At 54.7% G+C, this 57,381-nt stretch carries 56 protein-coding genes and 1 tRNA gene (2 of these 57 running past the window's edge); 11 read left to right on the plus strand and 46 right to left on the minus strand.

The annotated features are described in order from the left end of the window. On the minus strand, nt 1-236 hold the start of the coding sequence (locus C5F52_RS18035; protein ID WP_161499727.1) for an AAA family ATPase. 1,351 nt of this gene lie to the left of the window's left edge; 236 of the gene's 1,587 nt are visible here — the first part of the coding sequence; it begins with the start codon at nt 234-236; its stop codon lies off the left edge, out of view. 380 nt (nt 237-616) lie between these two features. Between C5F52_RS18035 and C5F52_RS18040 the strand changes: the two genes are divergently transcribed. After that, the gene (locus C5F52_RS18040; protein WP_161499728.1) at nt 617-7,129 is read left to right on the plus strand and encodes an NACHT domain-containing protein; all 6,513 of its coding nucleotides are present in this window, start codon (nt 617-619) and stop codon (nt 7,127-7,129) included. 292 nt (nt 7,130-7,421) lie between these two features. Here the strand turns inward: C5F52_RS18040 and C5F52_RS18045 are convergent, their stop codons facing one another. Together C5F52_RS18045 and C5F52_RS18050 are read right to left on the minus strand one after the other, a co-directional pair. Beyond that, the gene (locus C5F52_RS18045) at nt 7,422-8,186 is read right to left on the minus strand and encodes an ImmA/IrrE family metallo-endopeptidase (protein WP_104799747.1); all 765 of its coding nucleotides are present in this window, start codon (nt 8,184-8,186) and stop codon (nt 7,422-7,424) included. After that, complete coding sequence (locus C5F52_RS18050) at nt 8,173-8,580, minus strand: hypothetical protein (RefSeq protein WP_104799748.1); 408 nt, start codon at nt 8,578-8,580, stop codon at nt 8,173-8,175. Before C5F52_RS18050 ends, C5F52_RS18045 begins: the two co-directional genes overlap by 14 nt. A 71-nt stretch (nt 8,581-8,651) precedes the next feature. On the opposite strand from C5F52_RS18050, the gene C5F52_RS18055 reads away from it, so the two are divergent. Genes C5F52_RS18055 through C5F52_RS18070 form a run of 4 tightly spaced genes read left to right on the plus strand, consistent with a single transcriptional unit; the run spans nt 8,652 to nt 12,392 of the window. Further along, the gene (locus C5F52_RS18055; RefSeq protein WP_236657911.1) at nt 8,652-9,842 is read left to right on the plus strand and encodes an ABC transporter substrate-binding protein; all 1,191 of its coding nucleotides are present in this window, start codon (nt 8,652-8,654) and stop codon (nt 9,840-9,842) included. A gap of 38 nt (nt 9,843-9,880) precedes the next feature. Then, nucleotides 9,881-10,738 (plus strand): branched-chain amino acid ABC transporter permease, encoded by an 858-nt coding sequence (locus C5F52_RS18060; protein ID WP_104799750.1) that lies wholly within the window; start codon nt 9,881-9,883, stop codon nt 10,736-10,738. Further along, complete coding sequence (locus C5F52_RS18065) at nt 10,735-11,727, plus strand: branched-chain amino acid ABC transporter permease (protein ID WP_161499729.1); 993 nt, start codon at nt 10,735-10,737, stop codon at nt 11,725-11,727. The genes C5F52_RS18060 and C5F52_RS18065 overlap by 4 nt, the downstream gene beginning before the upstream one ends. Next, the gene (locus C5F52_RS18070; RefSeq protein WP_104799752.1) at nt 11,724-12,392 is read left to right on the plus strand and encodes an ABC transporter ATP-binding protein; all 669 of its coding nucleotides are present in this window, start codon (nt 11,724-11,726) and stop codon (nt 12,390-12,392) included. Before C5F52_RS18065 ends, C5F52_RS18070 begins: the two co-directional genes overlap by 4 nt. A gap of 109 nt (nt 12,393-12,501) precedes the next feature. Here the strand turns inward: C5F52_RS18070 and C5F52_RS18080 are convergent, their stop codons facing one another. The 20 genes from C5F52_RS18080 to C5F52_RS18180 form a co-directional block, all read right to left on the minus strand. Then, on the minus strand, nt 12,502-13,068 hold the full coding sequence (locus C5F52_RS18080; RefSeq protein WP_104799753.1) for a MarR family winged helix-turn-helix transcriptional regulator: 567 nt from the start codon (nt 13,066-13,068) through the stop codon (nt 12,502-12,504). Nucleotides 13,069-13,085: 17 nt separating this feature from the next. After that, complete coding sequence (locus C5F52_RS18085) at nt 13,086-13,799, minus strand: ABC transporter ATP-binding protein (RefSeq protein WP_104799813.1); 714 nt, start codon at nt 13,797-13,799, stop codon at nt 13,086-13,088. 2 nt (nt 13,800-13,801) lie between these two features. Continuing rightward, nucleotides 13,802-13,888, minus strand: a complete 87-nt coding sequence (locus C5F52_RS30435) for a hypothetical protein (RefSeq protein WP_104799754.1) — start codon at nt 13,886-13,888, stop codon at nt 13,802-13,804. A 224-nt stretch (nt 13,889-14,112) separates the two neighbouring features. Next, nucleotides 14,113-14,631 carry an AAA family ATPase gene (locus tag C5F52_RS18100; protein WP_104799755.1) on the minus strand — a complete coding sequence of 173 codons (519 nt, stop codon included), beginning with the start codon at nt 14,629-14,631 and terminating at the stop codon, nt 14,113-14,115. A 16-nt stretch (nt 14,632-14,647) separates the two neighbouring features. Continuing rightward, complete coding sequence (locus C5F52_RS18105) at nt 14,648-15,931, minus strand: DNA repair exonuclease (protein WP_104799756.1); 1,284 nt, start codon at nt 15,929-15,931, stop codon at nt 14,648-14,650. Between the two features lie 35 nt (nt 15,932-15,966). Beyond that, entirely contained in the window at nt 15,967-16,620 is a 654-nt protein-coding gene (locus tag C5F52_RS18110) for a hypothetical protein (protein WP_104799757.1), read from the minus strand. Between the two features lie 21 nt (nt 16,621-16,641). Continuing rightward, nucleotides 16,642-18,693 (minus strand): protease Lon-related BREX system protein BrxL, encoded by a 2,052-nt coding sequence (brxL, locus tag C5F52_RS18115; RefSeq protein WP_104799758.1) that lies wholly within the window; start codon nt 18,691-18,693, stop codon nt 16,642-16,644. 8 nt (nt 18,694-18,701) lie between these two features. Continuing rightward, nucleotides 18,702-21,317, minus strand: a complete 2,616-nt coding sequence (pglZ, locus tag C5F52_RS18120) for a BREX-1 system phosphatase PglZ type A (protein WP_104799759.1) — start codon at nt 21,315-21,317, stop codon at nt 18,702-18,704. Then, a complete protein-coding gene (locus C5F52_RS18125; RefSeq protein ID WP_146100111.1) occupies nt 21,317-22,348 on the minus strand; it encodes a DUF1963 domain-containing protein in 1,032 nt (343 codons plus the stop codon). Before C5F52_RS18125 ends, pglZ begins: the two co-directional genes overlap by 1 nt. A gap of 154 nt (nt 22,349-22,502) precedes the next feature. Next, complete coding sequence (locus tag C5F52_RS18130) at nt 22,503-23,360, minus strand: hypothetical protein (RefSeq protein ID WP_104799761.1); 858 nt, start codon at nt 23,358-23,360, stop codon at nt 22,503-22,505. 97 nt (nt 23,361-23,457) lie between these two features. Further along, nucleotides 23,458-23,874 carry a DUF1016 N-terminal domain-containing protein gene (locus C5F52_RS18135; RefSeq protein ID WP_104799762.1) on the minus strand — a complete coding sequence of 139 codons (417 nt, stop codon included), beginning with the start codon at nt 23,872-23,874 and terminating at the stop codon, nt 23,458-23,460. Next, nucleotides 23,871-24,623, minus strand: coding sequence for a hypothetical protein (locus tag C5F52_RS18140; RefSeq protein ID WP_104799763.1), 753 nt, complete (start codon nt 24,621-24,623; stop codon nt 23,871-23,873). Before C5F52_RS18140 ends, C5F52_RS18135 begins: the two co-directional genes overlap by 4 nt. After that, on the minus strand, nt 24,620-25,828 hold the full coding sequence (locus C5F52_RS18145; protein ID WP_104799764.1) for an AAA family ATPase: 1,209 nt from the start codon (nt 25,826-25,828) through the stop codon (nt 24,620-24,622). The genes C5F52_RS18140 and C5F52_RS18145 overlap by 4 nt, the downstream gene beginning before the upstream one ends. Further along, nucleotides 25,821-29,354, minus strand: coding sequence for a BREX-1 system adenine-specific DNA-methyltransferase PglX (gene pglX, locus C5F52_RS18150; protein WP_104799765.1), 3,534 nt, complete (start codon nt 29,352-29,354; stop codon nt 25,821-25,823). The genes C5F52_RS18145 and pglX overlap by 8 nt, the downstream gene beginning before the upstream one ends. Before the next feature lie 42 nt (nt 29,355-29,396). Next, a complete protein-coding gene (locus C5F52_RS18155; RefSeq protein WP_104799766.1) occupies nt 29,397-30,281 on the minus strand; it encodes a hypothetical protein in 885 nt (294 codons plus the stop codon). Nucleotides 30,282-30,326: 45 nt separating this feature from the next. Then, nucleotides 30,327-33,935, minus strand: coding sequence for a BREX system P-loop protein BrxC (brxC, locus tag C5F52_RS18160; RefSeq protein ID WP_104799767.1), 3,609 nt, complete (start codon nt 33,933-33,935; stop codon nt 30,327-30,329). Nucleotides 33,936-33,961: 26 nt separating this feature from the next. Next, a complete protein-coding gene (locus C5F52_RS18165) occupies nt 33,962-34,540 on the minus strand; it encodes a DUF1788 domain-containing protein (RefSeq protein WP_104799768.1) in 579 nt (192 codons plus the stop codon). After that, on the minus strand, nt 34,537-35,127 hold the full coding sequence (locus tag C5F52_RS18170) for a DUF1819 family protein (RefSeq protein WP_104799769.1): 591 nt from the start codon (nt 35,125-35,127) through the stop codon (nt 34,537-34,539). Before C5F52_RS18170 ends, C5F52_RS18165 begins: the two co-directional genes overlap by 4 nt. Then, nucleotides 35,124-36,008, minus strand: coding sequence for a WYL domain-containing protein (locus C5F52_RS18175; protein WP_104799770.1), 885 nt, complete (start codon nt 36,006-36,008; stop codon nt 35,124-35,126). Before C5F52_RS18175 ends, C5F52_RS18170 begins: the two co-directional genes overlap by 4 nt. A 272-nt stretch (nt 36,009-36,280) precedes the next feature. Continuing rightward, a tRNA-Arg gene (locus C5F52_RS18180) sits at nt 36,281-36,356 on the minus strand. A gap of 175 nt (nt 36,357-36,531) precedes the next feature. Here C5F52_RS18180 and C5F52_RS18185 point away from each other — a divergent pair. Continuing rightward, on the plus strand, nt 36,532-37,038 hold the full coding sequence (locus tag C5F52_RS18185; protein ID WP_104799771.1) for a cytochrome c5 family protein: 507 nt from the start codon (nt 36,532-36,534) through the stop codon (nt 37,036-37,038). Between the two features lie 39 nt (nt 37,039-37,077). Here the strand turns inward: C5F52_RS18185 and C5F52_RS18190 are convergent, their stop codons facing one another. The 12 genes from C5F52_RS18190 to C5F52_RS18245 all read right to left on the minus strand — a co-directional run bounded on the left by C5F52_RS18190 (nt 37,078) and on the right by C5F52_RS18245 (nt 46,202). Then, nucleotides 37,078-37,617: a DUF2946 family protein gene (locus C5F52_RS18190; protein ID WP_104799772.1), complete on the minus strand. Its 540-nt coding sequence runs from the start codon at nt 37,615-37,617 to the stop codon at nt 37,078-37,080. Nucleotides 37,618-37,628: 11 nt separating this feature from the next. After that, nucleotides 37,629-38,609, minus strand: coding sequence for a YheT family hydrolase (locus C5F52_RS18195; protein ID WP_236657912.1), 981 nt, complete (start codon nt 38,607-38,609; stop codon nt 37,629-37,631). Further along, nucleotides 38,606-39,055, minus strand: a complete 450-nt coding sequence (locus tag C5F52_RS18200) for a nuclear transport factor 2 family protein (protein WP_104799774.1) — start codon at nt 39,053-39,055, stop codon at nt 38,606-38,608. The genes C5F52_RS18195 and C5F52_RS18200 overlap by 4 nt, the downstream gene beginning before the upstream one ends. Before the next feature lie 85 nt (nt 39,056-39,140). Further along, complete coding sequence (locus C5F52_RS18205; protein ID WP_104799775.1) at nt 39,141-39,557, minus strand: F0F1 ATP synthase subunit epsilon; 417 nt, start codon at nt 39,555-39,557, stop codon at nt 39,141-39,143. An 8-nt stretch (nt 39,558-39,565) separates the two neighbouring features. Beyond that, entirely contained in the window at nt 39,566-40,969 is a 1,404-nt protein-coding gene (gene atpD / locus C5F52_RS18210; protein ID WP_104799814.1) for a F0F1 ATP synthase subunit beta, read from the minus strand. A 21-nt stretch (nt 40,970-40,990) separates the two neighbouring features. Then, entirely contained in the window at nt 40,991-41,857 is an 867-nt protein-coding gene (atpG, locus tag C5F52_RS18215) for a F0F1 ATP synthase subunit gamma (RefSeq protein WP_104799776.1), read from the minus strand. Nucleotides 41,858-41,886: 29 nt separating this feature from the next. After that, the gene (gene atpA, locus C5F52_RS18220; RefSeq protein WP_104799777.1) at nt 41,887-43,425 is read right to left on the minus strand and encodes a F0F1 ATP synthase subunit alpha; all 1,539 of its coding nucleotides are present in this window, start codon (nt 43,423-43,425) and stop codon (nt 41,887-41,889) included. A gap of 49 nt (nt 43,426-43,474) precedes the next feature. Further along, nucleotides 43,475-44,005: a F0F1 ATP synthase subunit delta gene (locus tag C5F52_RS18225; protein ID WP_104799778.1), complete on the minus strand. Its 531-nt coding sequence runs from the start codon at nt 44,003-44,005 to the stop codon at nt 43,475-43,477. A 9-nt stretch (nt 44,006-44,014) separates the two neighbouring features. Continuing rightward, on the minus strand, nt 44,015-44,485 hold the full coding sequence (locus C5F52_RS18230) for a F0F1 ATP synthase subunit B (RefSeq protein WP_104799779.1): 471 nt from the start codon (nt 44,483-44,485) through the stop codon (nt 44,015-44,017). Nucleotides 44,486-44,521: 36 nt separating this feature from the next. Continuing rightward, a complete protein-coding gene (gene atpE / locus C5F52_RS18235) occupies nt 44,522-44,770 on the minus strand; it encodes a F0F1 ATP synthase subunit C (protein ID WP_019429175.1) in 249 nt (82 codons plus the stop codon). 53 nt (nt 44,771-44,823) lie between these two features. Next, nucleotides 44,824-45,702 carry a F0F1 ATP synthase subunit A gene (gene atpB, locus C5F52_RS18240; protein ID WP_104799780.1) on the minus strand — a complete coding sequence of 293 codons (879 nt, stop codon included), beginning with the start codon at nt 45,700-45,702 and terminating at the stop codon, nt 44,824-44,826. A 26-nt stretch (nt 45,703-45,728) separates the two neighbouring features. Then, on the minus strand, nt 45,729-46,202 hold the full coding sequence (locus C5F52_RS18245) for an ATP synthase subunit I (RefSeq protein WP_104799781.1): 474 nt from the start codon (nt 46,200-46,202) through the stop codon (nt 45,729-45,731). Between the two features lie 248 nt (nt 46,203-46,450). Between C5F52_RS18245 and C5F52_RS18250 the strand changes: the two genes are divergently transcribed. Genes C5F52_RS18250 through lipA form a run of 3 tightly spaced genes read left to right on the plus strand, consistent with a single transcriptional unit; the run spans nt 46,451 to nt 48,479 of the window. After that, nucleotides 46,451-46,762, plus strand: a complete 312-nt coding sequence (locus C5F52_RS18250) for a DUF493 family protein (RefSeq protein WP_104799782.1) — start codon at nt 46,451-46,453, stop codon at nt 46,760-46,762. Between the two features lie 6 nt (nt 46,763-46,768). Further along, entirely contained in the window at nt 46,769-47,449 is a 681-nt protein-coding gene (lipB, locus tag C5F52_RS18255; RefSeq protein ID WP_104799783.1) for a lipoyl(octanoyl) transferase LipB, read from the plus strand. 31 nt (nt 47,450-47,480) lie between these two features. Further along, nucleotides 47,481-48,479, plus strand: a complete 999-nt coding sequence (gene lipA / locus C5F52_RS18260) for a lipoyl synthase (protein ID WP_104799784.1) — start codon at nt 47,481-47,483, stop codon at nt 48,477-48,479. Here lipA and ptsP read toward each other — a convergent pair. From ptsP to C5F52_RS18285, 5 genes are read right to left on the minus strand one after another with little or no spacing between them, the layout of a single operon-like run. Further along, nucleotides 48,476-50,236 carry a phosphoenolpyruvate--protein phosphotransferase gene (ptsP, locus tag C5F52_RS18265; RefSeq protein ID WP_104799785.1) on the minus strand — a complete coding sequence of 587 codons (1,761 nt, stop codon included), beginning with the start codon at nt 50,234-50,236 and terminating at the stop codon, nt 48,476-48,478. The two genes, lipA and ptsP, sit on opposite strands and share 4 nt — an antisense overlap. A gap of 8 nt (nt 50,237-50,244) precedes the next feature. After that, nucleotides 50,245-50,514 (minus strand): HPr family phosphocarrier protein, encoded by a 270-nt coding sequence (locus tag C5F52_RS18270; protein ID WP_104799786.1) that lies wholly within the window; start codon nt 50,512-50,514, stop codon nt 50,245-50,247. Further along, nucleotides 50,483-50,932 carry a PTS sugar transporter subunit IIA gene (locus tag C5F52_RS18275; protein ID WP_104799787.1) on the minus strand — a complete coding sequence of 150 codons (450 nt, stop codon included), beginning with the start codon at nt 50,930-50,932 and terminating at the stop codon, nt 50,483-50,485. Before C5F52_RS18275 ends, C5F52_RS18270 begins: the two co-directional genes overlap by 32 nt. 43 nt (nt 50,933-50,975) lie before the next feature. Continuing rightward, nucleotides 50,976-52,223, minus strand: coding sequence for an MFS transporter (locus C5F52_RS18280; RefSeq protein ID WP_104799788.1), 1,248 nt, complete (start codon nt 52,221-52,223; stop codon nt 50,976-50,978). Further along, the gene (locus tag C5F52_RS18285; protein WP_146100112.1) at nt 52,220-52,756 is read right to left on the minus strand and encodes a hypothetical protein; all 537 of its coding nucleotides are present in this window, start codon (nt 52,754-52,756) and stop codon (nt 52,220-52,222) included. The genes C5F52_RS18280 and C5F52_RS18285 overlap by 4 nt, the downstream gene beginning before the upstream one ends. Nucleotides 52,757-52,856: 100 nt before the next feature. On the opposite strand from C5F52_RS18285, the gene C5F52_RS18290 reads away from it, so the two are divergent. Further along, entirely contained in the window at nt 52,857-54,104 is a 1,248-nt protein-coding gene (locus C5F52_RS18290) for a CaiB/BaiF CoA-transferase family protein (RefSeq protein ID WP_104799790.1), read from the plus strand. A gap of 98 nt (nt 54,105-54,202) precedes the next feature. Here the strand turns inward: C5F52_RS18290 and C5F52_RS18295 are convergent, their stop codons facing one another. Beyond that, nucleotides 54,203-54,655 (minus strand): cytochrome c, encoded by a 453-nt coding sequence (locus C5F52_RS18295; protein ID WP_104799791.1) that lies wholly within the window; start codon nt 54,653-54,655, stop codon nt 54,203-54,205. 96 nt (nt 54,656-54,751) lie between these two features. Between C5F52_RS18295 and C5F52_RS18300 the strand changes: the two genes are divergently transcribed. Then, a complete protein-coding gene (locus C5F52_RS18300) occupies nt 54,752-55,435 on the plus strand; it encodes a cytochrome b/b6 domain-containing protein (protein WP_161499730.1) in 684 nt (227 codons plus the stop codon). A gap of 96 nt (nt 55,436-55,531) precedes the next feature. Here the strand turns inward: C5F52_RS18300 and C5F52_RS18305 are convergent, their stop codons facing one another. The 5 genes from C5F52_RS18305 to rpsC form a co-directional block, all read right to left on the minus strand. Next, nucleotides 55,532-56,038, minus strand: coding sequence for a peroxiredoxin (locus C5F52_RS18305; RefSeq protein WP_104799793.1), 507 nt, complete (start codon nt 56,036-56,038; stop codon nt 55,532-55,534). 92 nt (nt 56,039-56,130) lie between these two features. Further along, the gene (rpsQ, locus tag C5F52_RS18310) at nt 56,131-56,400 is read right to left on the minus strand and encodes a 30S ribosomal protein S17 (protein WP_104799794.1); all 270 of its coding nucleotides are present in this window, start codon (nt 56,398-56,400) and stop codon (nt 56,131-56,133) included. Between the two features lie 9 nt (nt 56,401-56,409). Next, on the minus strand, nt 56,410-56,604 hold the full coding sequence (gene rpmC, locus C5F52_RS18315; protein ID WP_104799795.1) for a 50S ribosomal protein L29: 195 nt from the start codon (nt 56,602-56,604) through the stop codon (nt 56,410-56,412). A gap of 17 nt (nt 56,605-56,621) precedes the next feature. After that, nucleotides 56,622-57,038, minus strand: coding sequence for a 50S ribosomal protein L16 (gene rplP / locus C5F52_RS18320; RefSeq protein WP_100133884.1), 417 nt, complete (start codon nt 57,036-57,038; stop codon nt 56,622-56,624). Nucleotides 57,039-57,040: 2 nt separating this feature from the next. Further along, nucleotides 57,041-57,381: the end of a 30S ribosomal protein S3 gene (gene rpsC / locus C5F52_RS18325; RefSeq protein ID WP_104799796.1), read on the minus strand. Its footprint extends 544 nt past the window's final position; 341 of the gene's 885 nt are visible here — the last part of the coding sequence; its start codon lies beyond the right edge, outside the window; the stop codon is at nt 57,041-57,043.

Consider the following 57,381-nt stretch of genomic DNA (forward strand, 5'->3'; position numbering starts at 1 on the left):
TTGTGGTCGGTCGCTGCTTCTACTGTTGATTCACCTTGCGTCGAGAGCAACTGCTGAAGCAAATCTTTGCCGTTCTTATCTGCTTCCGGATTTATAAACCCAATGAAGCCGCTTACATGTACCGTTTCTTTCGCCGAACGCATACGGATTCGGTAGTCAACCCGAGTTTGATGGCCAAAGTCGTTCCATCCGTCTGATGATGGGACGACAAGTATGGTGTCGGCAGGCAAGTCCATTTCCAGCGCCATTCGTCGTGCAAACAGGACACGGAGGCCTGGGACGTTTCTCTCAACAGATTTCTTCTGCACCATAGTCTGACTTTAGCGCAATATAGGCCCAACACGCTGCAGTGCTGACATCCAAAAAATAGCCGAAATAGGCTGGTTGTGGTCGTTCGTTGCTGCGCGGCTGAAGGCTGATTTAGCCGAGACCGTGAGGTCAACCGCGTCCGAGGAATCTGCCCCCTAACCGTCGCAGCGGGCGGGATCTGCAGAACCCTCAACTTGACGCGGCGCTAACATGGACATCCTTGAATTAGGTCTGGGCAGGATAGGCAATGGCGATAGCAAAGAAGAAGTTCACGGCGACGCGCAGGAAAGTAACACCGGAGACAGCCATGCCGAAGCCCAAGGCGTTGCCAACGCTCAAGAGGAAAGCCAACCCGCGAACGCGCCCGGCGATAAACACCACTAGCGCCTCCCGCGATGGCCACGAGTTTCACGAAGCTTGGGTTGCGCGAAAGTGTCTGGGCTTGCTTTTGCCGGGGGCCGAGTTGGTCGGCATTGCGGTAGAAGGATTCGCAAACGAGGATCAGCACGGCGTCTCGAACGAAGGCAATGAGATCGCCGACGCGGTCCTGTACTTCGAAGGTCGGCCCAACCTGCAGGACGCCAAGCGTGTAGTGGTGGTTCAAGTGAAGTACTCCAAGGCGGCCGAGCACAAGCCGTTTCGGGCGGCAGATGCGAAGAAGACGATTGACAAGTTTGCGCGTACCTATCGCGCCTGCAAAACGTCGCTTGGGACTGAAAAGGCGCGGGAAAAGTTGCGATTCGAGTTGGTCACCAACCGGCCAATCGCGCCCGCGCTTCTCACGGCCATCGAAGGTCTGGCTGCGAAAAGTCCGCTCAAGGGAGACGCGAAAGCACAAGCAAAGCAGGTGGCAGACGCCTGCAAGCTGACGGGCAAGGACCTCGTCGAATTTGCTACACGGCTGGACATGACCGGCCTGACCGGCAACCTGCGCGAGAACAAGCAGCAGCTCGCACTTACCCTGGTGGACTGGTCAGACCCTCGGGACCACATGGCCCGTCACCGTCTCGCGAATATCCGGGAGATGGCACGCGACAAGGCCGGTTTGGTCAAGCAGCATGACAACGTCATCGTGCGCACGGACGTGCTTGCTGCATTGGGTCTGTACGACGACAAGGACCTGCTTCCGGTGCCGGCGAGCTTTCCGCCGAACGGAAAGGTGGTTGATCGTGTGCAGTTGGACGAAACCGTCCATCGCATCCCGCGGCTCACCCGCCCTTTGGTCGTGCATGCCGAAGGCGGTTTTGGAAAGACAGTTTTCATGAATTCGCTGGCCGCGCGCCTGGGCCACGAGCACGAAACGATCCTGTTCGACTGCTTCGGCATGGGGCAGTACCGTGCCTCCGACGACTGCAGGCACCTGCCTAGCCGCGGCCTATTGCAAATCGCCAATGAGCTCGCCTGTCGAGGTTTGTGCGACCCCATGCTGCCCTCGACCAGCAACAGTGAAGACATCCTTCGCACTTTTCGTTTGCGCCTGGAGCAAGCCGTTGCTACCTTGCGCCGCGGTTCGGCCGACCGGCAACTGGTCCTGCTGCTCGACGCGATCGATAACTCCAGCGAAATCGCTCACGATCGTCATCAGGACTCTTTTCCGCGCCTGTTGCTGCAAAGCTTGGAGCACCGCCCAGCGATCACTGGTCTGCAGGTGGTCGTCAGTGCCCGAACGCACCGGCGCCTCGCCGCGACCGGCGAGATCTCCGCCGAAGAGCTCGAATTGGCGCCGTTCGTCGAGCGCGAGACACGTGTTTTACTGAGCAGCCGCGTGAGCGAGCTGACCGAGACGATGGTTCAGGTGGGTCAGGCGCGGTCTAAGGGCAACGCTCGTGTGCTGGAACACTTGGCCGCGGACCCTGGCCTGCTAGCGCCGAGCGAGATCGACAAGCCGATCGCGCTGGACGATCTGATCCAGCACCGCATTGAGCAGGCCTTGGTGGAGGCGCGCAAATTGGGTAATACCGATCGCAGTATCCGTGCATTCCTGGCGGGTCTGGCCACCTTACCGCCGCCTGTGCCGCTCAAGGAATACGCGCAAGTAAATGGCATGGCCGAGGGTGCAGTTATCAGCTTCGCGGCAGACCTGTCGCCGCTTCTGGAGCAGACCAAGCATGGCCTGATGTTTCGCGACGAGCCCACCGAAGACCTTATCCGGCGGAACTACGCCGGCGACGCTACGCCGCTGCATGAGCTGGCGATGAATCTGTTCGCTATGCAGGGGGAGTCGGTCTATGCCGCCACGACGCTTCCTGACCTGCTGCTGCAGTTGAAGGATGGGGAGAAGCTCTTTCAGCTGGCCTTTGATGAGCGGTTGCCCGCGAGCATCACCAGCAGCATGGGCCAGCAGACAATTCGCCATGCGCGACTTCGCGCCGCCGTGGCGCACGCCGTTCGCGTCAACGACCTCTATCACCTCGTACCGTTGCTGGTTGAGTTGTCGACCCTTGCGGCGATGGACCAGCGGGGGACGACGTATCTGCTGGACTATCCCGATCTCGTGGTTGCCTCGGCCGATCCGGATTCGCTTCGGCGCATCTTCGAGGCACGAACACCGTGGCCCGGATCCCGCCACGCTCGCTTGGCGATTACTCATGGGCTGATGGGCGAGACCGCCGAGGCAATCTGGCACGCCAGTTGGGTCGCAGAATGGCTGCAGCAGTACTTCAACCAAAAGAGCGACGCGCATGACCGCGCGCACCCCACGGTGCTGGACTTGGCGGCGCTCCCGTTCTGCCACCTGCTCAAGGGCGATGGCAAGGCGGCGGCTCGAAATCTATCGGGTTGGGTCAGCGCAGAGCACGGTTACGACATCTCCAAAGCGATGTTTCAGCTGGCGCGCCGTTCCGAGGCGACGTCCTTGCTTTCGCCCGAGGTGACCCGAGCCTGTGTCGAAGCGCTGACATCGATCGGGCCGATTGCCGCGGCGATTCGTTACGCCGCAGGCAGCCCAGAGCAGCAACGCGCTCAACTCGAGTCGCTCTCGGCGGCATGCATGGCGGCCGGCCCGGTGAAGCTTCGAGATCACTACCGACCCGACGAACGCCCGTTGGTACAGGGCATGGTGGAGGCCGCGGCGAAGGCGGTGCGGTTGGGGATGCTCGCCCAGGCTAACGCGATCCTCGCGGCACTACCCTTGGTGCCGCCGAATCTGCACGTTTTCATGGATTCGTCGTACTGGGTCGGTGAGATCGCCACATACATAGCCCGGCAGGTCATCGCCTGCTGCGCGTCCGGCACCCCGATTGGTTCCCGCAACCTGCTGCCGCGCGAACTGGCCGAGCACGCTGCCAACTTGACTACGAATCTAACGGAAGCGGAGTTCCTCACCGCGCTCAAGGCGGCACTGGATGCAGACCACGAGGCGAAGGCCAAGACCGCCCGAGACGCGAAAAAAGAAGTGCTTTACGAGCACAGCCACCACTCATCGGCCATGCGACTCCTCAAGGAGCGAATGCCGCGCTGGCTAGATATCGCGCGTGACTTCTCACAGGCCGTTGTTGGTTCCGGCTCCGCGGCACCTAGCTTGGCGCCACTGACGGCCCGCTGGATCACGCTTCGCAACACCGACGATTACGAGTCTGGCGGCCGCTCAGCGCAACGGCAGTACGACACGGTCGTCGAGCGCTTACTGGCGTTAGCTCTTGCGTCGAACGATTCGTTTCCTGCGGACGAAGTCGCGGCACACATCGAAGCGGCCAGTGAACTGGACGCTGCGCCGTTGTCAAGCCTAATCGGACTCGTCGCATGGCTGGCGTCTCGTCCAGCGTTCAATGCCATGGCTGGCACGCTCGCGATTAAGGCAAGCGCGGCTATTGAGAAGGATCACGATGTCACCGATCGCGCCGCACACTTCGCGCGACTTGGGCAGGCGATCTCGTTGGCCAGCCCCGCCGAAGCGGTCGTGTATTTCCGAAAAGGCCTCGAGCAGATGGACGCGATCGGCTCAGGCGACTACCACTTCGTTGAGGGGTTAATGCACTTCGCCGGCGCGCTGACCGGCGAAGGTCTCAGCCAGCGCGAGAGCCACACCTTATCCAACATCTGCGAGCTCAACTTGGGGGAGGAAAAGAAGTTCGGCTGGGGTTCTTACGGCGCCGCGATAAGCCGAGTATCCGGCGTGGCCGGGCTTGCAAGGCTGGCGCGGTGGCAGGACCGAGGCCGAATCTCGCTGGACTTCACGCTGTTACCGTATGTGCGGGCCTTGCTGGAGGACGACAAGCTCGATGCCGAGCTCGCCCTGACGCTCTTGCGACTTTCGAATCCAGCCGAGCTCTACGTGTGCGGGACCACGCAGCTGATCGCCACTCTCGAATCCAAGCCGTCCGCGCGCGTAGCCGCCGTGGCCACCGAGCTCGTCGCGCAATACATGCAGAACAACCCTGGTTCACTGGGCTCGGAAACGCCCCGCGCACTCGCCCGCTTCGCCGGCGCGGTGCTGGGCAATGACGCATGGCAGCGGCAGTACCTGGAAGCAGCGGCGGCTCGGATCGACGTCAAGCGCGATGACCACAACCGGCGCAGCAACTGGCGCGCGTCCGGAGGCGACGCAGCGCCTCGAACCTGGGAAGACGAGCAGAACAAGGCGAAGGCGCACGTTCTGCAGCTCGCCGCGGGCACCGATCCGCTAGATGAGGTCGCAGTGGGTCTAGTCCTCGATGCGGTCCGCACGCAGCTTCGGAACATGAGCTTCTCGGGCGAGGTCCTCGATGCGTTGCGAGCGAAGGTTGCGTTCAAGCAATGGCCTGACTATCTGGCGCTGATCGCGCGGCTCGAGGTGTTGGATCTATACGAGAAGGAAAGGGAGCTGCGCGCCTGCAAGGAGCAATGGGGCGGCTCCTCGCTTGTCGTAGCCGACGCGCTGAAGGTCTGTGCACCGGTCATCGCACGGGTGAATGCTGGCGAATTCATTTGCTTCGATTACCTCTCGGGTTCTCACGTTCGCGCCCTCGAGGACATCTGTGGTCTGGCGCGCCGCGAGGTGCTGATGCTCCTCATCCGCGAGTTCACACGTCCCAAGATACCGGTACCGCCCTCGGTGTGGCTCAACTTTGCTGCGGAGTTCAACGAAGAGGCTTCAAGCGGCGTAGGCGAGGCAGCGCTGACACGCCTGCTGCAGAGCGGGCCGGCGAAGCTCGCATCGAATACGGAGGACGGGGCTTGGCAGGACGAGATGACCTTTACCGGGGATGCGGTCGAGGCTATCTCGGCAATCACCTGGTTCCAGCTCGGTTCGTCCGTGACCCGGCAGCGATGGTTCGCTGCCCATAGCCTGCGCACGGCGGTCCGATTTGGGCGTGCCGAGGTGCTGGATGGCGTCGTTGCAAAGTATCAGCGCCGCGACGCGGTCCCCTTCCAGGCGCCGGAGTTGCCGTTCTTCTACCAGCACGCTCAGCTCTGGTTGCTGATCGCAATGGCGCGCATAGCACTAGAGGCGCCCGTGGTCGTTGCTCGGCATGCCGATTTTCTCGAAGCGATTACGACTGACGCTGCCGAACGCCACGTGCTTCGACGGCATTTCGCGTCGCAGGCACTGCTGGCCTGTGTGGATGCAGGTGAGTTGCGCCTGCCAAAGGCAGGGGTTGAGAAGCTTCAGCGCGTAAATCGATCGAGCTTCGTGGCCCGGAAGGAGAAGGACTACTACGGCGGCGATTTCCACGCCCCGCGTCCGAAGGACATGACGAAGCCCCAGCCTGAACTGCATCTGGACTACGACTTCAGCAAAAACGAAGTTACCCGGCTGTCGAGCCTGTTCCGACAGCCGCACTGGGAAACGGTGGATGCTCTCGTCGCCAAGATGCGTGAACATGATGCCGATATCGAGTTCATGAGCGATAGCAAAGGGCGGACGCGACCTGGTGGTGACCACTACACGCGCGGCATAGACGCAGAGTACCAAAGTTACGGCGAGCAGTTGGCCTGGCACGCATTGTTCTCGGTGGCAGGCGATCTACTCGCCACGTACCCGGTGGTTTGGTGCGGCTACGATGGGCAAGATCCTTGGGAGGACTGGCTTTGGCGCAAGAGCGTGACGCATCCTGCGGGTTTGTGGCTCGCAGACGGAATAGACAGTCAACCTCTGGACACCTGGGTTTCCTTGATGGATGCGGGCGAAACCGCGATTGACCTCACCGCGGAGCCGGCCGCATTGAAGGCCTTACTTGGAATCGGCGACTCGGTGACAGACTGGCTCACGGTCGATGGCAGTTGGCACTCCAACGAGAACGTCGAGATTCGGGTGATGTCGGCGCTGGTACCGCGGGATCAGAGCGCCGTACTTGCCGTGGAGCTGGCCGCACAGGGGCCTTTCCAAGCCCACTTACCACAGATAGAGATGTACGAAGACAACGGGATGGCATCTAATCGCGATGCACCCTACCTGCCGTGGATCGTGCGCAATGAAGCCTATGCGCATCTGGATGAGACCGACGCCCTAGGCGCCGTTGGGGCTTTGCGGCGCTCGCGCTTGAGTCAGGACTTCAACGCGTTCGCCAAGTTGCGATCTGTCAATCCGTTCGACCGGACTTGGGAAAACGCCGCCCATGAGACCGTGGTGCGGGCAGACGTGTGGATCGAATCCGGCAGACATGAGGAGGGTGCGAGCGATGGCTCACGGCTTTGGTGCCGCACTGACGTAGTGACTGAGTACCTGGAGGCCCGCGACGCCGACCTGATATGGCTAGTGCGCCTGCGACGCAACGACGGAGGCCACGGCAGTGAGCGCAGCCGGTACTGGCACACCACCGCGGTCATCCGGATGAGTGCCTCGCTCGAGGTGAGTTACACGACGGGCCGGTCGAACGAAATGGAAGAGTCGAAGTTCTAGTCTGCTTACAGCGCGGTAGCGCGCGTCAGCGGATAGCACGACCGCGTTCGTGCCACAGCTGCCGGACGCTAGCCTACGCGTGGGAGCACGAGCAAGGTCAGCTCGTAGGGCTGGAAGTCCGCTTAGTGCTGGTCCGCGTGACTAGAACTGCGACGGCTAACAGACCGAAAGCGCTGCAGTGCAGACATCGAGCGAACAGCTGGAAAAGGCTGATCTCGGTCGCTCATTGGCGACGGCTTGAACGACCGTTGTTGCCGTTAGATGGAGTCAACAAGACAACGATATTAGCTGGCTACACAACTGAAAGCATGGTTAGCACGGAGCCTTCGGGAAGTTTGATCGACTGCGACCAAACTTCCATCCGATACGTGCTCGTGCCGCTGATCCAGCGTGCGGCACTTTCTCGCTTCGGACGGCTAAGTCCCTTGGCAGCACCGAAAGCCATTTCGAATGCCATCGTGTCCTGGTGCAACTCGTTCAGGATGTAGAAGTCGGTTGAGAAGTTCCGACTGCGCTTGGACCACTTCAATCGCCGCTGATCGTGGCAAGTGATGGCGACCGGCACCTCGGCTCGTTGTAGCAACTTAAGGGCGGACGCAGTCAAACTGGCCTGAAAATCGCCCCCCATTGCATTCGCAAGATCTAGGCTTGGCTTGCGATCCGCCACCCATGGCCAGACCAGATAGTCGGGAAGGATCAGCTGACTGGCGAAGCTGTTGGCGTCTGCCTCGATGGACTTGGCTTCAGCATTCTGCGGCCCGATGTCCGTGCTAGAGCACTTAAATGATGTCCGCTGGGCGTCCTGCATCCAGTGGGCCAACTCATGCCCCAAAGAGAAGCGTCTTCGTCCGAGGTTGTCGTCCATGGCGACGCTGATGACGGCACGATCACCGGCGGCCACCAGACGTGCAGCGCAACCGTCGAGCTTTCTGTAGACGACGTGAGCGCCCCTGGCGCCGGCAATGGCCTCCAAATCAATGTGCTCGGGCTTCCTGACGCCGTTACCCCAGAGCAAGCGCTCCGGGCGGCTCAGCCTGTCGACATCAACAAACATCATCGGTGTCGGAGATCTTGCCCATGAGCACAAGATCGTCATAGAGCGTTTCTAGGTCGGCATTGCTTTGGCGGCCTCCTTCTCTAAAGGCAGTTGCCAACTGAGGATCTGCCGCAAAGGCTCGCGCGATGCGCTCCTTAATTCGATCTAGGGTAGGCCGCAGCAACTTCTTTGGGGGCGTATGGATCTGCATTGCTACCTTTGCGGCCGCAGCTTGTTGACGAAGGCTGGATGCCAGAACGTCATCAAGACTTACTGCAATGCTGGCCGCCAGCTGATCGGGATCGATGCCTTCAGCTGCGAGCTCGGTCCGGATGTCCTCGTCAGACGCGGCTTCGAGGTCTTTGAGTGCCAACGCTCGAACTGCGGCGAGCGTCTTCTGAAATTCGTTGGTCATCGCTGTCTCCTTCCGGGCATCATCTTGTCCACCTGCCTCCTAAGCCTACGCCGTGCTGTGTCGTAGGTCTTTTGATCGAGATCGAACAAGGCAAGTACCTCTGCTACCGGCATTTCTGCCTTCTCCCCCTCAATTACCGCCAGCACTTCTTGGTCGTCCCTGAAGTACGCCTCAATGGCATGCGCGTCGGCTTGAGCTCGTTGCTGCCTGTCAAACGTGTTCTCCACCTCAATGGCCTGTTCTACGACGTCAGTGTTCCAGCGACCAGCTCGGTGGATCACGGTGTCAACGTCCCTATCTATCGCGATACCGGAGGTCCTAACCCTACCCAGACAAAAACCTTGGTGCAGGAATTGATCGTGAAGGACAAGGTTGACTACCTGGGCGGTTTTGTATTTACGCCGAATGCGATGGCAGTTGCTCCATTAATTCAGCAGTCACAGACGCCCACAGTGATTTTTAATGCAGCAACATCATCTATCACAGAGAAGTCCGAGTACTTCATTCGTACCAGTTACACCCTTTGGCAAGTGACTGTGCCATTGGCGCAATGGGCATCTAAACAAAATATTAAGAAGGTTGTGACCGCCGTATCTGACTATGGTCCAGGTATCGATGCGGAAACGGCATTCAAGAGCGAATTTACTAAACAAGGTGGCACCGTTGTAGAGTCAATTCGTATGCCTGTCTCAACGACTGACTTTGGCCCCTTTGTTCAACGAATTAAGGCAAGCGGAGCCGAGGCTGTCTACACATTCCTTCCTGGTGGTCCCCCCAACCTGGGTTTTGTGAAGGCGTACAGTGAAAACGGGTTGGCCAAATCTGGTGTCCAGTTTCTTGGTACAGCAGAAACAGATGAATTCGATTTGCAGAAGTTTGGTGATAGCGCATTGGGTTTGACAACGTCCTTCCATTATTCTGGAGCTCACGATTCTTCTGTGAATAAACGTTTTGTCCAAGCGCTGAAAAAGCGTGATGCGAACGTTGTCGCCAACTACGCAAGCGCAGGTGCTTGGGATGGCATGTACGTGATTCACAAGATGATTGAAGCCACTGGTGGTCAAAAAGATGGAGCTAAAGCTCTCGCTACTGCGCGTGGCTTGCAATGGGAAAGCCCGCGTGGTCCCGTTCGGATTGATCCTAAGACTCGCCATATCACCCAAAACGTCTATCTCCGCAAGGTCGAAAAGGCTGGCAATGTCCTGGTAAACAAGGAAGTTCAGAGCTTTGGCCCGCAAGTTGACTTCGGCTTAGACAAGTAATTGCTAAGGCCGTTAGCTCAAGAGTTGAAAGTCAATAAGTGAATACTTTGTTCAATATCGCAATCGACGGCTTGGCCTACGGCATGGTGCTGTTTGTTGTATCTGTTGGCTTGTCGGTAACTCTTGGGCTGATGCGTTTTGTCAATCTAAGTCATGGAGCCTTTGCGATGGTGGGCGGTTATTGCGCCGCCTATCTCACACGAGAAGCTCAATGGAGCTTTTGGTTAGCAGTTCCCGTTGCATTACTAGCCACGGGGTTGTTAGGGGCAGCACTTGAATCGTTGGTGTTGAAACACTTGTATCGACGTAAGGAGTTGGAGCAGGTTTTGTTCACTATTGGGTTGAGCTTCGTGTTGATTGCTGCAACGAATGCAATTGCTGGTCCTCAAGTTCAACTGATCAAGCTGCCTGATTTCTTAGCCGGTTCTGTTGATCTTGGTATCCGCACCCTCCCAGCCCAACGTCTTTTAGTCATTGGGGCTGGGCTTGTGGTTGCAGTAATTTGTACTTGGACAATTTCTTATACGCGATTTGGTGTTTGGCTTCGTGCGGCTGTAGATCACAGCTCAACAGCATCGACTTTGGGTATTCCAATTCGGCTCGTCCAATGTGCAAGCTTTGCCGTAGGTGCAGCATTGGCTGGTTTCGGTGGAATTCTTGGCGCTGAACTGATGCCGCTGGAGCCTTACTACGCGATCAAATATTTGGTCCTTGTCCTGGTAGTTGTCGCAGTGGGAGGCATGGGTAGTATTCCAGGAACACTAGCCGCAGCAGTGCTCCTCGGTTTAATCGAAACCGCAAGTAAATACCTTGCTTCCGAATGGGGGAGTCTGTTCTTCTTCTTAGCCATGGCTTGTTTGCTAGCTTGGCGCCCCCAAGGATTATTCAAACGATGAATGCCATGTCTGACACTTCTAAACAAGGTTCTGCTTTGCCAAAAGCCCCTATATGTGTACCTGCTTGGCGTTCGACTGTCTTGGTGCTGGTAATTGGTTCGGCTGCTTGTTACGCACTGCCTGAGCAACTAGGTTTATTAGCGCGCATTTTCGTTACAGCATTGCTTGTGCTGTCGCTCGATTTGGTTGTCGGTGTTGCTGGTTTGGCAACGCTTGGGCATGCGGCGATGTTTGGTATTGGTGCATACGCTGCTGGAAATTTTGCATTACATGTTGTGCCAGACCCCTTGATTGGGCTGGTAATCGGAATGGCTTCGGGCGCAGCGCTTGCATTTCTTTCAGGCTTGTTTTTACTTCGCTATGAAGGGTTCACATTTCTAATGCTGACCGTGGCCGTTTCCCAGATCATGCTAAGCCTTGCCCAAAAAGCGCGTGATTGGACTGGAGGTGATGACGGCTTGTCTGGATTTATGAACTCTCCTTTGTTAGGGCGATTTGCCTTTGATCTGGAGGGTAAGGTAGCCGCCGGGTACTCACTAGCTGTCTTGGTCGTTCTTTTCTATGTTGCTCGTCGTGTGGTGGATTCTCCGTTTGGCTTGGCCGTTCGTGGTGTTCACGAAAATCGGGCACGCATGGCTGCTTTGGGTACGCCAGTCTTTCGCAGACTTTTGGCGATGTATTCGCTGGCAGGAATGTTTGCAGGTGCTGCAGGGGCACTCTCAGCGCAAACCAATGCCGTAGTTGGTTTAGATAGTCTATCGTTTGCTCTATCTGCCGAGATTTTGGTGATGCTGGTCCTTGGAGGCATCGGTAGCCTTAACGGTGCCTTGATTGGTGCGACTGTATTTACGCTGTTGCACCACACGGCTTCTTCCATCAATCCTTACCATTGGCTTTTCGTGGTCGGCTTTCTTCTCATGGCTGTCGTACTTGTTTCACCCACAAAGGCAATTGCTTTGCTGCGCCGTCGTATGGGAGGTGCGAAATGAGTCACCTGCTCGAAGTTCGTAGCTTAGACAAACACTTCGGTGGTTTACATGTGACGCGCAATGTCTCGTTCCATGTGTCTGCAGGAGAAAGACTTGCACTGATTGGCCCCAACGGCGCGGGCAAGACTACGCTGGTTAATCAAGTTAGTGGTGTTCTCCAGCCTGATTCAGGTTCTATTTTTCTGCAAGGTGAGGATGTCACCTCTCGTAGCCAAGCTCAGCGTGTGCGCTCAGGATTGGCTCGTACTTTCCAAATCACTACATTGGCGCCTCATTTTCCAGTTCAGCGACAAGTTGAATTGGCGCTCTTTGAAAGAGAAGGGCTCACTGGTCGGGCTTGGCGAAGCATCGATAACTATCCTGATTTGCAGACTGAAGCTCTCTCATTGCTTGAGCGGTTAGGTTTGAGAGCGCATGCCGGTGTGGCTACCCAAGACCTCGCTTATGGAGAGCAGAGATTGGTCGAGATGGCGCTTGCGCTTGCACTACGCCCCAAAGTTCTCATGCTAGATGAGCCTATGGCTGGTGTTCCAAAAAGCGATGGCACCCGTTTATTGGCTGCTTTAGACAGTTTGCCCCGTGAGTTAGGTGTCTTAATCATTGAGCACGACATGGACTTGGTATTCCGATTCGCAAGCCGAATTTTGGTGCTTGCATCAATATGAGCACCAGCGGTAAACGCGGGAAGAAGTGCACCGTCAGCGCAAACCAATTCAAAGCTGCAAATATCTTCAGCTTCAACAAGGCGACGCTGTACTCGAACGCTCAGTGTGGTCATAACAAGTCAGTATCTGAATTAAGTGAACGACGGGGCTTAGCAGTCGATGAAAAATTGCTCGAAACATAAGCTTGCGTAACAGTCTCCACAGATGGGAGATTTTCATGAAGTCGATGCAACAGCCCAAGGAGAGCCTCGATTTCTTTCGGCTGAAGCACCGAAAGAAATGCTCGTTCACGCTCCAGAGCAACACCTCGGATCTGGTCGTGAAGTGCCCTTCCCTTGGCTGTGAGTACAGCAATTCGTGCTCGCCCATCATTCGGATCTAATTTTGTGCGAATCAGTCCCGCCTCTTGCATGGATTTGAAGCAGCGGCTAATAGAGCCTTTGTCCATACCAATCACACGCGAAGCGTACTGCGCTGACATTGATCCATCTTGTGCTAGCAACACCAAGCAGCGCCAAGTCTCAATACCTACCCCAAATGTATTCAAGTAATGTTGAGATGCGCCTCGTGAGAGCTTATTAGCAATCCAAGTGAAGTAAGCAGGAATGTAGCGATCCAAATCAATGGCCGCTGGCGCATTGATCGCAGACGTGGGCAAGGCAGATTTTTTGGTCATAGCAGTTATTAAGTCTCTCAATGAACCGCCATACCAACCCAGCGCTCCAGCGTCTCGCTGTCTTTCAGTAAGACCGAAGCTTGAGCTTCATGCACGACAGTGCCATGGTCCAAAATGACAGCTCGACTAGCGTAGCCTAAGGCTTCGTCAACTTGCTGCTCCACGATGATCACGGCAATGCCAGTTTCATCGGCCATTGTTCGGAATGTCTTTAACAGCTCCAACCTAATCAGAGGAGCCAAGCCTTCAAGCGGCTCGTCCAAAAGAATGAGGCTAGGCTGCCCAAGCAAGGCACGAGCTACTGAGAGCATCTGTTGTTCGCCACCAGACAGTTGAGTACCGCCATTACGACGGCGCTCAGCCAGACGAGGGAAAAGTGCATAAGCATCATCCAAGGCACTCCGTGGTCGTTGCTTAAGTCCTGCCAGTAGGTTTTCTTCTACTGTCAGTGATGGAAAAATATCTCGTGTTTGCGGGACGTAGCCCAGTCCACGAAGTGCACGTTCGTGGGGAGAAAGCTTCGATATGTCTTCGCCTTGAAAAAGGATTTTTCCCTCTCGCAACGGAATAAGCCCCATGATTGCTCTGAGCGCCGTTGTTTTGCCTACCCCATTACGACCAATCATCGCTAGGCGTTCTTTGTGTCCCAATGCGAGAGACAAATGATCGAGTACGGTAGTCGGACCGTAACCAGCTACAACACTACTGAGTTGAAGAATTTCATTGCTCATGATCATCCTCCCAGGTATGCAGCGCGCACATTGGGATCGCGGCGAATTTCGTCTGGCGTTCCATCTGCCAAAACTCCCCCCTCTGGCATTCCTTCATGAGCTTACAAAGTCAGCCTTTAAGGACGACGTCCATGTGCATGTTGACGATGGCAAAGGATACGACCAATTTGATGCTAATGCTGTGCTTAGCGCGCCGCAGCCAGAGACGCATTTATACGTATGCGGACCCGGTGGTTTCATGAACCATGTGCTCGAAACAGCGAAAGCCTGTGGCTGGCCTGAAAGTCAACTTCACCGTGAATACTTTGCCGCTTCACCTGTAGATACCTCTGATGATGGTTCCCAAATGCTCTATGCCAGTTGCCGACTGAAATAGCATTCGACCTACGTCGTCGGATGCCGACAAAATTCCGGCGCTTCCTTCCACGAGGGTTGTGTGATCCAGTGCGTACATTCGATTGAACGTTGGCTGCTGAAGTCCACCTAACCAAGCATGAAGAACACCTTCAGGGAGGGGCACATCTTCAGGCGACCGAAGCGTGTTCTTGTTCCCCTTGGCGCGATCAAATGCGAGGCGATCTTCCTCATTACCCCTAGAGCCCTGTTTTTCAATCACCCCCCCAATTCGCAATTCAGACATCGGGTGCAAAAAAGCCAGAGGCGTGCGCATTGGGATACCAAATAACCAATCTCCAATGGCTGTTCTGACAGTTGATTTGCCTGCCTCATTGGGGCCGACAATTAGATGGATGTCTCTATCTGCAAAAGGCAGCGACAGTGAACGGTCGGTAAATTTTCCGTACCGGATTAGTTTTAGTTCGCGAATGCGCATAGACACTCTCTAGTGGTCAAGTAGAAGAACCAGCGCTCTTGGTCACACGCCCCATTAGCATGGGTGTTGTTTGCCGAAGACGATCTGGTATCTGTGCTTGTGGATCTTGTCGAAGGGCATGCAGTTCATGAGAAGCTTGCAAAACTTCATACGGCAACTTTTCAAGCAATGCCATCCAATCAGCTTGCAAAGACTGCACGAAATCTGGATCATCCTTTGCTGTTAGCGCAAGGCCCGCTAGTTCGACCAGTGCATCCTGCGTATCGTCCTCAGATGACAGGCTCTCGCTATCCAGAGCCTCGCTTAGGACACTGATTTTTTCAATCCAAATCCTGTCAGCATTAAGTGCGACCGCCTGAGCTAGGATTTCCTGCCTTAGTTGACCTTCATCGGCAACCAATGCCGCATGCACTGCAGATTGACCTTTGAACAGCACCCTGACTGCTAAAGGTAAGTGAGATGGGGTTGCATCCAAAACATGTTCCAGCTCGAGACCTACCGCACGGATGGCTTCACGACGATCAACCATAGCGCCGATATCCACGGACAAAGCATGCCAACGCAAGACATCTACTTCTATTCGATCGACTTCAGTGATTTCACTGTCTTCAGCCGTCACCATCAGTGCGCCTCGCGCTCCTAGCTCGCGGATATGTCGTCCTTGCAAATTACCTGGATAGGCAATCGTTACCTCACCGCGATGAATCCAATGTTCATGAACATGTCCAAGCGCCCAATACTGATAGCCCTTCGTCTGCAGCTCAGCGATTGAGCAAGGTGCATAACGGGCGTGCTGCGCATTGCCTTCTAGCGCTGTGTGCAACACACCAATATTTAACCAACCAGCAACAGGTGCTGGATAGCTGGGAAGTAAGTTTTCGGTGGTAGCGGCCACCTTAAAACTGCGGCCATGCAACGCCACTTTCATTTCATCAATCCGAAACGACTCCGCCTTCCGTGATGAAAAGATGTGGACGTTGTCAGGTAGCTCTAGGCCACGCGTCATCTCACTTTCGGCATCGTGATTGCCATACAAGAGATAAACAGGAATCCCCGCTTGACGCAGGCGTCCCATTTGACGCACAAAAAATAATCCAGTGTTGTAGTCTTTCCAGTCACCGTCATAGACATCACCAGCAATCACCATGAAATCGACTTGCTCATCCAAAGCATGGCTAACAAGATTACTGAAAGCATCTCGTGTTGCAGTACGCAGCCTTTCAGCGGGAGCATCAGGGTAAGAAGATAAGCCCCTTAAGGGGCTATCAAGGTGAAGGTCAGCGGCGTGGATGAATTTCATTGATTTTTCTCAAAATGCGCTCATCAAATAACCTACTAGGTATTTTCTTGATGTGAATTTGCCGTTATTTTTTGCAAGCGATCCTCCACACCTGGAGAGTACTTCTTCGCTTTCACTGACACGAACAACGGTAACCATACATTGACCACATTGATCAACGCCAGATCAGGGAGTCCAACCTCACAATTGCTAATGACTTTGGCTAAAAGATGCGCAGTAGTTATGTCTGTCTCGCAGTTGCCAAATGCATTTGCATACTCGTGATTGATTTTTAGAAATGATTTAAATATTTTGGATGGAATAAGGAAATCTCTAGCACTATCAATCAAGCATTCTTTATTTTTAAAACATGAGAAGTCAACACCTATTGCTTCGCATCGCTTCATGTTGATATTTAGCCCAGGCGCCATTAGGGTCGGCGAATATTTACCATTAACCTGTAGAAGCCATGTGTTTACAGCTTTAGCTGTCGTATGAAATAAATCCTCGCTATCAATTCGTGCCTTGTATTGACTTAAAGCAGAGCAACTTCCATCGTACGTTTTCAATGCCGAAATATCGCCACAAATTACAGCCATTTTGTTATGAATCTGACCGGACGCATCAACAACTATCAATGCGATCTCAAGCCAAGGCTGATTGGCTTGGGATTTCGAATCAAAAATTGCGTAGTATTTTTTAGCGCCCACACTATCTCCTAATGCATAAATTCATTCGACACCAAGTGCTTTAAACACGGCATCAACAGGATCAGAGTAAAAACTCGTCTGGAACTTGGCAAACAACTCGCCTGGCACAGATGGAATGTCGGTCACGCTGGACATAGGCATAAGGATGCGCTTAGCACCCGCATCAAACGCAACCTGCAAACTCTCTGCCAAGTTACGCGCCTGCGCAACAGTGCCCCCCAAGGTCATGTCGCCCATCACCGCCAACTGCGCTTGGATCGGTTTGCCTAAAGCCGCCGAGCACAAAGCAATGAAACTGCTAAGGGTCAGACTGTCCGGGTTGCCCGAGTTTTGCAACTCAACCATGTGCAAGTGGTAGTCCCGCTCCGTTGGATGTATGGACGCACTCACGCGACTTGCATTGGCCTTGAAATAATCGAAGGCCACACGCACTGGTTCGCGAGACAGCGATCCAGACACATTGAGCTTTCCTGTGCCTGCAATCGCCTGGATCTCCATTCGGTAAATACCAGGCATCTCCGCCGACCCCATGGAAATGGAGTGCAGCACACCCGGCTGCAAACGACCTTCAGGAATCAAGCCGCCGCCACCTTGCTCCGGCACCGAGACAAAGCGCTCTTGCATGTCCTCTAGGTCGATGTACGAGAAATGGACGTCATAAAACTCCATGCCGCCAATTTTCTTGAGCTGCTCTTTCACACGACGACGCGCTTCCAGCGCGTACTCCAGACATTTGCGCACGGCCTCTTTGGAATATTCACCGTTAGGGCAAATCAACTTGAGAAGGCCAGACACCGTCCGGCGCACAGCGATGGTGTCGCGCTGGTTTAGGTTATTGCCAAGCTTGAAATACTTGTCGATGGCATCCGCAAAGCTGCGCTTACGCATCTCGCGCACCCATTCCGCCAGGTAATCCACGATCAAGCCATATTGGTTCGTGAAGAACTCAGGCCGCATTTTGGGAATTTCCCAACCGGGCACATAGGCATGGAAACGGTCAAAAAATGCCGAATCGATCATGGCTTCGGGGAAAGGTGCCAACAGATGGCTTGTCTTCACCATGGACTCGACCGACTGGTTGATGTTGCCCACAAACACCATGGATGCACTTGCGTTGATCGACTCCCGCCCCCGGCTGAAAGAGCCCGAGGCCATATAGTCCTTCATGATCTGCACGCCGTCGTGGTCTTTGAAGCTGATGCCCGCCACTTCGTCAAACGCCACCACATCCCACAAACCTACCAAGCCCACTTTGCGTGCGCCCATGTTGTAAAACAAGTTGGCCACCGTGGTCTGCCCGCCTGACACCAAAATCGAGTTCGGGCTAATTTCCTTGTAAATGTGGCTCTTGCCCGTGCCGCGAGGTCCCAGCTCGCACATGTTGTAGTTGTTCTCCACCAGCGGAATCATCCGGGCCAACAAATGCCACTTGGCCCGCTCTTTGAAGCAAGTCGGCTCCATGCCGGTAGAGCGCAGCAGCACATCAATCCACTGCTCATCGGTGAACGCTTTCCGTGCCTCGAACAACTCATCCATGTCCATGCCAGGCATTTGAATGGGCTTGAGTTCAGAAACGATGAATGGCGAGGTTTTTTGATTCTCTTCAAACTCGTAGCGAATGGTCACGATGCACCAGATGCCACCCACCAAAAGCTTTTCGTATTTCCGCACATGGCTGTCGTCTACCGCCGCATTCTTGATGCCTAGGTTTGACAGCAGCGCTTCATATGAATCACGGTTTTCGTTGAGCTTGACCGTCACTTTGTCGATGACCTTGAACGAGCCTCGCTCACGGATCTTGCTTTTGACTTTCTCGGCTTCGTCCGGACGCACATAGTTTTCAGCCAATACGTTTTTGACCGTTTCCATGCCTGCACGAATCGTTTCAGGATCGTCTGACGCACAGTACATGCCTAGCAAATACTCAAGCACATACACAGGGACGTTGGCCCCCTCTTTGATCAGCTTGGTCAAATCCTTACGTACCACTTTGCCAGCGAAACGTTCGTTCAGAAGTTTGTCCAGCTCTGTATCTGCATTGGCCGACAAAGGGGCTTGAATGGTTTCAGTCATTGTTATTCTCAAAAATCGTTGCTGAATGCAAGGTCGATGCGCATCGTTGTGCGCCAAGCCTCGGCTTTTGTTTTTGCATCGCGAGCCACCAAGAAATAGTCCTTGTTACGGTCGTAGTCACCGGACTGGATGGTCAGCATCAACGAACGCTTGCGCTCTTCCATCAGGGGAGATGCGCTGTCAAACGTCAGCGCTTGCTCATCACTTACCACCTGATCGCCATCGCGTATCGAGAGCAGCAGGGTCACGGGCAAGACCCGGTCCGAGACCGCTTCGGTCTGGATGAATTCAAAGCGCTGCTTGTTAGTCACGATGCGATTGCTCGAACCCAGCTGGCTCACATCCACAGTCTTGGTTCGGGTCTTCTCGGCATCGCCTTCTTTGACCACGATCACCGGGACCACAATTTCTTGCGGCATGGCGCTGCCGTGTACAAAACGGGCACCACCCACAAAGTGAAAGCGACCTGCCCCTTTGGGCACCAGAAAATCAACACTGCCATCACCCGGATCTGTGCCCGCCGTGATGGATGTGTTGCCAGCCCACGCACCCGACATGGGCCACATGCCGTGACCTAGTATGTAGCGCTTTTTGGGCTTGATCACCCCCGGCATGGCTTCTTCAACTTTGGCCCTGTCAGCATCTTCCAGCGCTGACTCCTGGTACAAAAAGCCATGGTCTGCCGTCACAAAAATGGTGGAACCATTCAAGTTGTTCATGATGAAACTGACCAGTTCCTGCAACTCGCGAATGGTTTGCTCGGTGGCCTCGAAGGTCTTACCCTCGGTGCTGCGTTTGTCGCCAATGGCGTCGATGTGGTCGTGGTAGATGTAAACCAACTGGTGTGGTTTGACGAAATCGCGCCCACCCAGCTTGCCTTTTTCCATCAGCTCATCGCGACTGATCGCCACGCCACCATGTTGAGCCAACACGGCACTGCGCTGCTCCAGCGTACCGCACGCCATGCCATCTACAGTGACATCAAGCGCCGCATTGTTGCGATAAGCCAATTGTTTGTGCGGTAACAAACTCGCCATGCCCAAAGTGGTGTAACTGGGCAACACACCCAACATGCACTCCAACCTTGCTTTCACCCGATTTTTGGAATTGAGCGTACTGGCCAATTCCTCGGCGGCTTCGAAACGAAATGCATCCGAGATGACGACATAAACGCGCTTGGCACCCGACGAGTAACTGGGCGTCACAAAATGTTCAAAAAAGTTTTGTTGGTTTGGCATATCTGCCAGCTTCCAGCGCTTGAGTAAGCCCGCAGGCCCATCCACCACGGCATCCCACGCAGAAGTCAATTGACCGATGAACCACCCCGAGTAAGCATCTTCCATGCGGTCACGTAGCTCATGCAAAAGCGACCAGCCCATGGGCTCTACCGCATCGGTGGCACGCATGAAGGTGCGGTACAACTGGTCAAAGCGGAAAAGCTCTGATCGATAAGATGCAAACGCCGCATCAGCTGAGCCAAAGCTGAAACCTCGGCTGTGCTTAGCTTGCAACTCGAAAAAGCTGGCTGCAGCACCCAATGCGTCGTAACTGGCGGCAAGAGCCTTTGTATGGTCATTGGCTCCGGCCAACAAGGTATTGGCCCAATGGCCATCGCGGCGCTTGGCCATCAGCTCGCGCACCGCATCCATATTGGCACCTGAACCGGCAATGATGCGCGCCTTCAGGTCCGTAATCACACGCTTGTCAATCGACTCAAACGTCATGGCATCGATCAAATTCTCAGCCGTCAGCTCCCCCAGCATGGCAGGAACATACAGCTCCTCTGCCACGACCGCAGACAACACGTCATAACTGCTGTAGTTGGCCATATCTGAGCGCCAACGACTTGCGAACACAGCCACATGTGCAGCGCGGCTTCGGTCAGAGATCACAAAATGATTCAATGAAGATGGTGATACACCGATGGCATTGCAAAAATCAGTGGCAAAGATTCTGTATAAAAGCCCTCGTAATGAGGGTGCCTCACCACTGGCTTCCTTGTAGCCAAATTCAGACTCAGCCAAAGCCCAAAAAATGCCCTCAAGTTCTTGCGCAGCCATTTCCTGCAATGGTTTGGGTGAGCCTCCCAGGTCTGAGCCTTCCGTTGCTAACGCCTGGAAAACCTTCAGAAAAATTCCAGCTGTATCCGCAGTCTCGGCTTTGGCCAAAACCGCCAGCATTTTGCGATCCAGATCAACCGCCTGATCATCGGGTTGTACCCAACGTTTGAGGCGCTCTACACGGTCTTTGGCTCGCATGAATTTAGCGCGAAGTTTGAGATGACCATGCAGTACACGGCTGGTCAAACCTAGCTCATCCAATTGCATTGATGCACTGTCCGCGCTGAAAGATTTGCCTCGCAAACGGGCATCCAGTAGCCAATCATCTTCAGGTACTGGGCATGCGCTTGGCGCATAAATCAGCCAACGTCCCACTTGGCCAGCTTCCAATTGAACTTTTGCATGCAGGGCTGGAACTTGGTCCAATCGAAGCACTTTTACGCTTGGCAAGTCAATTGAATCGACTTCCATCAGGAATTCGCCGTCTGGGTCATTCCAAAATACCAATTGGCTGCCTTCTTCAAACTGACGTTCTAAAGCAGACAAAAACTGTGGAGAGCTCATCAAGTGCAACTCCAGTCAAAAGTAAATCCTCTGTCTTGGCTATAAAACACTTGGGCATTGCCACCATCACCCCATTCCCTCAAGCCAATAGATTCAAAACAGATGAACGGCTCATCACAGCCCCCTGCCTCGTACTGGATTTGTTGAAAAGTTCCAAATAGGGCTGGATATGCAAGCTCACCACACACCCCTAAAAACTCTTTGTACACAGTGATCGCCTCACCCAGCAAATCAATCAACGTCTTGTCATCGTTTAAGCTTTTTTTCTCCAGCTTTTTCTTAAGCCGTTCAAGGTGCTCCATAGCCTGCTGCTGGTCTTTCGACATATCGCAGTACAAGCGCCCATCCCCAAATCCTGTAATTTGCATGCACATGACCACATCATCGCCGTAGGTGTCACCATAAATATCAGCTAAGCGACACCACTCGTCCCAATCCACCTCAGCCAATGCATCAGCGTTGGGCTGCCCCAACTTGATGGCTGCTTCTGTGATGAACTGGGCTTTGGTTGGTTTTGCATTCGCATGAAACTCCCTGAGCCACTCAACAGCTTCGGGCAAAAGTACCTCAATGTCTGCTTCAGACTCAATAACAGGCGTCAGTAAGTCAATGTTGAATTCGTCAGGTGCAATGACACGAATCAATACATCACCGTGAACCCCACCCGATTGAGCCATCCAAACTTGAACCACACCTCGGACCCCCACCAACTGGCGCGGTATGTCGGTTGTGTTGATTTGACACAACGGAGCCATGGGGTTGGAATCCTCATCTACTGGCCAAGGATGTGTTTGGCTGGTGAAGATAGGCCCAAGCAGCACACTACCTAGTCGGTTGATATGTTGTGACGCCATTTCTTCAAACACAAACGGGAAACCTACGCGGGCTGTTTTCAACTTTGTGCAAAGCCCCTTGAGATCATCTGTATTAATGTCCAAATCACGCTCGGAGGCAGCTATCAGCAACACATCAATTGCTGAATGAAGTTTGTTAGCAACAGCCATTGAGTCTTCGCTCGATAAATCAGTCATTTCATTACTTTCTCTTGGAACAATCCAACCGTGCACATTAATGACGACAGTGATGGACGATGAGTTACGTTTTCGAACATATCAATGCGTTCTTAGAAATTCTGGCGGATCGCGGAGCACTCAGTAGTTCGTCGTTACTTTGAGAGCTGGCCATTCAACGCAATGATTCCTGAAATGTGAACGACATATTCCCGTTTTCATAAAGGCAGTAAAACACTTGAGCGTTACCAGACGAGCCCCATTCAGGGAAGTGGATTAGGCAATCCCAGTCAAGACCGACATCGGCAGATGAGTACTGAATTGGATAGAAACTACCGAACAAATGAAAGCTGTTGGCCAAATCGGTCAATGTGATGAACTTGCCCAAGTCATCTGAAATCGAAGACAGCTGATCGTCAGTCAAGTCGCCAGCATAAACATCTAGGTAACTTGTTTGGGCATGAAAGCCCATGGACTCAAAACCAGAGATAACGTCAATCTCATCCCAAGACTCATCAAAAATCCATTCTTCCGGCACAGGGCCCGCAGCAATATCTGAAGGTTCAAATGGCGTCATCGACGCATTGTTCAAAACATCCCTTGGCACTACGCGGATAAAGTCACGCGAATCATTGTCCCAGTCCGTGTCACACCAAACTTGAAGCAGCCCGTCGCCAAAATCTTTTCCTGAGAGTTCACTCAAAACTTGCAAATCAAGTTGAATGATCGGAGCTAACGATCCCGAACTCGATTCAGGCACCGGGTACTCGTTACAAGTGAAAAATGGCCCCGCCAACATGCTTGCTTTTCTGTCGACTTGATCAATAGCGGTGGTCGTGACGACGGGTATAAAACCTTCAGCAGCACTACATAAGGTCTGAAGAAATGGGTTTCGAACAGGCTCCCGCTCGTCATCGCCTGGAACCATGGGATCAACCAAACCACGAAGTTTTAATGCACTCAACATTCGGTCTCTCAATGTCATTGCATCGCGCACTTGCAATTCGACAGCCTCACTTCTGGTTACTTTCATATTGACTCCAATTCATTCAGCTTCATCAACTTGCTGCGGCAACTGCAACAAATCATTCTCGATCTCTTGCACCGTAGGCGTAGCACCTTTCAGATTGTCAGGCACGGTTCCACCCTTGCTTCAGGGGTTGGGCGATGTAAAACCAGGCTTCAGCCACGCTGCTGCACTTGGTGATCTTCAGGATGTTGTGGCCCCACGGAATTTGTGCAACAGCCTGTTGCACAAATTCCGGGTCAGTCCATTGCTCAGAAAAACTGCTCATATAAAGCAGGTTTGGGCGTGAAAAGCCCTTCATTTCGGGAAACGTCGCCGTCATGTCGTGTGCCAACTGGTCGATCACCTTGGTGCCCCAGCCCTGCACCTGCTGCTGCTCCAGAATGTCGCGGCAAATCTGCTGATACAACAACACCAGCTCACGGTTAACGGACAGGCTTGCGCGTTGCTGCGCTGACTGGATGCGCTGCTTCAGACCCGAGAACCACTCTCGGTAATCCACCGCAGCCAGATGGCTCATGTGAAGCTCCGGCTCGCGGGGTGCAAGATTGTTTGAGCCACCTCATGAAAACGATCGTAAAACGCCTGAAAACTGGGCATGGTCCGCAGGTTGCTCCAATCTTGAGGGTTGTTGGCGCACCAGTCAGCCTCTGAAGCTGCGTTTTGTGGCGCACCCATGAAAGCTTCCCACTGGTCTTTGGCTGCATTGGGTGAGTTGTCGTTACCCGAAATGTTTTCCAGCGCGGCGTGAGAATGCTGCGCTTTTTGGCCTGCACACAGCAACCATGCCTCGGATTTCGGATTCGGCAACATAGGCACACCGAAATCAAACTCAACGGACCTGAAGCCATTGACCATGCTGTCCCACTTGGCTTGCCACATTTGCCCTGGGGCGCTGGCTGTGCCATCGGCATCGCGAAACAACACCGCCATCACCGGCCCGGCGTAGTCTGCCGCCAATTGTTTGGCCATCAGGCCCAACTGTTGGGCGTTGTTGAAGTACAGGCCCGTTTCAGCTCCCTGCTTCTTGCTCCGCAAGGGTTGCATCCGTTTGTCGGAGTTCTTGGCCTGCTCAGCCAAAGCGGTCTTGCTAACGAACTGCACAGCCTCTGGTGTATCCAATAAGTTGTAGCTCAACAAAGACTCCCACAAGCGCCCCAACCAAACCGCCATGGGTCCACGGTTGAAGGCCTCGTCACTGCACTGGCTTTGTGCGTTGTTACAGGTCCCCAAGTCTCGCGGGCCTTCTCCACTGATCAGTAGCTTCATGCCTCACCTGCATCAACGGCCTTGGATTCAGCCTCGGCTTCGGCACGTTCAACAGCTTCAATTTGGGCATCCAACTCCATGCATTCCTGTGCCAACAGACGCAAGTCAGTGTCCACAAATGCATCACCAGGGCCCATCGCCTCCAGCTTGGCTGACATGCGGGGGATATCAAAGAACGGCTTGATGCGGGTTTCGCCTTGGGGAGTTTTATACAAAAACTGCACCGCAGTCCGCGCTACCGCATCGGGCAAATAATTGAGCAGCAAAGGGCTGTGCGTCGTCACCAACAACTGCTGCGGGCTTTCCAGCAAAGTGTCTACCAGTGTTTCGACGATCTCTTGATTGATGCCGTTTTCCAGTTCGTCCAACAGCAACAGTGAACGGTCTGCATCGGCCTGGGTCAACACTGCCAAGATTCGCAGCAAGCCATCGTTCAAATGCAGTGCATCGGTTTCCAACTTCTGGTTGCCGAATTGCTCAAACACCGACAGTTTTTTCCAGCCTGACCTTTGTGATGTGATCTTGTAATCCACCAAGGCGGGATAGAACTTTTGAAGCAGCATCACCAGCTTGGTCTTACGCTCCCCTTTGATGGTATCTAGGTAGGCTGAGAGTTTTTCACCGCCGCTGCCAATGTCGTGCTCACTGGCACGAGCGCTCTTGCGCAATTTATCAGGCGACAACAACTCTAGGGAGCGGACATTACGCAATGCATCGCGAAACTCCAACAACTCCGGCTGCAACTCCGAATCCTTCAACGCTGAAAGGATGGAGCCTTGATATTCAAACGCAATGGATTGGCTCTCACGAACACCTAGCGAGTAAATTTGTCCATTTGAACGCAGGACTTTCAAATCGGTCTTTTCAGGCTGAATCAACACCACGGCTTCTTTTGTGCAACGCAAATCGGCTCTATTGAAAGCGCCAATCCAAACCAAACTTGCACCAGCTGAAGTTTTAAAAGTCACTGTGAAAGTGCTGTTGAATTCCGTTCTCAGCTTGCATCTCAGATCAGACGCAGTCCACCCCCGCCGATCCAGCCAACCCTGTACATCCCCTCGCATCAACTGCGACACAAAATCCAAAGCTTGCAGCACCGTGCTCTTGCCCGCACCATTCATGCCGACCAAGCAAGTGAAATGGCCCAACGGGATAGTCACCGCAGCCAAAGACTTGAAATTAACAATACGTACCGACTCAATCATCTGAACCACCTCCGGTCACCACCTTCACACTGTCCAGCAAATCCCCAAACTTGCCGTAGTTGACTTTAACGCCATCGTCCAGGTCGAGGGTGATGCGCATGTCGGCGTGGTGGCGGAGTTTTTCGTCGAAGGACAGGAGCTCTACTTGTTTCTTGCGCAGACCCTCGATCTGTTTGCGGATCTTGGTGCGGGCGGCGGCGGATGAGGCGGCGTTGGCGTCTTGCTCCAGCATCTCCAGGCGGGCGGCCAGTTTGGCGGTCAGGGGGATGACGTATTCGGCCCGCATGCGGGACAAGGTGCCCTCGTTGTAGCGGTGCAGATAGACCAGCGCCTGGAAAGCGCCCTGCTTGCCGCTGGAAAAGAGCCAGTAGATCGGGCGCTTTTTGTAGGTTTGCAGGTGGTCTTTGTAGAACTTGTCAGCCATGTAGCGACGGATGGTTTCCTCGGGCGTTTCGCTGGCTTTGCCGCCCAGGCTCTCGGCCAACCAAGCCATGTTTTCGGCCAAAGTCTCTGGCCCCCAGACGACTTGAAGAAAGTCGCGCACACGCGCAGGCGCATCATCGTCAAACCAATGCTCGTCGGTGATGGGCAAGATGCCGTCGGCATCGGCGGCAAAGCGGGTGTAGCGGCTGGCATCGAACCCGACGTTGCCCGCGTGGGCGTAAATCAGGCCCGGCTCGTCGAGGCTGTAGCGGCCCATCATGCAGCCGATGGCGTAGGAGATCAGGCGTTGGCAGTCTTTTTCGCGGTCGGCGCGGGCTAGGGTGATTTGGGACTCGGGGACTTCCGGGGAAAGTTCGTCTTGCAGACCGTACGCATTGATGAAGATTCGGTTGTTCTGCTCTTCCATTGCTCTAACCGCAGATATTTGCTTGCTGCACAAATTATTCCACGCAATATATGCATTCGACAAAGTGTTCGAAGGTATCCCAGAAACCATAGGCAATTTCTCAAAATTCCATGAAATTTCGTTGGAATTCCAGTCACTGACTGCAGTCTCCATCAATGCCTTGAAATTGGTTATCACATCTGCAGATACGTCTGTTAGAAGGGGTAATCGCCGAATTTCACCAGCCTGAAAATTTAATGTAGGGCTAAAAATCTTCAAGAAATACGTTGCAACAGCACTGTGTAGGAATGAAACAATTATTGGGAGATTGGTTTCATCGGCAAAAATTGTTGGACATGCGGAATTGAAAACGCAACCAATTGGATCAACGCGAATCGAAAAGCCACTTGTACTTATCCTCGTCCAACTTGCACCCTTTCGAAAATAATACTGACGAGAAGGAAGTTTGTTACCGCTGTTTTCCAGCTCCAGATATGCATCTTGGTCAAATTTCAAAACATACTCAAGATTGCCGTACCACTTCTTGTACTCCCCACCCTTCGTATGAGGAACATATCGACGATCTGATGCTAGGAATGATTTTGAATCTGTAAAACCAAAGCCAATCGATTCATAGTCAACCTCTTGCCAACTACGGACGAAAATTGCATTGTTTCCAGTATCCAAACCAACTCGTGGCTCTCCAAATTCCGTCAACGGTCTCGAATTCAGGATCGCCTGCATTGACTTTACAGAGAGCCAGTACGCAATCGGAGAGCTTGGTATTTTCAAGAACTCTTCTTGCATTAGCGTGGTGTAAATTGATCTGCCAGCCAACAGCATCGATCTTTTTTCCTCCTCCTGACCATCTATAAGTCTGAAAAATTTTGGCCTAAATGACTTGACACTAGATTTCGCAAATACAAAAGCAACCGTTTGCACCACTTCGCCAGAAATCTCTGCAAATGCACGAGGCCCAAAATGGGCTAACGTAAAAATCGTCCGACTAACTATTAGTGCCTGCCTCATCGCTTCGTAAGAAGACAAGAACATCCAGCTTTGCATGGTCACCATGCTATTCAAACCACTGGGCTTGCACCACTCAAAGCCGCGTTCTATGAACATGGCAAATAGATCGGATTTGCTATCAGGCCATGCACCTTTGGCGTAATCTTTCAGGGCAGGATTCATTCCCTTGCCGCCCATATACGGCGGATTCGCCACAACCGAATCAAACTGCATGGCCAGCACTTGCGCCTGCTGCACCAGCGGCATCAAATCATCCGCAGCCGCACTGGCGTACATGTCCCCACTCTGTCGCACCTTGGCCAGCATTCTCGGCAACACCGTCAGATGCGTCTTGAGCGCATACGGAATCTGAATCAAAGAGCCAAAGGTCTTGGCGTGCTCAAAGGCTTCCACCAGCGCGGCGATGGTGGCGCGTTGCACCTGGTGCGGGGCCAGGTGGGTGGTCAGCTCATCCACGTTCAGGCCTTTGCTCTCTTGCAAGCTAAGCACGTTCAGCTTGGGCGGTTGCAGGTTGCCCGCATCGTCGGCGGCTGTGAACAGGCGGCGGTCGTCGGCACGGGCTTTCATCAGCAGGGCAAAGCCCGCCATTTGCGCGGCGCGGTCGTCGATGTCCAGGCCGTAGAGGTTTTTCTCCAGAATCAGGCGCGGGATGTCGCGCACCCGGTAGCCACGCTCCACATAGATGGCCTTGAGCACGTCGTAGGCCACCACCAGGATGTGGCCGCTGCCGCAGGCCGGGTCCAGCACGGTGATGCTTTCGGGGTTGAGGGTGTCGCCATCGTCAGCCACGCGGGTCTGGATGAGTGCGTCCAGCTGGGCTTGCACTTCGGGCGTTTGCTCGGCGGGGGTGATGTAGTAAGGCCACTCGCTGGCCAGCGTGCTTTGCGGGTTGGCCATGAGCCACAGGCGGCCCACGCTGTTTTGCACCAGGTATTGCACGATCCAGTTGGGCGTGAAGAGCTGGGTGGCGGCGGGGATGTCTTCGCTTTTGACCACCTTGCCAATGACCTGGTCTTTCTTCTCACTGATGTAAAACTGGTACAGCCAGCCAATGACTTCGATCTCTTGCCAGTCTTCTTCGGGCACGCCCGCCACCAGTTTGGCCACGATGGAGTCGGTGCGCAGCAGGTTGTCGGGCAGCAGCAGCTCGGTTTCGTCGTCGATGCGCTCAAACAAGAAGGGCATGACGCGGGACAGCTCGTTGCACTGGGCCACCAGCAGGGCTTTGTACAGTTCGTCATCGCGGTTGCCCGCCAGTTGCATCTCTTGCACCTTGGCCGCTTGTAGGCCCGGCAGGCTGACGCTGGCCGCGTGGCGCAACAGTTCGGGCAAGCCGCCGTCGCGGCTGCTCAGCACGCGGTGGCCGTGCTCCAGAAAGTCGTGCAGCTCCATGTAGCGCAGGGCGGCAAAGCGGTTGAACCAGGTGTAGGCCACCTCTTCCATGGTCTGCTCAAAGCCGTGGTGCAGGATTTTGTCGAGCAACTTGGCCCGCAAGCCCGCCACTTTGGCCGGCCACTCCACACCGTCGATGATGAGCACGTCGCCGCGCACGGTGGCGTCGTTGACGTGGGTGGAGGTGAAGCCCAGTTGGTGGGCGCGGGCGGTGACGGCGGCGATGAAGTCTTTGCGCGCTTGGGGGGCGTAGGACTTGAGGTTGGATTTGTTCATGGTTTGATATTTAGGTCTACGACTTCGTAAAGAAACAAAGCACTATTTGTCGAGGTAAAAAGAGAAGCTGTGTTGCCCGCTCTCGCTTACGCGGTTGTAAAAGATATTTCCGTAGCCAGTAGCCCAGCTCAAGTTCATCAAACAGCCATCCGAATCGATTTCTTCATTGCTTAATTGGGCTGTTCTGAATGAACCGAATAAATGCCCCACGCTGGTTAATTTCGATTGAGGGCCACGGACTGACCCTAGACCAAACATTCCGCCGTAATTTGAGAACTCTTCTAGGTCTGCCCAAAATTTTTCATCAATCACTTCTGCATGCTCATCGTCAGCCAACCAGTCGCGACCGATGTCAACACTGGGGCAGGTCATGCCATAGGGCTTGCATTCCAAAATCAGAAAAGCTCCATCCTCTTGCAAGACTGACCATTCTTCGGGTATCCACAGGCGCCCATCTTCCAGTACATCGTCATCAACGTGAATAGGCAGCAGCTCGGACATCACAACATCTGTCAAAGGTATTTGACGTATGAGTCCTTTGTATGCGCCACCATCCCACCAAAACTGAAGCAAGTTTGGCTCGAAGTCACGGTCACACATGCCATTGAGCCAGCTCATGTTCAACTGCAGGACAGGAAACATCTGCCTGCCATCTTCTCTCAGTGGCTGTGGAAATCGGCTCGATATGTACAGCGGACCGTTGACTAAGCTTTGTGTTCGATCAACGTTTTCAGCCAGCACGTCTGCTGCAAAAAGCTCATAGGAAAAATCTGCAAACTGAAGGCAAGCGCGAATCTCTTTCACCCCTTCGGTAATTTCTGGGTGATCGTCCAAGAATTTCAAAATCCGCAGTTTTGCAGCCATTGCTGCATCTGTTGACTTTTGCATCTTGGGTGAAATGCTAGATTTTTTGGTCTGTAGTTTCATGGCGGATTCATCCTGAAATATTGACAACCGTTAAGTGGTTAAAACTTACTGAAGACGCGCTTTTTGTCCAGATTGAATGACCTGCAACAGCAACGTTTTGAGCGCTCTGAGGTACTCGTCAACTTCTGCCTCTGATTCCAGATAGGTTTTCCCTTCCAGATCAGCAACATGGATCACTTTGATCGGGCGAGATTTTGGGGCGGGGGGAGCTGGTGGCACAAGGTCTGTTTTTTCGCCGGTCTGCCCAGGCACAGGCAATGCAGGCGTTCGAGCCTTTTCGGCCTGAGCCAGCTTGTCCATCACTTCGTCCAGCAGATCGCCCGCACGGTTTTGCAAAAACAGGATTCGCGGGATGCTGCTCAGACCTGCCAGTTGGAGCTTGAGGTCTTGTAGAGGCTTGAGCACGGTGTTGCGCAAGGCTGCTTCGGCCTGCGTAGCGTCCAACGCATGAGTGGCTTCGGTGATTTTGCTGTCGATGGTGTCAATGGCTTTAGCACGCCGCTCAGCGGCTAGGCTGTCGTTCACCTTTTCCACAGTGGCCAGCAAGGCCTCGATTTTGTTGACCTGTGCGTAAGGCGTTTTGTTGGCGTGAATGCGCTCCAGCTCAGCCATGGCAACTGCTGCAGCGGGGTCTTTGATGAGTTCGGTGTGGTTGTCGGCAAAGCCGGTCATGGCTTCGAGCATGCGGGCCCAGACCGTAGCTTGCGTTTTGTAGAAGCTGAGCACATCGTGGGTGTCGTCTGACAAATCGAGCCAGTCGTTTTTGCTTTCCAGTAAGGCCGAGATGAATTCAAACGGATCGCGGATGGCGAGTTGTCTGTCGATGGTGGTCAGCGCACCGGTGATTTCACTCAAGCCTGGAAAGTACTTTTGTTCGGCTTTGCCTTTGGCGCGGTCAAGTTGGCTTTTGAGGTCGGCCAGATTGGTGCGGAAGGTGGCGACCAGTGCGTCTTCGTCTTCGGGCGGCAGGGTGGCAAACAGGCTTTTGTGCAGCTCACGCGCTTTAGCGCGGGTGCCTTCGTCGGCAGTTTTGCGCTTGAGCAGCGAGACTTGTTTGAATCGGGCGGGCTTGGTCAGCGGCTCGACAGCGGTTTTGGGATCAAGGTCATTGCCTTCCATGACGAGCTTGATCTCACCAGCCATGAAGAGGCGGGCAATTAGCAAAACCGTTTCCAGCTCAGGACGCCAGCCCCAAGGAGCGCCATCGAATCGGGCTACCAAATCAGACAAGAGCACTCGGCCCGCACTGGCAGCCACGGTCAGGTATTGACGCATCTCGGCCATGGCCAGTGGGTTGCCTTCTTCGCCTAAGTTGGCGATGCTGGCCTGGCCCAAGCTGTCGGCCGACAGCACAGCGCGGATTTCGGCTGCCGGGTCGGGTTGGCGCACCTTGATGTAGCTGAGCTTGCTGTAGGTGTTGGTAACGAGGTAGTTGAGCAGTTCATCCACCTGCACGCTGGGTGACTGGGTCTTGATGGCCGGTTTTTGGCCCAATGCAAAAAAGTCGCCACGGGTCATGGACTCGGTCAGTTGCAGCACCAGGCGGCTTCTGCGTTCGCGGTTTTCTTCTTTGCGGTCGAGCAAGATGCGTTTGAGGGCAGGCGTGGCGGCATCGGACTTGGGGCCTATGTATTTTTCGATCTGCAAATAAGTGCGCAGTTCGAGATCAACACGGGCATCGTTGGCGATTCGGCAAATGGCTTTGCCTTGCCCTTCGACGCTGCGTCCGATGCACTTGGCGTCGGTCATGAGTTCGTAGTCAGCACCTACAGGGGTCAAGAGTTCTAACGTGAGCGCATGGTTGGCTTGCTTGAAGGGCGAACCGTCCAGAAAGCGGTTGAATTCGTAATCGCTCTTGGTGTCGCGGTGGCGAACCTTGGTTTGGCCGCTCAAGATTTCATCAAAGATGATTTCGGCCACCAAGCGACCCACTTCTGTGGACGACACTTCGACCGACTTGATTTCTTGCGATACATCGCGCTCTTCGTTGGTCAGGAAGAACCACAAGTCACCGTTACGGCTGACCAGGTTTTGGCGCTCCAAGCGGTTCAGGCTGGCTTCGATCTCTCGCTTGAGGGTGAGTTTGTCAGCGTCAATGCGGTCCAAGCAAAGGGTAGCCAAGTTGTCGACTGTGCCTTTGACGGCTTCGGCATAACGGATCAGGAACAACGCACGCAGCAGCTGGAGGTCAAACTTTTCCAGCGCATGGTTGTCGCTGGCTTGGTCGATGGCACGTTTGACGGTGGAGTCGAGGAAGCTTTCGATGGAGGGGTAAAAGTCGTACAGGGGCACCAGAATGTCGGTGCCTTTGTCGCAGTTGAGCAAGGCGGCGGTCTGGAAGGCATCGAGCATGGATCGCTCGCCTTTGGCCAGGTGTCGCCCGGTGGCCCCTACTTTACGGATGGACTCGAAGACTTTTTGCAGCAGCTGAAACTGATAAGGCGCAAAGGGGTAGTGCGTGGCAAAGTCTTCGGCGCTTTGGATGCGCTTGAAGGCAATGGCGTGGTCTGCAAACGAGAGCTGGTTGTTGATGATGTCGCCTTTGGCTTGCCAGACGGCTTCGAGCTGGGTGCGGGCCTCGGGGGTTTTCTCCAGCAGGCGGTGGGCGATGACCTCGTCGGTGTTTGAGCTAGACAGCGACAGGCGCGTGTGAAAACGGCCTTGAATTTTGGAGAAGTCGTTGGTGCGGGACTGGTTGGCCTCGCCCAGCGTGGCGTCGATGTCTTCTTGGCTGGTCACGATGACCCAGGCGCGGCCTTTGCATCGGGTGCCCAGCTGCTCGGTGATGGTTTGCAGGTTGAGCATGAGCTGGGTGTTTTGCCCAATGAACTGCCCCACTTCGTCCACCAAAAAGACGACCCGATGCGCAGCGCTCTTGGTGCTGAGGTAGCTGTTAACGAGGTCGGCAAAGCTTTCAATGTTGATCTTGTAGCTGTCGCGGGCGTTGTCGAACCACTGGCCAGCAGACTCGGCACTCATTCCAAGTGCTTGGCCCAGACCTGCGATGACTTCGTCGCGCATGAAATCCACCGCGTCGCGCTCGGCCTCCCAAGTGCTGCCGCTGGCCGTTTGAAAGGCTTGCTTGAAGTTATCAAAAACACCCTTGCTAATCAGGTGGCGCTCCATGTCGGCCACATGAGGCGCGTCGCCAGACAGGCCCTGCATTTCGTTGAATACGCGCAAGAAGACTTGCAAGATGGCGTCGCGGTCGTTTTTGGCATCGGCTTTGGAGTCGATGTTGAACAAGATGACATCGGTGTCACCCGCCACGGCGCGGCGAATGTCGCCCAGGAGCATCGGGTCTTTGATTTTGGATTCAAAGAACTGGACGGCTTTTTGGCTGTCATGGCTCAGCGCGTTGCGGGCTTCGATGTTGCCCAGCAGGTAAGACAGGATCTTGATGAAGTGAGATTTACCGCTGCCAAAAAAGCCCGACACCCACACGCCCATGCGGGAGGTTACGGCTGCGTCGTTGGGGTTGGCCGCGATGGCGAGGTACGCATCAAAAAACTTGCGCAGGTATTCGGTGACCTGTTTGGTGGCAACGTATTCGTCTAGCTCTTGCCAGATGCTTTCTTCGTCGCGTTGGTCTGCCTTGATCACGCCGTTGATGGGGCGATTGATCGGTTTGACGAAAAGGTCTTTGATTTGCATGAGAGTCTCTTTTGTTATTTGCTGTGTCAAGACACGAGGCGGAAGGCTCGGTAGTAGTTGTCGTCGGTGAGCGTGTTGAAGAGCTTGAGGGACAGTCCGTCGTACACGCCGGGATAGAGCATCAATAGCGGTGTGTGGCTCATGTGTGGGTGGAGCGCCGACAGCAGCGTGTGCGTGCGCAGCATGGGGTACACCGTGCCCACGCCTTTGATGATGAGCAGGTCTAAATTGGCTGCATCAGTTTTTTCTGCCAAGCGTGCGGCCAGACGGTCTTCTTTGAGCACGGACCGCAATGAGGCCAGCAAGGCGGCATCGCCTTTGCGCATTTGCATTTCATAGGCTTTGTCGAGCAAGTTGCGCTCTTTGAGAATGGCGATGACTTCTTCAAAGAGGTCGATGACGATGTACTTAAGGTCAGGGCGGTGTCGCTGAATGCCAGGCTCGATCACGCCAGACAACCACTGGCGCATCTCCATCTCACGTTCAACGGGATAGTCAAAAATCCAGAAGCCAATTTCGCCACCAGCCCCCCGGTTATCCAGCACGTCGGGCGACAAGATTCGGGGCAGGACCTGGTTTAGGCGGTCATCAAAACGATCGGTCATTGGCCAAACTCCATTCGAACCAGTGTGTCACGGGCACCCAACTGGGACAGATAGGTGTGCAATCGAGGATGCAGCATGGGTGGGGTGAGTTGCATGTTTTTGGTGGAGTCGAGGAATTTGGCCTCGACCAGAATACGAACGATGACTTGGAACAGTTTGAGGCGTGTGCTTGTTGCCCATGTGTTGACTCCGTCATCTCGGTGGGCGCATTCGGTCAAAAAGGTGTCCCACTGCCTGTGGCTGAGTTTGCGTTCTAGTTGTCGCAAATCGACGGCGTAAACGTCACGCATGAAGTCGGCCATGAGTTGACTGTGGCGCAGAGCGGCAGCCATGAGTAGCTGGCCGCACAGTTCAACATCGCTTTGCACGATGAGTTGGAGGCCTTGGGCGTCGAGGTTCTGCAGACGTTTACGGATGAGGTTGGACTGGCGTTTGGCTGTGGTCGGTTTTTTTTGCAGGATGTTGTCGCGCACGATGGCCGCATCCCAAGCCTCAGAGCTGGGTTGGCTGAGCATGAGATCCGCGATGCGACGGCTTTCGGGGATCAGCAAGGAACCAGCTGAAATTTCGGCGTTGTACAAAGTCATGCAGCCCTCTCTTGCGACCGTGCACCCGGGGCAAGCACGGCACTTTGCACGCCGCGTAAGACTTCGTGGTTTTGCAGCCAAAGGTGATGAGCATTTGGGTCAAGGCTGTGCTTAGGCGAGGCATCGACGGACCATCGCTGCAAGACATAACCAGCCATGGCGGCGCGTGTGGTTACTTCAAGCACGCCTTGGGTCATGCCGTAGTCGAGTTCAACTGCCTGTGGCCACTGCATATCTGGATGCGGAACCAACTGCAGAGATACTGTTTGCATCCATTGCTGGTCTGCGGCGATAGATTCGTCGGGTTGCGCTATGCCGTCGAGTTGCGTGACGTTGCGGATGCGCGTGAGCACGAAGTCGGCAAACTGTTTTTTAAATCGGTCATAGGCACGTAGATGCCAACGCAGGCCGTTATCAGCCAAAGCTACGGGCACCACTTCGCGGTGTTTGGCACCCGATGACACAGACAGGTAATCGATGGCGACCGCCTTTTTGGCACATATGGCACGGGTCAAGGCGGCGAGCGTCGGTAAATTAGGTGAAAAGAAGTGTTGCGGGCCTTCAAAAGGGGTTTGCGTGGGCAGACCCAAATCTAGGCCATCCCCAAACCCCTGAGCCAGCCATGTGAGCACGCGGTCCGAGCGCATGTCAAACACTGGGACAAAGACAGGCGTAGCAACGTAACAACGTAGCGAAAGGTCATAGCTAAGGTTTTGTGGTGCGAGCTCGCGGTAGACGCTGATGTCGCGCGAGGCAGCTGCCGGCTTCACGCCAAACCGGTTTTCTATATCAGCACGACGCAGTTCACCAGTGAAAAAAACCCGCAATTCGAGGTAGGCGAGGCGCTCCCGCTGCGCTTGCGATAACTCGTGGATTTGCATGGCCCAAGCTGATGAAAAACAGAACCACCATCCTATCAGATGAGGTTATCAAAATCAGAAGGTCGTCAAATCAAAGTCCACATATAACGGTAATTACTGGGCACGGATATGAGCTCAATGGTCTTACTTGCATCTGTGCAAAACTTTATTGACCAATCGTCATTTCGACTTTCTAGCCCATGTCTTCGTGGCACGGAACGGGCACAGATTTGGCACAAACCATGTCTCATCACATGCTGTGACGATTGGTGTAGCCTGCTGAAAGATGTGATTGGTGCGACTGGCGGGGATCGAACCCACGGCCCTCGGCTTCGGAGGCCGATACTCTATCCACTGAGCTACAGTCGCAAATCTTGAAATGAACCAATGGTCTGATTTTCACACAAGCGTTGAAGTGACCATAGGCTTCGGAGGCCAATACTCTATCCACTGAGCTACAGCCGCATGCGAGTCGGTCTGTATTGTAGGGGGCCCGCTATAATTTGAAGAGTTTAAAAAGTTGATTCCTAAGGACATATTCATCATGAGCGACAACCACCACGAAGAAGACCACACTGGCCCGATCAAAACACCTAAGCAACTCTTGCTAGCGGTGGGTTACTCGTTTGTGTTGCCTGTTTTCATCATCATTGGTTTGGTTTACTTTGTCACCTCGGCCAACAAGCCTCAAGCGGGCTCTTCCAATGCGCCTGAAGCCGTGGCAGCCCGCATCCAAAAGGTGGGCGCTGTTGAGATTCGTGATGCCAACCGCGAACTGAAGGCCGGCGCTGATGTGTTCAAAGCCCAGTGTTCCGCCTGTCACACATCTGGCGCGGCAGGTGCACCTAAGGTCGGCGACAAAGCTGCCTGGGCTCCTCGTGTGGGCAAAGGCTACGAAGCTTTGTTGACCTCTGCACTCAAAGGCAAAGGCGCGATGGGTGCGCAAGGCGGTGGTGATTTTGACGACGTCGAAATTGGCCGCGCTGTGGTCTACATGGCCAACGAAGGCGGCGCGAAGTTCAGCGAGCCTAAGAAAGCAGAAGCCAAGTAATTGGCCTTCTTATAAAAGAACCGGCCTAGGCCGGTTTTTTTACGTCTGTTCGCTTTTGACTTGCGCCGCTTGCGGACTTCGAACGTAGCCAAACTGCTGGCCTAGTGCGGCCCGCATCACCTCTTGTGGCACCCACAAGCCCGACTCAATGGGGGCCAGTGCCAAATGCATGTCTTGGGTGTGCACCAAGCCAAAACCTATTTCGGTGTCCATGTAGAAATAGCCCGCTTCATCGACACAGCAACGCTGCATGCGCGCCGCACGCCCCGTGTGAGTTTGCAGACTGCCATCGGGTTGTATGCGCCAAACCCAAGGCGTGGCTTCAAGTTCGACATACACGCGCTGTGGGCCGTTTTGAAAAAACCAGCGGCCTTGCGCATCGCATTCGTAGTTGCGGCCAATGAAGTCGATCAGCTTCTCATGCTGCAAACGCGAGCCTTTGCTCTGTGTGAAACTGCCTTGGGCCTGCACTTGGTCGTCGCGCATGTACCAGTCCCCACGGGCGTCTAGGCCGAGCCAGCCGTAACAGTCGGGCACATTGGGCCATTTGGCGATGGCTTGTTTGACGATGTCGTCCATGACCGGTCCTTTTAGATAGAGGCTTGCTTCAACCATTCCACAACAGCGCGTGGCATGTCGGCCAAATGCCCAGGGAAGGCCCCAGCCACAAAGCCGACATGCCCACCCGTTGCGGGTTGCCACAACTGAACCCAATCGCTCACATCGCGGGGCGTAGGCAAACAATCCGCGGGGATGAAGGGGTCGTTACGTGCGTTCAACACCAACGCCGGCACGCGCACGCTGGCAAGTCCTGGCTTGGCCGAGGCGCGTTGCCAATAGTCGTCGGTGTCTTTGAAGCCGTGCAGCGGTGCGGTGAAGACGTTGTCAAAACCATACAGCGTGTCAACACGCATGAGTGCATGGGGGTCGAACAGGCCCGGAAACTGATGGAGTTTTTGCAAGGCGCGTGGCTTCATGCTGGCCAAAAACATACGGGCGTAAACACGTTTGTTAAAGCCGCTGTCAATCGCGTGACCGCTGGCGGTGAGGTCAATGGGCGAACACACGGAAGCGATGCCATCGATCACGCCAGACGCGGCATGGCCTTGCTCGCCCGCCCAGCGCATCAAGGCGTTGCCACCAAGAGAAATACCCACGGCGTACATGGCGCCATCATGCTGCAGCCGAAACTGCGACAACATCCACGCGATTTCTTCGTGATCGCCGGAATGGTAGGCACGAGGGGCCAAGTTCAACTCGCCGCTGCAGCCTCTGAAGTGCGGGAGTGCAAGACGCCAGCCACGTTGCTGCACTTCAGCCGCAAAGGCTTGCGCGTAGTGGCTGTGCGAGGAGCCCTCTAAGCCATGAAACAAGACCAACAGGGGCGCATCTTTTTCAGCATCGGGCGTATGAAGCCAATCCACGTCAATGAAGTCGCCATCCGGCGTGGCCCAACGCTCGCGCGCCCACTGTGTGTCTGTGTTCTTAAAGTGCCGAGCGACTTTGGCGGCATAGATGGTTTGTAAATTTCCACCCGGCAACCACCAAGGCGATTGGTAATCCCAGCTCAATGCAAGACCTGAGACGCGTGCACCGGCCCCTGCTTCAGAGCCGAGGTGCCTGGACTGGCGTGGTGAGCCACCATGCGCCATCCTTGCGGGGTGCGCTGGTACACATTGGTGGCGATCACAAAGGCTTCTTGCTGGCCTTCGGCCGTGAGCACGGCGATGCGCTCCACCACGTTGTGCATGGCACTGGTGAGAGACTCCACTTTGCTGACCTGTTCTGGCCGCGCTGCAATGCTGCCGTTGGCAAACATGGCTTCAAATGCGCCACGAATGGTGGCGCTGCCCACCAAGCGAGGACCGCCTGGGTGCACACAAATGATCTCGTCTTCATCGGCCCAGCACGCCATCAATTTGTCGATGTCGCCCTGCTGCAAGGCCTCGTAAAACTGGGCCTCAATCTCGTCAGCGCTGCCGCCTACTGTCGCGGCTTGGAGTTTGGCTTTTCGCATGGGTAAATTGTCGCTTGATTTTTGCCCAAGAAAAAAGCCCCAGTCGTGAGACAGGGGCTTTGGCAAGTTGCAGCCGTGAAGCTGTTTACTTTTGACCGCGGAAGCGACGCAAAGCAGACAACTCGGCAGCCAAGATGGTCAACTCGGAACGAGCACGAGCCAAATCGACTTCGCCTTTGGCATTCTTGACTGCTTCTTCAGCAGCCAATTTGGCAGCGTTGGCTTTTTCTTCGTCTAAGTCTTTGCCGCGAACCGCGGTGTCAGACATGACGGTGACGCAATCGGGTTGCACTTCAAGAATGCCACCCGCCACGAACACAAACTCTTCGCCACCATCTGCCGTGTGGATGCGCACCGAACCAGCTCGGATGCGCGAGATCAGCGGGGTGTGGCGCGGATAAATACCGAGCTCACCCGCCTCGCCAGGCAAAGCCACAAAAGTGGCTTCGCCGGAGAAGATCAACTCTTCTGCACTGACGACATCAACGTGGATGGTACTCATAGGATCTCTCAGATCTTCTTAGCTTTTTCGAAGGCTTCGTCGATCGTGCCGACCATGTAGAAGGCTTGTTCTGGCAAGTGGTCACACTCACCGTTCACAATCATCTTGAAGCCGCGAATCGTTTCAGCCAAGGTGACGTATTTACCGGGCGAGCCAGTGAACACTTCAGCCACGTGGAAAGGCTGAGACAGGAAACGTTGGATCTTACGAGCGCGAGCCACAGCCAGCTTGTCTTCAGGTGCCAATTCGTCCATGCCCAAAATCGCGATGATGTCACGCAATTCTTTGTAGCGTTGCAAAGTACCTTGCACAGCGCGAGCTGTGGCGTAGTGCTCTTCGCCCACGACCAAGGGGTCCAACTGACGGCTGGTGGAGTCCAAAGGATCCACAGCGGGGTAAATACCCAAAGACGCGATGTCACGAGACAACACAACGGTGGAGTCCAAGTGAGCAAAGGTGGTCGCAGGTGATGGATCGGTCAAGTCATCGGCAGGCACGTAAACGGCTTGGATGGAAGTGATCGAACCCACTTTGGTCGACGTAATACGCTCTTGCAAACGGCCCATTTCTTCGGCCAATGTAGGTTGGTAACCCACAGCAGAAGGCATACGACCCAACAAAGCGGACACTTCGGTACCGGCCAAGGTGTAGCGATAGATGTTGTCCACAAAGAACAACACGTCTTTACCTTCGTCACGGAAGGATTCGGCGATGGTCAAACCAGTCAACGCAACGCGCAAGCGGTTGCCAGGAGGCTCGTTCATCTGACCGTAAACCATGGCCACTTTGGACTCTTCGAGTTTCTCGAGGTTCACAACGCCAGAGTCTGCCATCTCGTGATAGAAGTCGTTACCTTCACGGGTACGCTCACCCACACCAGCGAACACGGACAAGCCGCTGTGCGCTTTAGCGATGTTGTTGATAAGTTCCATCATGTTCACGGTCTTGCCCACGCCGGCGCCACCGAACAAGCCGACCTTACCGCCTTTGGCGAATGGGCAGACCAAGTCGATCACTTTGATGCCGGTCTCGAGCAATTCTTGCGAAGGGCTGAGTTCGTCATACGCAGGGGCTTTGCGGTGAATCGAAGCAGTTTGTGTCAAATCGACAGGACCGCGTTCGTCGATGGGGTTACCCAACACGTCCATGATGCGACCGAGGGTGGCTTTACCGACGGGAACGGTGATCGCCGCGCCAGTGTTGGTCACCATCAAACCACGACGCAAACCGTCGGAGGTGCCCAACGCGATGGTACGGACGATGCCGTCACCGAGTTGTTGCTGCACTTCGAGCGTCAGGGCTGTGCCCTCAAGCTTCAGTGCGTCGTACACCTTGGGCATTTGGTCGCGTGGGAACTCGACGTCCACCACAGCGCCAATACATTGAACAATCTTGCCTTGGGCATGAGCCATTTTTTGCTCCAAAAATTAAAATCAGACAGCAGCCGCACCGGCAACGATTTCCGAAAGTTCTTTCGTGATCGCAGCTTGACGCGTCTTGTTGTAAACCAGTTTGAGTTCGTTGATCACGTTCCCAGCGTTGTCGGTCGCGGACTTCATCGCCACCATGCGTGCCGATTGCTCGGACGCCATACTTTCAGCCACGGCCTGATAGACCAAGGCTTCTACGTAACGGATCAACAGCTCGTCAATGACGACATGCGGCTCAGGTTCGTAGATGTAGTCCCATGTGCTGTGCACTTCGTGCGTCTTGAGCAAATCAGCAGACAAAGGCAGCAATTGCTCAATCACGGCTTCTTGCTTCATCGTGTTGATGAAGCGTGTGAAGCAGAGGTACACCGCGTTGATTTCGCCGTTGACATAAGCGTCGAGCAAAACCTTCACGGGGCCAATCAATTTGTCCAAGTGCGGCGTATCGCCGAGTTGGGTCGCGTGCGACACAACCTTGACACCTGAACGGTTCAAAAAGCCCAAACCTTTGTTACCGATGGCGACGGCTTGCGCCGTCATGCCTTCAGCTTGCATATCGCGCAACTTGTGTGACAAAAGACGCAACACGTTGGTGTTGAGGCCGCCGCACAAACCTTTGTCGGTGCTCACCACGACATAGCCAGCACCTTTAGCGTCGTTGATCTCCATGAAGGGATGAACGTATTCAGGGTTGGCTTTGCCGAGGTTGGCCGCGACATGGCGAATTTTTTCGCTGTACGGACGCGCAGCGCGCATGCGCTCCTGCGCTTTGCGCATTTTGGACGCGGCGACCATTTCCATGGCTTTGGTGATCTTCTTGGTGTTTTCCACCGATTTGATCTTGCCGCGAATTTCCTTACCTGCTGCCATTAGAGGCTCCTTGTGTGGTCAGGTAGGAATTAAGCAAAGGTTTTCTTGAATGCTGCGATAGCGGCATTCATGTCGGCCTCGGCATCTTTGTCCATGGCTTTGTCGGCTTCTAATTTGGCCAACAATGCTGCGTGCTTGTCTTTGAGGTAAGCATGCAAACCATGTTCAAAGCTCAGAACTTGTTTGACTTCGATGTCGTCAAGGTAACCCTTGTTGACAGCAAACAAAGTCGCACCCATCAAGCTGATCGACTGTGGGCTGTACTGAGCTTGCTTGAGCAATTCAGTCACGCGAGCACCGCGGTCGAGCTGTTTACGTGTGGCTTCGTCGAGGTCAGAAGCGAACTGGGCAAACGCTGCCAATTCACGGTACTGAGCCAAGTCGGTACGGATACCGCCGGACAAGTTCTTGACCAATTTCGTTTGAGCAGCACCACCCACGCGCGACACCGAAATACCGGCGTTAATCGCAGGACGGATACCAGCGTTGAACAACGAGGTTTCCAAGAAGATCTGACCGTCCGTGATCGAAATCACGTTGGTTGGCACGAATGCAGACACGTCACCGGCTTGGGTTTCAATGATGGGCAAGGCCGTCAATGAACCTGTTTTGCCTTTGACGGCGCCTTTGGTGAAAGCTTCGACATAGTCGGCGTTCACGCGGGCAGCGCGTTCGAGCAAACGGCTGTGGAGATAGAACACGTCGCCAGGGTAAGCTTCGCGGCCTGGTGGGCGACGCAACAGCAAAGACACTTGGCGGTAAGCCACAGCTTGCTTGGACAAATCGTCATACACGATCAAGGCGTCTTCGCCACGGTCGCGGAAGTATTCGCCCATCGTGCAACCCGAGTAGGCTGACACGTACTGCATCGCTGCAGATTCAGAAGCAGAAGCGGCCACCACGATGGTGTATTCCATCGCGCCAGCTTGTTCCAAAGCGCGCACCACGTTTTTGATCGACGAGGCTTTTTGGCCAATCGCGACGTAAACGCAGGTCATGTTCTGACCTTTTTGGTTGATGATGGCGTCGATCGCAACAGCGGTCTTACCCGTTTGACGGTCACCAATGATCAATTCACGTTGGCCACGGCCCACGGGAACCATCGAGTCGATGGACTTCAAACCTGTTTGCATTGGCTGGCTCACGGATTCACGAGCAATCACGCCAGGCGCAACTTTTTCGATCACGTCAGTCAACTTGGCGTTGATGGGGCCTTTGCCGTCGATAGGCTGGCCCAAGGCGTTCACCACGCGGCCAATCAGTTCGGGGCCAACGGGCACTTCCAAAATGCGACCGGTACATTTGACGGTGTCGCCTTCAGAGATGTGCTCGTACTCACCCAAGATCACAGCACCGACCGAGTCACGCTCAAGGTTCAGGGCCAGACCAAAGGTGTTGTTCGGGAATTCCAACATCTCGCCTTGCATCACGTCAGAGAGACCGTGAACACGAACGATACCGTCGGTCACCGAAATCACGGTACCTTGGTTACGAATGTCGGCGCCAACGGCCAGACCTTCGATACGAGTCTTAATAAGCTCAGAGATTTCTGCGGGATTGAGTTGCATGACTCTTTCCTTCTTTCTTGTAAGGGCCAACTGCTTTCAAGCCAAAGGCTTAGGCAGTCAGCGCGACTTTCATTTGATCCAAACGGGCTTTGACTGAAGTGTCGAGCACTTCGTCACCCACCACCACGCGAATGCCGCCAATCAGCTCAGGCTGCAGCGTCACAGAAACGTTGAGCTTGCGGCCGAAACGTTTTTGCAGCAATTCCGTCACATTGGCCAAGGCCGCTGCGTCGATGTCAAACGCGCTGTAAACCACGGCATCTGACGTACCACTTTGTGCATTCACGCGCTCGCGGAACTGAGCTGCCATTTCAGGCATAGCGCTCAGTCGTCCGTTGTCGATCACGGCGTGCAAAAAGTTTTGTGCTACAGGCGACAACTGCGTTTTCGCAACACCCTGAATCAAACCAAACACTTGTTCGGTTGTGACTTTAGGGTTATCAGCAAATTGCATCAACTGCGCATTGCTTGCGATTGCGGCGAGCTCTTCTAACCATGCGGCAGTAGCGTTCAGGTCGGCTTTGGAGGCTTTGAACAAAGCTTCAGCGTAAGGACGGGCAATGGTGGCGAGTTCAGCCATATCTTCCTCTTACAGCTCTGTCTTCAAGCGACCCAACAAGTCGGCGTGGACGCTGGCATTGACTTCCTTGCGGAGAATTTGCTCAGCACCTTTCACAGCCAATGCAGCAACTTGCTCACGCAGTGCTTCACGGGCTTTCACGGCTTCTTGTGCGGCTTCTGCTTGAGCGGCAGCCACGATTCGTTTCGCTTCTTCCGAGGCGCGAACCTTGGCATCGTCGATCAAATGTTGGGCACGACGCTCTGCATCAGCCAACAAAGTTGTGGATTCGTTGCGGGTTTCAGCCAGCTTCAATTCCACTTCTCTGTGCGCGTTGGAGAGTTCAATTTTTGCGTGTTCAGCAGCAGCCAAGCCGTGTGCAATCTTTGCAGAACGCTCATCAAGAGCAGCTGCAATGGGAGGCCACACGAATTTCATCGTGAACCACACCAAGATTGCAAAAACGATGGCCTGCAGGAACAGGGTTGCGTTAATGTTCACGATTCAAGTCCTTCTTTTACGTGAAGGGGGCTCAAATTACTTCAGAACGAAGGGGTTGGCGAACGCGAACAGCAAAGCGATAGCCACGCCGATCAAGAAAGCAGCGTCGATCAAACCAGCCAAGATGAACATCTTGGTTTGCAATTCGTTCATCAATTCAGGTTGACGAGCAGAAGACTCGAGGAATTTGCCGCCCATCAAAGCGATACCGATCGAAGCGCCGATAGCACCCAAACCAACGATCAAACCGCAAGCCAATGCCACCAGGCCGAGAATGTTTTCCATGAAAAGCTCCTAAAAGTTGTGAAAAAGAAAAAACGAAAACAGAAAAAGTTACATCAATGTGCGTCGTGCGCTTGACCCGCATAGATCAGCGTCAACATCATAAAGATGAAGGCTTGCAGGGTGATCACCAAGATATGGAACAAGGTCCACACAGTGCCAGCAATGACGTGACCAACAGCCAAGCCAATGCCAGATGCCGAGACTGCCCAGCCGCCGCCCATCAGAGCGATCAACATGAACACCAACTCACCCGCAAACATGTTGCCGAACAACCGCATGCCATGCGACACGGTTTTTGCAACGTATTCAATCATCTGCATCAAGAAGTTAATCGGATACAGCGCCCAGTGGTCACCGAAGGGAGCCGCGATCAATTCGTGCGCCCAACCACCCAAACCTTTGATCTTGATGTTGTAAAACAAACAGATCAACAAAACTGACGTGGACAAGCCCAAGGTGGTGGACAAGTCGGCCGTAGGCACGACACGCATGTAATCTTTGAAGCCCATCGCAGGACCTGCGCTGTGCCAAATCTGGGGGATCAAGTCGACAGGCAACATGTCCATCGCGTTCATCAGGAAAATCCAAACAAACACAGTCAACGCCAAGGGAGAAATCAGCTTGCGGCTTTTCTCGTTGTGGATCACACCTTTGGCTTGGTTTTCGACCAACTCAACCAACATCTCCACCGCAGCTTGGAAACGACCGGGCACGCCGGAAGTTGCTCTGCGAGCCGCAAACCACATGACCAAACAACCCAACACGCCCAACACCAAGGAAAAAACCACGGAGTCGAAGTTGAAGAGCGAAAAGTCAACAATAGTTTCTTGCTTCACGTTCTCAAATGCAAAGTTCTTTTGCAAATGTTGCAAGTGATGCTGGATGTACTCTCCAGCCGTCGGAGCATGCGCTCCAGCGTGTTCAGCAGACATAGTTCACCATTTCAATTTTCAAATCTTTATACCGATCGACTGCGTATTGCTGACCAATACCACGCCAACCAATACACCTTCATCGTCACCACAAAGCCGGCCAGCAATGCCAACCAACTCAGTTCAGAAATCACTTTGGGCGCCGCAGCAAGCAACACCACGGTCAAGACAACCTTGACCAACTCCCACATAAACAAGCCCGCCAAAGCCACGCTCGACGAGCCCAACTTCATTTGCCGAGACAACGCTCTTGCAAACAACGCAGCGGGCAACACCACAGCAAAACCGCCCCAGGCCACAGACCACATCCATGCAGGCTGATTGCTCCATGCGCCGACCACCAGAGCCAACACAACTGAAACCGCAACTTGCACCCACAAAATCACCCACGGTGATGTGGTTGGATTCTTCAGCCGCCACACTTGCGCTTCTTGGGACGTCAAGGGCTTGAATTCTGGCTCTGGAGCCTCATCTTCTAGCCCTGTCGAGATTTTAGTCATCTCAAATTACACCGAAGTTACGAAAGTTGGAACTAGCAAAGCCCACGATTATACGTAGAAACCCCGTTTGCTTTACCTAAGCTTTAAGAATGTCCTTACTTATTCCGACTTAAACCGGCTCATTTCCAGCGCTGACATGACCTCCGCACCTCGGGGCCATTCATTTTTACGATTTTTGTCCGTCACCTCATGCATACTGAAAACCATTTCAAAATCCTCATCGGCCTCGTCAAAGGCCCCCTCCAACCATGAGCGCATCCATTCACCCACCTCAAGACCCAGCAACCAACGCTGCCGCACGCAAAGACTCGCTCATCGAGTACCCCAGCGCCTTTCCCATCAAAATCATGGGACTTGCGCACGATGACTTCGTGCACACCGTCACCCAAGTGGCCCGTCTGTTTGACCCCTTTTTTGACGCGGCATCGATCGAGCTGCGCGCCAGCTCTGGCGGCAAGTATTTAGGCGTCACGATCACGGTGACCGCCACCAGTCGCGAACAACTCGACAGCTTGTACAGCGCACTGTCCTCTCACCCCATGGTCAAAGTCGTTCTTTAACGCGTCATGCAAGTACAGCATTTGGGGCGGGTTGACTACCTGCCCACTTACGAAGCGATGCAAACATGGACCGCAGCGCGACAAGCCGACACGCCTGATGCACTCTGGATGTGCGAACACCCGCCCACCTTCACGCAAGGTCTTGCAGGGCAGGCCGATCACCTGCTCGCCCCCGGCCACATCCCCGTGATTGCCACCAACCGCGGCGGACAAGTGACTTACCACGGCCCCGGCCAAGTGGTGGCCTATCCGCTGGTGAACTTGCAGCGCACGGGCTATTACGTGAAAGAGTATGTGCATCGCGTGGAAGAAGCCCTCATTCGCACGCTGCTGTACTTTGACGTCACGGGGCATCGCGTCTCTGGGGCGCCTGGCATTTATGTTCGTCTCGACGACCCGCACAGCCATGCCATGCTGGCACAACGCCCTCAAAAAGACGGCAGCAAAACACCCGACTTCACGGGCCTTGGCAAGATCGCAGCCTTGGGCATCAAAGTCAGCCGCCATTGCACGTACCACGGGCTTGCACTGAATGTGGCCATGGACCTATCGCCCTTTCAGCGCATCAACCCTTGCGGCTACCAAGGCTTGCAAACCGTCGATCTTTCTACAATCGGCGTATCGGTCAGTTGGCAAGATGCTGCTGACACCTTGAGCCAAAAGCTCGTTACCTATTTAGCGCCCTGAACCCAGGGCCTCCAACACAGGCTTTACTGCTATGTCCTCCCCTGACAACCAAGTCGTGCGCGAAGCGCAAACCGTCGAGAACTACAACGCTTCGGCCAAACACAAAGCCGCCGCCAAACTCTCACGCATCCCCGTGAAAGTCGAGCAAAGCGAAGTGCTGAAAAAGCCGGATTGGATTCGCGTCAAAGCGGGCTCGCCCACCACGCGTTTTTACGAAATCAAAGATGTGTTGCGCGCCAACAAATTGGTCACCGTGTGCGAAGAAGCCAGCTGCCCCAACATCGGCGAATGCTTCGGCAAAGGCACCGCCACCTTCATGATCATGGGCGACAAATGCACACGCCGCTGCCCCTTCTGCGATGTGGGCCACGGACGCCCAGACCCGTTGGACGTGAACGAACCTGAAAACTTGGCAAAAACCATTGCCGAGTTGAAACTGAAATACGTGGTCATCACCAGCGTCGACCGCGACGATTTGCGCGACGGTGGCAGCCAACATTTTGTGGACTGCATTCGCCGCACACGCGAGTTGTCACCTCAAACACAAATCGAAATTTTGGTGCCCGACTTCCGCGGCCGCGACGACCGCGCTCTGGAAATTCTCAAGGCAGCGCCACCCGATGTGATGAACCACAACATGGAAACCGTGCCGCGTCTCTACAAAGAAGCGCGCCCTGGCAGCGACTACGCCTTCAGTTTGAATTTGCTCAAAAAATTCAAAGCACTCCACCCCAACGTGCCAACGAAAAGTGGATTGATGGTGGGCTTGGGCGAAACAGACGAAGAGATTTTGCAAGTCATGCAAGACATGCGTGCACACAACATCGACATGCTGACCATTGGCCAGTACTTGGCGCCCAGCACCAGCCACATCCCTGTGCGCCGCTACGTGCACCCCGACACGTTCAAGATGTTTGAAGAGAAAGCCTACGAGATGGGCTTCAGTCACGCAGCCGTCGGCGCAATGGTTAGATCTTCATACCATGCAGACCAACAAGCCCACGCGGCATCGGAAGCATCTAAGGCTTAAACGCCCATCAACTCGGCCGGCTCATCGCTGGCCATGACCTGCTGCGCCCAGCCTTGCAAACGCGAGGCGTCGGCGCGCAGCACCTCTTGCTTGACCGCCAAAATTTGGGTGGGGTGCATCGAGAAACTGCGCAGCCCCAAGCCCAATAACAAGCGCGTGAGCGATGGGTCACCGGCCATCTCGCCGCAGACACTCACGCCTTTGCCTTGCGCACGACATTCGGCAATCGTGTCTGCCACCAAATGCAACACCGCGGGATGCAAGGGGTCGTACAAATGCGCCACCGACTCATCGGCGCGGTCGATGGCCAAGGTGTATTGAATCAAGTCGTTGGTGCCGATGGACAAGAAATCGAAGTGGCGCAAGAACATCTTCACGCTCAGCGCTGCCGCTGGAATTTCGATCATCGCGCCCACCTTGAGGGGGCCAAACGCCACACCTCGCGCGTCCAACTGCGCACGCGCTTGATCCAGCAAGGCAAAGGTTTGCTTGATCTCGCGGGCATGCGCCAGCATAGGAATCAGCAGATTCACTTGGCCAAATGCCGCCGCACGCAACACAGCGCGCAATTGCGTCAAAAACATGGCGGGGTCAGCCAAACTCCAACGAATGGCGCGCAGCCCCAAGGCAGGGTTCAAATGTGTGTCTTCTTTGTGCGCACGTTCCAACGGTTTGTCGGCGCCAATGTCGACGGTGCGAATGGTCACGGGCAGGCCTTGCATCCCCTCCACCGCGCGGCGATAGGCCTGAAACTGCTCGTCTTCATCGGGCAACGCACCCACGCGGCCCATGAACAAAAACTCGCTGCGAAACAAACCCACGCCCACAGCCCCCACCGCCAAGGCAGCAGGCGCGTCTTCGGGCATTTCGATGTTGGCTAACAACTCCACGCGTTGATCGTCCATCGTGACGGCAGGCGTGTGGCGCAAACGCGAAAGCCGCTCTCGCTCTAATTCAGCTTGGCGTTTTTTGAAACCATATTCCGCCAAGATGATGGAAGACGGGTTGACGATCACCACGCCCGCATCGCCGTCAATGATGATCCAATCATCTTGACGCACCAACTGGCTGGCTGTGCGCGCGCCCACCACCGCAGGAATGTCTAGGCTACGCGCCACGATGGCGGTGTGCGAGGTTTTGCCACCCACATCGGTGACAAAACCGGTGAACACGCTTTGCTTGAATTGCAACATGTCGGCAGGCGACAAATCGTGCGCAACCAAGACCAAGGGCACGTCCATGTGATCATCGAGTTGCAGGTCTTGCTGGCGGGCAGATGGCGTGCGTTTGAGCGACGCTTGGGGCACCACATGCGGCACGCCTTTGATGTGGCGCAGCATGCGCTCCACCACCTGCTCTAAATCGCCCTTGCGCTCGCGCAAATATGGGTCATCCATCTCGTCAAACTGACGGGCCACAACATCGAGCTGCGAGGTCAACGCCCACTCGGCGTTGTAGAGCCGGTCCTTGACCCATTGGCTCACACCGTCCGCCAGCATTTCGTCTTGCAAGAGCATCAGGTGCACTTCAAGAATCGCAGCCAGCTCGGGCGGTGACTCTTTGGGCAGCGTGTCGTGCAGTTGCTGCAACTCGTGCAACACCGCATCGCGGGCTTGCGCTAACCGAAGCAGTTCGGCTGGGATTTGCGCCTCTTCAATGAAATAGTGCGCCACATCCACGCGACTGGATGCCACCAACACCGCACGCCCAATGGCGATGCCGCGTGCAACTGCAAGACCGTGGATGGAAAACGTCATGAAGCCCCTTATTCGCCTTCGCCGAACTTGTCGTTGATCAATGCCAACAACCCGGTCATGGCCTCTTGCTCTTGGGCGCCATCGGTTTCAAGTTCGACATCGCTGCCAATGCCTGCAGCGAGCATCATGACGCCCATGATGCTTTTGGCGTTCACACGGCGCTCGCCCTTGCTGATCCACACCTCACACGGAAAGCTGCCTGCCAGCTTGGTGAGCTTGGCTGAGGCACGGGCGTGCAGGCCCAATTTATTGCTGATGGTCGTGGTGGTTTTGATCATGGATTCGACGGTTTTGATTTTGGGGAGCGGTGATGGCAACTTGCATCACACCTTGGGTGCCGCCCACAAGGGCGCGGGTCACCAAGGCATCTAAAGGTTCATGGCGGTAACACACCGCCCGAAAAAGCATGGGCAAATTGACGCCCGCGATGAGCTTGGCGTTGCCATTGTTCGCCACCATTTTTTGGGCGACGTTGGCGGGCGTTGCGCCAAAAATATCGGTCAACACCAACAAGCCATCGCCCTCGGCCCCCGCCAAGGCTTGACGGGCTTGAGTCAAGGTGTCTTCGGGCTCAGCGTTGGGCAGCACATCCAGTGCAATGACGGTGGCCGCGCACTCAGGGTACACATGCATGGCGCAATCGCGCATGGCTTGCGCCAGCGGGGCATGGGCGATGATGAAAATGCGGTTGGTCATAACGTGTGCGAGCGCACTTTTGCAAAAGTCTTGTCTCGCATTATCAATGGTCAGATTTGTGCTTCAAAAAGTAGCCGTAAGACGCCAAGCAGCTGAACAAGAAAACAGCCATGGCCGCGCGAAAAGCCATGGGCTCAGCATAACCGGCGCTTTGAAAGCCATCGATCATCAGACCCATGCCCCACTGCACCACGAACACGCCCAAAAACAACACCAAGTTGTAGGCAGACAAGGCGCGCCCCGCCAAGGCCGATGGAAACGCCATGCCGACGGCAGGCTGCGCGAGTGAAACAAACGAGCTGCTGATGCAAAACAGCGCCCAAGACAACGCCCCCGCATCGGCGCCCGCACACACGAGGTAGATCTGAACGATGAAGTTCAGAGGCACACCCCACGTCATCAACTTGTTGGCATTGAGTCCGCGCGCATACAGCGAGGGCGTCACAAGACCCCAGACCAAAAACGTGAACAACATGCAGACGTTGATCCAAAACAAGCCTGTGGCTGCCTCTAGCGCTGTGTAACCGGCCACCTTGACCATCCAAGGCCCCGCCCACAAGGTTTGCATCGCAATCAAGCCGCCATAGTTGAAAAACCCGATCGGGGTGAGGCTGCGAAAGTACGGATGCCGCCACACTTGGACATAGCTGGCCAAGATGCCTTCTTTGACGGGCCCTTGAGATTCAGCAGGCACCGCATCCGTGGATTCAGGCAAACGCCAACGGGGCACTTGCCAGCTCATCAACGCCATCGACAGCACCACCAGCAGCGCCAAGCCGACAAAAATCCAACGCCAACCGATGACGGGCAGCAACCACTGCACAGGCAAGGTGGAGGCCAGCATGCCGAACGAGCCCGTCATCAACATCCACGAATTGGCGCGCTGTTGCTTCTCCAGCACTAGCCAGCGGCGGTATCCCGTCAACGGTGCCATCAAACAGGCGCTCACACCCACGCCAATCAACACACGAGAGAGCAGCAGGCCCACAAAGCCATCCGCCCATGCAAAGGCCAAACAACCCAAAACCGCCACGCCTAAAAAACTCAGCACCACTTTTTTAGGCCCGTGACTGTCGAGCCATCGCCCCATGGGCAATTGGGTCAACGAGAAGCCAAAGAAATACCCCCCCGCCAACAGGCCCAAATCACGCGCGTGCAAGCCAAACTCGACCGACAACGTGGGCGACAAGGTGGCCGTGATGGCACGCAACAAGGCCGATAAAAAGTAAGCACAGGCGAAGGCAACAAACACCCACACGGCGGTGCGACGGGGTAACAAATCGGTGTTCATGGAAGCTTGATTCCTGCAAAGTACTCGTCGGCCACCGCATCCAACTTGGACGCTTGCGCGTTGCCGTAAACGCCAGCTTGGTACACCTTGCCATCGCGGGCAAACCAGACCCACTGCACACGGTGCGACGGCGTCATGGCCTTCGTTCTTGCCGCAACAGGCGCGGCATCGGCGCCACGCAAGGCCCAAGCTTGTGCAGACGCCTCAGTCGGTGAAATATTCAAGGGCGCAATACTCGCCAAACGCCATGCGGCCATGGCTTCGACGGGCGTCATGTCTGCAGGCAGCGTCATTTGGCCGAGCGTGAATTGAAAATCACTGGCCTCGCAGCCACGCATTTGCAAACTCGCCACCACGTTACGGTCCCCCGACTTCAGGGTGACGTCGCGCTGTCCGGCGTCTGGTTTGCACGGCATCAAGGCGGTAACGATGCCATCTTCAAAGCGCACTTCGCGCCAATTCAAGGCGGGTGTGCAACCAGCCAAACCTGTCGCCAGCACACTGAGCGCCGCGATTTGCCATATATTTTTCATGGTGCCCATTATCAGACGCACACGCATCGTCTGGCCCGTCCTTGCACATCTGTCACTTGCATGTCGCCCAAGGTCTGTCACTTACCCGACAATTTGAACCATGAACTCACTCGACGGCATTCGCATCCTAGATTTATCACGCGTTTTAGCAGGGCCTTGGTGTACCCAAACCTTGGCAGACCTCGGCGCAGACGTCATCAAAATTGAGCGCCCCGGCGCAGGCGACGACACCCGCAGTTGGGGCCCTCCCTTTTTAAAGGACACGCAAGGTGCAGACACCCGCGATGCGGCTTATTACCTTGGGGCGAACCGCAACAAACGCTCGGTGACCTGCGACATCTCAACCTCCGAAGGGCAGGCGCTCATTCGAGAGCTTGTGAAATCGTGTGATGTGTTCATCGAAAACTTCAAGGTTGGCGACATGGCGCGCTACGGCCTGGACTTCGCCAGCCTCATCGCCCTCAACCCACGCTTGGTGTATTGCAGCGTGACGGGCTTTGGCCAAACCGGCCCCTACCGTGAACGTGCCGGCTACGACTACGCGGTGCAGGGCATTGGGGGCTTGATGAGCGTCACCGGCGAGCGTGACGACTTGGGCGGCGGCCCACAGAAAGTTGGCGTCGCCGTGGCCGATTTGTTCACGGGCATGTACGCCACGGTGGCCATTCTGGCCGCGCTGCGTCATGCCGAAAAAACAGGCCAAGGCCAGCAGGTGGACATGGCCTTGCTCGACACGCAAGTGGCGATGCTGGCCAACTTGGGCGCGAACTACTTGGTCTCAGGACAAAAAGAAGGCAAGGTGCCCGGACGAGCCGGCAATGCGCACCAAAACATCGTGCCCTACCAAGTGTTTGAAGTGGCCCCAATGCCAGACGGCACAAAGGACCATTTGATTTTGGCAGTCGGCAACGACGGCCAATATGCGAAGTTCTGTGCAGTTGCCAACCGACCAGACTTGGCGACCGATCCACGCTTTGTCAAAAATGCAGACCGCGTGCGTCACCGTGCGGTGTTGGTACCGATGTTGGAGACAGTGATGCTGTCACGCAGCAAATCCGCTTGGCTTGAAGCGCTGGAAGCCGCCAAAGTGCCTTGCGGTGCGATCAACAATTTGGCGGAAGTTTTTGCCGATCCGCACATCCGTGCGCGCGATATGGTGAGCTCGTGGACGCATCCATTGGCTGGTTCAGTTGAGTTGGTGGCGAGCCCCATGAAGCTCAGCGTGACGCCTGTGCGCCAAGACATCACGCCTCCCACATTAGGCCAACACACCGACGAAGTGCTGCACGATTTACTGCAAATGGACGCCTCGGCCATTGCAGCGCTACGCCGTCAGCACATCATTTAGGCGTTTAAAACGCGCATGAAAATGGGGCACGTTCTTTGAACTGTGCCCCTAGCCAACCCGCGACGTTGTCGCGCGTTTCATCCACCTGAGATCGCGATTTACTTGCTTCTGAAATCGTCGTGACACGATTTGCAAGTGCCAGCTGTCGCGGTGAATGCGGCCTTGAATACATCTTCTTTGCCGGCCCTTGCTGCCGCCGCTAATTTGACAGACTCTGTCTGCAATTTATCTGCCGCATCTTTGAACTTAGCGCCTTGCGACCAAATTTCGTGTTTGGCCTTGGTATCGCCTTGATCGGTTCCCTCGCCAAATGCGGCCCAAGGCAACTTGGCCATGCTGGCAACGATGTCGGCATTGGCGGCTGCGGCATTGGCATCAAACGCCACCTTGCCTTGCGCCATGGCGCCCAAACGGCCAAAGTGCGCAGCCATGACCGTAAAGCTGGCTTTGCGATATTTCACCGCATCTTCGGCTTTGGCAAACTGTGCAGCGGCAGAGAAACTCAGGGCTGCGCTGCTGACAGCAATCAGTGTCAAAAGCATTTTTTTCATGGGATCTGTCCTTTAACGGTAGAAAATAGAATGGGTACTCGCGACGCAGAGTTTACGTACTTTGTGTACCGCTGTCTTTTGACCAGAAAGGCTCTCATGTCCATCAACCATCGCCTCAATGCTGTTCGAGTTTGGGATTTGCCCACGCGTGTTTTTCATGTCTTGTTACTCACGTCCGTGGCAGGCATGTATCTGACGGGTGAAATTGGCGATGACTGGCTAGGCCTCCATTTCTTACTAGGCTACGCCGTTCTGACTTTGATTTTGTTTCGACTTGTGTGGGGTCTTATCGGTGGCTACTGGTCACGCTTTTCACACTTTGTGTCCACGCCCAATCATTTGTTGCACTATGTGCGCGCTTTGCGAACCAATAAAACGGCGCAAGCAATCGGGCACAACCCACTTGGGGGCTTGTCTGTGCTGGCCATGCTGGTGACGCTATTGCTGCAAGTTTTGAGTGGTTTGTGCAGCGATGACGAGATCGCCACAGCGGGGCCTTGGACCGCCAAGATTTCTAACGAGTGGGTGAGCTTGGCGACGCATTACCACACAGAAATTGGTCAAGTATTGCTGCTCTTGTTGATTGCGTTGCATGTGGCATCGGTGCTGTTTTATAAATTTTTCAAACAAGAAGACTTGATCACGCCCATGCTCAAGGGGGACAAAGCTTTGCCAATGGATACACCTTCGTCTAAAGATACTGCGGGTACACGCGCGCTTGCCGTCGTCGTTTTGGCTGGCTGCGCTTATGTGGTCTACCGATTGGTCAATCTGACTTGATCTTCAAAACTCACCATTTCAAATAAGAAAAGCCGCGCAATTGCGCGGCTTTTTGCATGCTGCAAGTCAACAAGCTGACTGGCTCTTCGCAACGAATCAGCTTTTGGCTTGGGCCAACAAGGTCGCAGCGTCGCTGACCTCGAATTTGCCAGGTCCTTCGTTGTTCAATGCCACGACCTTGCCGTCTTTCACCAACATGGAATAGCGGTTGCTGCGCAGGCCCATGCCGCGCGCGGTCAAATCCAAAGTCAAGCCTGTGGCTTTGGCGAAATCGGCGCTGCCGTCGGCCAGCATGCGAACCTTATTGCCAACCTTTTGATCGCGCGCCCAAGCGCCCATCACGAAGGCATCGTTCACACTCAAACACCAGATTTCATCAACACCGGCTGCTTTGAACGCATCAAAGTTTTCAACGTAACCAGGCACATGTTTGGCAGAACAGGTTGGCGTGAAAGCGCCTGGCAAAGCAAACAAAGCGATGGTCTTACCAGCACTGGCCTTGGCCACATCAACGGCGTTTGGCCCAATGCTGCAGCCCTCGCCCTCAACTTCTGAGTATTCCATCAGCGTGGTGTGTGGCAGGGTGTCTCCGACTTTGATCATGGTGGTTCCTAAAAATGAACATTACAAAAAGAAAAACGACCCACATTGTGGGTCGTTTTTCAGGACTTTGCAGGACCGAGGTCCTAAAAGCTTTAAACCGCAGCGGCCTTCTCAACCAAACGGGTCGCAACCCAGTTTTTGGTCTTCGAAATTGGCTTGCTTTCGGTAATCTCGATCACGTCGCCCAAGTGGTATTCACCTGTTTCGTCGTGAGCGTGATATTTGCTCGACTTGGCCACGATCTTGCCGTAGAGCGCGTGTTTCACACGACGCTCGACCAGCACGGTCACGGTTTTAGCACGTTTGTCACTGACCACCTTGCCAATCAAGGTGCGTTTGAGGGATTTCTTAGCGTCCGTCATGTTCACTCCTTACTTGGCGGCTTGCTTTTCAGCAAGAATGGTTTTGGCACGAGCAATACTGCGACGTGTAGAACGCAGTTGTGACGTGTTATTGAGTTGTTGCGTGCCTTTTTGCATGCGCAGACCAAAATGGGCCTTTTGCAGCTCTTTGACTTCGGCTTCGATGCCAGCAACGTCTTTTTGGCGCAGTTCAGCAGCTTTCATTTCTTATCTCTCCTGAATTACTGGCCGATCATGCGAGCCACGAATGTGGTGCGCAAGGGCAACTTTGCAGCGGCCAGACGGAATGCTTCACGGGCCAACTCTTCGGGAACGCCTACGATTTCGTAGAGAACCTTACCGGGTTGGATTTCAGCCACGTAGTACTCGGGGTTACCTTTACCGTTACCCATACGCACTTCAGCAGGCTTTTGGGAGATCGGCTTGTCAGGGAACACGCGAATCCAGATGCGACCGCCACGCTTAACGTGACGCGAGATCGCACGACGTGCGGCCTCAATTTGACGAGCCGTCAGACGACCGCGATCAGTTGACTTGAGACCGAAGTCACCGAACGCCACCGTGTTGCCACGGGTAGCGATGCCGGTGTTGCGGCCTTTTTGTTCTTTGCGGTATTTACGGCGTGCTGGTTGCAGCATGCTTATTCTCCTTGACCGTCCGCAGCCGTGCCAGTGGTTGCGGGCGCGGCAACCTTGCGGACGCGCTTGACGGCAGTTGTAGGGGCATCAGCGGCTTCAGCGGGTTTATCGCTGCCATCCGTTGGTGCGGCATTGGTACCTGCAGGACGACGAGCGCCGCTGCGTGCGGGACGATCACCGGTAGGGCGAGCATCACGACGGGGACCGCGAGGACGACGCTCTTCTTCGCGAGGCTCAACGGCGGCCGGCAGATCGTTACGACCCAAGGTATCGCCTTTGTAGACCCACACCTTGACACCGATGATGCCGTAGGTGGTTTTAGCTTCAGAAGTTGCGTAATCGA

It is taken from the genome of Limnohabitans sp. TS-CS-82, from assembly GCF_002943475.1.

Coding starts and splice junctions, on each gene's coding strand:
- C5F52_RS18040 (WP_161499728.1), top strand. CDS start 617: ATGCCGAAGCCCAAGGCGTTGCCAACGCTCAAGAGGAAAGCCAACCCG.
- C5F52_RS18045 (WP_104799747.1), bottom strand. CDS start 8,186: ATGATGTTTGTTGATGTCGACAGGCTGAGCCGCCCGGAGCGCTTGCTC.
- C5F52_RS18050 (WP_104799748.1), bottom strand. CDS start 8,580: ATGACCAACGAATTTCAGAAGACGCTCGCCGCAGTTCGAGCGTTGGCA.
- C5F52_RS18065 (WP_161499729.1), top strand. CDS start 10,735: ATGAATGCCATGTCTGACACTTCTAAACAAGGTTCTGCTTTGCCAAAA.
- C5F52_RS18070 (WP_104799752.1), top strand. CDS start 11,724: ATGAGTCACCTGCTCGAAGTTCGTAGCTTAGACAAACACTTCGGTGGT.
- C5F52_RS18080 (WP_104799753.1), bottom strand. CDS start 13,068: ATGACCAAAAAATCTGCCTTGCCCACGTCTGCGATCAATGCGCCAGCG.
- C5F52_RS18085 (WP_104799813.1), bottom strand. CDS start 13,799: ATGAGCAATGAAATTCTTCAACTCAGTAGTGTTGTAGCTGGTTACGGT.
- C5F52_RS30435 (WP_104799754.1), bottom strand. CDS start 13,888: ATGCCAGAGGGGGGAGTTTTGGCAGATGGAACGCCAGACGAAATTCGC.
- C5F52_RS18100 (WP_104799755.1), bottom strand. CDS start 14,631: ATGCGCATTCGCGAACTAAAACTAATCCGGTACGGAAAATTTACCGAC.
- C5F52_RS18105 (WP_104799756.1), bottom strand. CDS start 15,931: ATGAAATTCATCCACGCCGCTGACCTTCACCTTGATAGCCCCTTAAGG.
- brxL (WP_104799758.1), bottom strand. CDS start 18,693: ATGACTGAAACCATTCAAGCCCCTTTGTCGGCCAATGCAGATACAGAG.
- pglZ (WP_104799759.1), bottom strand. CDS start 21,317: ATGAGCTCTCCACAGTTTTTGTCTGCTTTAGAACGTCAGTTTGAAGAA.
- C5F52_RS18125 (WP_146100111.1), bottom strand. CDS start 22,348: ATGACTGATTTATCGAGCGAAGACTCAATGGCTGTTGCTAACAAACTT.
- C5F52_RS18130 (WP_104799761.1), bottom strand. CDS start 23,360: ATGAAAGTAACCAGAAGTGAGGCTGTCGAATTGCAAGTGCGCGATGCA.
- C5F52_RS18135 (WP_104799762.1), bottom strand. CDS start 23,874: ATGAGCCATCTGGCTGCGGTGGATTACCGAGAGTGGTTCTCGGGTCTG.
- C5F52_RS18140 (WP_104799763.1), bottom strand. CDS start 24,623: ATGAAGCTACTGATCAGTGGAGAAGGCCCGCGAGACTTGGGGACCTGT.
- C5F52_RS18145 (WP_104799764.1), bottom strand. CDS start 25,828: ATGATTGAGTCGGTACGTATTGTTAATTTCAAGTCTTTGGCTGCGGTG.
- pglX (WP_104799765.1), bottom strand. CDS start 29,354: ATGAACAAATCCAACCTCAAGTCCTACGCCCCCCAAGCGCGCAAAGAC.
- C5F52_RS18155 (WP_104799766.1), bottom strand. CDS start 30,281: ATGAAACTACAGACCAAAAAATCTAGCATTTCACCCAAGATGCAAAAG.
- brxC (WP_104799767.1), bottom strand. CDS start 33,935: ATGCAAATCAAAGACCTTTTCGTCAAACCGATCAATCGCCCCATCAAC.
- C5F52_RS18165 (WP_104799768.1), bottom strand. CDS start 34,540: ATGACCGATCGTTTTGATGACCGCCTAAACCAGGTCCTGCCCCGAATC.
- C5F52_RS18170 (WP_104799769.1), bottom strand. CDS start 35,127: ATGACTTTGTACAACGCCGAAATTTCAGCTGGTTCCTTGCTGATCCCC.
- C5F52_RS18175 (WP_104799770.1), bottom strand. CDS start 36,008: ATGCAAATCCACGAGTTATCGCAAGCGCAGCGGGAGCGCCTCGCCTAC.
- C5F52_RS18185 (WP_104799771.1), top strand. CDS start 36,532: ATGAGCGACAACCACCACGAAGAAGACCACACTGGCCCGATCAAAACA.
- C5F52_RS18190 (WP_104799772.1), bottom strand. CDS start 37,617: ATGGACGACATCGTCAAACAAGCCATCGCCAAATGGCCCAATGTGCCC.
- C5F52_RS18200 (WP_104799774.1), bottom strand. CDS start 39,055: ATGCGAAAAGCCAAACTCCAAGCCGCGACAGTAGGCGGCAGCGCTGAC.
- C5F52_RS18205 (WP_104799775.1), bottom strand. CDS start 39,557: ATGAGTACCATCCACGTTGATGTCGTCAGTGCAGAAGAGTTGATCTTC.
- atpD (WP_104799814.1), bottom strand. CDS start 40,969: ATGGCTCATGCCCAAGGCAAGATTGTTCAATGTATTGGCGCTGTGGTG.
- atpG (WP_104799776.1), bottom strand. CDS start 41,857: ATGGCAGCAGGTAAGGAAATTCGCGGCAAGATCAAATCGGTGGAAAAC.
- atpA (WP_104799777.1), bottom strand. CDS start 43,425: ATGCAACTCAATCCCGCAGAAATCTCTGAGCTTATTAAGACTCGTATC.
- C5F52_RS18225 (WP_104799778.1), bottom strand. CDS start 44,005: ATGGCTGAACTCGCCACCATTGCCCGTCCTTACGCTGAAGCTTTGTTC.
- atpE (WP_019429175.1), bottom strand. CDS start 44,770: ATGGAAAACATTCTCGGCCTGGTGGCATTGGCTTGCGGTTTGATCGTT.
- atpB (WP_104799780.1), bottom strand. CDS start 45,702: ATGTCTGCTGAACACGCTGGAGCGCATGCTCCGACGGCTGGAGAGTAC.
- C5F52_RS18245 (WP_104799781.1), bottom strand. CDS start 46,202: ATGACTAAAATCTCGACAGGGCTAGAAGATGAGGCTCCAGAGCCAGAA.
- C5F52_RS18250 (WP_104799782.1), top strand. CDS start 46,451: ATGAGCGCATCCATTCACCCACCTCAAGACCCAGCAACCAACGCTGCC.
- lipB (WP_104799783.1), top strand. CDS start 46,769: ATGCAAGTACAGCATTTGGGGCGGGTTGACTACCTGCCCACTTACGAA.
- lipA (WP_104799784.1), top strand. CDS start 47,481: ATGTCCTCCCCTGACAACCAAGTCGTGCGCGAAGCGCAAACCGTCGAG.
- ptsP (WP_104799785.1), bottom strand. CDS start 50,236: ATGACGTTTTCCATCCACGGTCTTGCAGTTGCACGCGGCATCGCCATT.
- C5F52_RS18270 (WP_104799786.1), bottom strand. CDS start 50,514: ATGATCAAAACCACCACGACCATCAGCAATAAATTGGGCCTGCACGCC.
- C5F52_RS18275 (WP_104799787.1), bottom strand. CDS start 50,932: ATGACCAACCGCATTTTCATCATCGCCCATGCCCCGCTGGCGCAAGCC.
- C5F52_RS18280 (WP_104799788.1), bottom strand. CDS start 52,223: ATGAACACCGATTTGTTACCCCGTCGCACCGCCGTGTGGGTGTTTGTT.
- C5F52_RS18285 (WP_146100112.1), bottom strand. CDS start 52,756: ATGAAAAATATATGGCAAATCGCGGCGCTCAGTGTGCTGGCGACAGGT.
- C5F52_RS18290 (WP_104799790.1), top strand. CDS start 52,857: ATGAACTCACTCGACGGCATTCGCATCCTAGATTTATCACGCGTTTTA.
- C5F52_RS18295 (WP_104799791.1), bottom strand. CDS start 54,655: ATGAAAAAAATGCTTTTGACACTGATTGCTGTCAGCAGCGCAGCCCTG.
- C5F52_RS18300 (WP_161499730.1), top strand. CDS start 54,752: ATGTCCATCAACCATCGCCTCAATGCTGTTCGAGTTTGGGATTTGCCC.
- C5F52_RS18305 (WP_104799793.1), bottom strand. CDS start 56,038: ATGATCAAAGTCGGAGACACCCTGCCACACACCACGCTGATGGAATAC.
- rpsQ (WP_104799794.1), bottom strand. CDS start 56,400: ATGACGGACGCTAAGAAATCCCTCAAACGCACCTTGATTGGCAAGGTG.
- rpmC (WP_104799795.1), bottom strand. CDS start 56,604: ATGAAAGCTGCTGAACTGCGCCAAAAAGACGTTGCTGGCATCGAAGCC.
- rplP (WP_100133884.1), bottom strand. CDS start 57,038: ATGCTGCAACCAGCACGCCGTAAATACCGCAAAGAACAAAAAGGCCGC.